Annotated in this window: 65 protein-coding genes (1 of these 65 running past the window's edge); 12 read left to right on the forward strand and 53 right to left on the reverse strand. The window is 45.2% G+C overall.

Annotation, left to right across the window (positions count from 1 at the left end):
- Positions 1-163: 163 nt before the first annotated feature.
- The 15 genes from EJA10_RS09400 to EJA10_RS09470 form a co-directional block, all read right to left on the reverse strand.
- The gene (locus EJA10_RS09400) at positions 164-1,408 is read right to left on the reverse strand and encodes a hypothetical protein (protein WP_125479748.1); all 1,245 of its coding nucleotides are present in this window, start codon (positions 1,406-1,408) and stop codon (positions 164-166) included.
- The gene (gene sigX / locus EJA10_RS09405; RefSeq protein ID WP_125479749.1) at positions 1,383-1,934 is read right to left on the reverse strand and encodes an RNA polymerase sigma factor SigX; all 552 of its coding nucleotides are present in this window, start codon (positions 1,932-1,934) and stop codon (positions 1,383-1,385) included. Before sigX ends, EJA10_RS09400 begins: the two co-directional genes overlap by 26 nt.
- Before the next feature lie 241 nt (positions 1,935-2,175).
- Entirely contained in the window at positions 2,176-3,963 is a 1,788-nt protein-coding gene (locus tag EJA10_RS09410; RefSeq protein WP_125479750.1) for an ATP-binding protein, read from the reverse strand.
- Entirely contained in the window at positions 3,960-4,676 is a 717-nt protein-coding gene (locus tag EJA10_RS09415; protein ID WP_125479751.1) for a response regulator transcription factor, read from the reverse strand. The genes EJA10_RS09410 and EJA10_RS09415 overlap by 4 nt, the downstream gene beginning before the upstream one ends.
- Before the next feature lie 112 nt (positions 4,677-4,788).
- Entirely contained in the window at positions 4,789-5,973 is a 1,185-nt protein-coding gene (gene ccsB / locus EJA10_RS09420; RefSeq protein ID WP_125479931.1) for a c-type cytochrome biogenesis protein CcsB, read from the reverse strand.
- 11 nt (positions 5,974-5,984) lie between these two features.
- Positions 5,985-7,610, reverse strand: coding sequence for a cytochrome c biogenesis protein ResB (resB, locus tag EJA10_RS09425; RefSeq protein ID WP_125479752.1), 1,626 nt, complete (start codon positions 7,608-7,610; stop codon positions 5,985-5,987).
- Positions 7,611-7,638: 28 nt separating this feature from the next.
- A complete protein-coding gene (gene resA, locus EJA10_RS09430) occupies positions 7,639-8,160 on the reverse strand; it encodes a thiol-disulfide oxidoreductase ResA (protein ID WP_125479753.1) in 522 nt (173 codons plus the stop codon).
- A gap of 65 nt (positions 8,161-8,225) precedes the next feature.
- A complete protein-coding gene (gene rluB / locus EJA10_RS09435; protein WP_125479754.1) occupies positions 8,226-8,951 on the reverse strand; it encodes a 23S rRNA pseudouridine(2605) synthase RluB in 726 nt (241 codons plus the stop codon).
- A 208-nt stretch (positions 8,952-9,159) separates the two neighbouring features.
- Complete coding sequence (locus tag EJA10_RS09440; protein ID WP_125479755.1) at positions 9,160-9,690, reverse strand: spore maturation protein; 531 nt, start codon at positions 9,688-9,690, stop codon at positions 9,160-9,162.
- 6 nt (positions 9,691-9,696) lie between these two features.
- Positions 9,697-10,284 carry a nucleoside recognition domain-containing protein gene (locus EJA10_RS09445; protein ID WP_125479756.1) on the reverse strand — a complete coding sequence of 196 codons (588 nt, stop codon included), beginning with the start codon at positions 10,282-10,284 and terminating at the stop codon, positions 9,697-9,699.
- Positions 10,277-11,416 carry a D-alanyl-D-alanine carboxypeptidase family protein gene (locus EJA10_RS09450; RefSeq protein ID WP_125479757.1) on the reverse strand — a complete coding sequence of 380 codons (1,140 nt, stop codon included), beginning with the start codon at positions 11,414-11,416 and terminating at the stop codon, positions 10,277-10,279. The genes EJA10_RS09445 and EJA10_RS09450 overlap by 8 nt, the downstream gene beginning before the upstream one ends.
- Positions 11,417-11,653: 237 nt before the next feature.
- The gene (locus EJA10_RS09455) at positions 11,654-12,142 is read right to left on the reverse strand and encodes a DUF3907 family protein (protein ID WP_125479758.1); all 489 of its coding nucleotides are present in this window, start codon (positions 12,140-12,142) and stop codon (positions 11,654-11,656) included.
- Positions 12,143-12,211: 69 nt separating this feature from the next.
- Entirely contained in the window at positions 12,212-12,631 is a 420-nt protein-coding gene (locus EJA10_RS09460) for a hypothetical protein (protein WP_125479759.1), read from the reverse strand.
- A gap of 141 nt (positions 12,632-12,772) precedes the next feature.
- Positions 12,773-13,366, reverse strand: a complete 594-nt coding sequence (gene scpB / locus EJA10_RS09465) for an SMC-Scp complex subunit ScpB (protein WP_125479760.1) — start codon at positions 13,364-13,366, stop codon at positions 12,773-12,775.
- A 4-nt stretch (positions 13,367-13,370) separates the two neighbouring features.
- Positions 13,371-14,114 carry a segregation/condensation protein A gene (locus tag EJA10_RS09470; RefSeq protein WP_125479932.1) on the reverse strand — a complete coding sequence of 248 codons (744 nt, stop codon included), beginning with the start codon at positions 14,112-14,114 and terminating at the stop codon, positions 13,371-13,373.
- A gap of 197 nt (positions 14,115-14,311) precedes the next feature.
- Between EJA10_RS09470 and EJA10_RS09475 the strand changes: the two genes are divergently transcribed.
- Both EJA10_RS09475 and EJA10_RS09480 read left to right on the forward strand, forming a co-directional pair.
- Positions 14,312-14,419 (forward strand): YjcZ family sporulation protein, encoded by a 108-nt coding sequence (locus EJA10_RS09475; RefSeq protein WP_125479761.1) that lies wholly within the window; start codon positions 14,312-14,314, stop codon positions 14,417-14,419.
- Between the two features lie 253 nt (positions 14,420-14,672).
- Positions 14,673-15,206, forward strand: coding sequence for a DUF309 domain-containing protein (locus EJA10_RS09480; protein ID WP_125479762.1), 534 nt, complete (start codon positions 14,673-14,675; stop codon positions 15,204-15,206).
- Between the two features lie 54 nt (positions 15,207-15,260).
- Here EJA10_RS09480 and EJA10_RS09485 read toward each other — a convergent pair whose 3' ends face one another.
- The 19 genes from EJA10_RS09485 to EJA10_RS09575 form a co-directional block, all read right to left on the reverse strand.
- Positions 15,261-15,638, reverse strand: a complete 378-nt coding sequence (locus tag EJA10_RS09485; RefSeq protein ID WP_125479763.1) for a GNAT family N-acetyltransferase — start codon at positions 15,636-15,638, stop codon at positions 15,261-15,263.
- 405 nt (positions 15,639-16,043) lie between these two features.
- Entirely contained in the window at positions 16,044-17,363 is a 1,320-nt protein-coding gene (gene lysA, locus EJA10_RS09490) for a diaminopimelate decarboxylase (protein ID WP_125479764.1), read from the reverse strand.
- Positions 17,364-17,574: 211 nt separating this feature from the next.
- Complete coding sequence (locus EJA10_RS09495) at positions 17,575-19,047, reverse strand: spore germination protein (RefSeq protein ID WP_125479765.1); 1,473 nt, start codon at positions 19,045-19,047, stop codon at positions 17,575-17,577.
- Positions 19,034-19,609: a stage V sporulation protein SpoVABEA gene (gene spoVAEA, locus EJA10_RS09500; protein WP_125479766.1), complete on the reverse strand. Its 576-nt coding sequence runs from the start codon at positions 19,607-19,609 to the stop codon at positions 19,034-19,036. Before spoVAEA ends, EJA10_RS09495 begins: the two co-directional genes overlap by 14 nt.
- A gap of 70 nt (positions 19,610-19,679) precedes the next feature.
- Entirely contained in the window at positions 19,680-20,102 is a 423-nt protein-coding gene (locus tag EJA10_RS09505) for a stage V sporulation protein AB (protein WP_125479767.1), read from the reverse strand.
- Positions 20,092-20,709 (reverse strand): stage V sporulation protein AA, encoded by a 618-nt coding sequence (locus tag EJA10_RS09510; protein ID WP_125479768.1) that lies wholly within the window; start codon positions 20,707-20,709, stop codon positions 20,092-20,094. Before EJA10_RS09510 ends, EJA10_RS09505 begins: the two co-directional genes overlap by 11 nt.
- A gap of 752 nt (positions 20,710-21,461) precedes the next feature.
- A complete protein-coding gene (gene sigF / locus EJA10_RS09515; RefSeq protein ID WP_125479769.1) occupies positions 21,462-22,220 on the reverse strand; it encodes an RNA polymerase sporulation sigma factor SigF in 759 nt (252 codons plus the stop codon).
- A 13-nt stretch (positions 22,221-22,233) separates the two neighbouring features.
- On the reverse strand, positions 22,234-22,674 hold the full coding sequence (gene spoIIAB / locus EJA10_RS09520) for an anti-sigma F factor (RefSeq protein ID WP_125479770.1): 441 nt from the start codon (positions 22,672-22,674) through the stop codon (positions 22,234-22,236).
- A 3-nt stretch (positions 22,675-22,677) separates the two neighbouring features.
- On the reverse strand, positions 22,678-23,028 hold the full coding sequence (gene spoIIAA / locus EJA10_RS09525) for an anti-sigma F factor antagonist (RefSeq protein WP_125479771.1): 351 nt from the start codon (positions 23,026-23,028) through the stop codon (positions 22,678-22,680).
- A gap of 149 nt (positions 23,029-23,177) precedes the next feature.
- Complete coding sequence (locus EJA10_RS09530) at positions 23,178-24,350, reverse strand: D-alanyl-D-alanine carboxypeptidase family protein (RefSeq protein WP_281274488.1); 1,173 nt, start codon at positions 24,348-24,350, stop codon at positions 23,178-23,180.
- Between the two features lie 138 nt (positions 24,351-24,488).
- Positions 24,489-25,793: a pyrimidine-nucleoside phosphorylase gene (locus EJA10_RS09535; RefSeq protein WP_125479773.1), complete on the reverse strand. Its 1,305-nt coding sequence runs from the start codon at positions 25,791-25,793 to the stop codon at positions 24,489-24,491.
- 42 nt (positions 25,794-25,835) lie between these two features.
- A complete protein-coding gene (locus EJA10_RS09540) occupies positions 25,836-26,660 on the reverse strand; it encodes a purine-nucleoside phosphorylase (RefSeq protein ID WP_125479774.1) in 825 nt (274 codons plus the stop codon).
- Between the two features lie 12 nt (positions 26,661-26,672).
- Positions 26,673-27,854 carry a phosphopentomutase gene (deoB, locus tag EJA10_RS09545; protein ID WP_125479775.1) on the reverse strand — a complete coding sequence of 394 codons (1,182 nt, stop codon included), beginning with the start codon at positions 27,852-27,854 and terminating at the stop codon, positions 26,673-26,675.
- 248 nt (positions 27,855-28,102) lie between these two features.
- Positions 28,103-28,996 (reverse strand): site-specific tyrosine recombinase XerD, encoded by an 894-nt coding sequence (xerD, locus tag EJA10_RS09550; protein WP_125479776.1) that lies wholly within the window; start codon positions 28,994-28,996, stop codon positions 28,103-28,105.
- A 5-nt stretch (positions 28,997-29,001) separates the two neighbouring features.
- Positions 29,002-29,229 carry a YqzK family protein gene (locus EJA10_RS09555; protein WP_125479777.1) on the reverse strand — a complete coding sequence of 76 codons (228 nt, stop codon included), beginning with the start codon at positions 29,227-29,229 and terminating at the stop codon, positions 29,002-29,004.
- Between the two features lie 398 nt (positions 29,230-29,627).
- The gene (fur, locus tag EJA10_RS09560) at positions 29,628-30,086 is read right to left on the reverse strand and encodes a ferric iron uptake transcriptional regulator (RefSeq protein ID WP_125479933.1); all 459 of its coding nucleotides are present in this window, start codon (positions 30,084-30,086) and stop codon (positions 29,628-29,630) included.
- Between the two features lie 115 nt (positions 30,087-30,201).
- The gene (gene spoIIM, locus EJA10_RS09565) at positions 30,202-30,843 is read right to left on the reverse strand and encodes a stage II sporulation protein M (RefSeq protein WP_125479778.1); all 642 of its coding nucleotides are present in this window, start codon (positions 30,841-30,843) and stop codon (positions 30,202-30,204) included.
- 188 nt (positions 30,844-31,031) lie between these two features.
- Complete coding sequence (locus EJA10_RS09570) at positions 31,032-32,195, reverse strand: endonuclease Q family protein (RefSeq protein ID WP_125479779.1); 1,164 nt, start codon at positions 32,193-32,195, stop codon at positions 31,032-31,034.
- Complete coding sequence (locus EJA10_RS09575; RefSeq protein WP_125479780.1) at positions 32,195-32,746, reverse strand: NUDIX domain-containing protein; 552 nt, start codon at positions 32,744-32,746, stop codon at positions 32,195-32,197. The genes EJA10_RS09570 and EJA10_RS09575 overlap by 1 nt, the downstream gene beginning before the upstream one ends.
- A gap of 75 nt (positions 32,747-32,821) precedes the next feature.
- Between EJA10_RS09575 and mciZ the strand changes: the two genes are divergently transcribed.
- Complete coding sequence (mciZ, locus tag EJA10_RS09580) at positions 32,822-32,968, forward strand: Z-ring formation inhibitor MciZ (protein ID WP_125479781.1); 147 nt, start codon at positions 32,822-32,824, stop codon at positions 32,966-32,968.
- Between the two features lie 59 nt (positions 32,969-33,027).
- Complete coding sequence (locus EJA10_RS09585; RefSeq protein ID WP_125479782.1) at positions 33,028-33,939, forward strand: aldo/keto reductase; 912 nt, start codon at positions 33,028-33,030, stop codon at positions 33,937-33,939.
- A gap of 528 nt (positions 33,940-34,467) precedes the next feature.
- Here the strand turns inward: EJA10_RS09585 and EJA10_RS09590 are convergent.
- The 6 genes from EJA10_RS09590 to EJA10_RS09615 form a co-directional block, all read right to left on the reverse strand.
- Entirely contained in the window at positions 34,468-35,205 is a 738-nt protein-coding gene (locus EJA10_RS09590) for a hypothetical protein (protein WP_125479783.1), read from the reverse strand.
- Between the two features lie 61 nt (positions 35,206-35,266).
- Positions 35,267-35,791: a GrpB family protein gene (locus EJA10_RS09595; RefSeq protein WP_125479784.1), complete on the reverse strand. Its 525-nt coding sequence runs from the start codon at positions 35,789-35,791 to the stop codon at positions 35,267-35,269.
- Positions 35,788-36,036 carry a YqkE family protein gene (locus tag EJA10_RS09600; RefSeq protein WP_125479785.1) on the reverse strand — a complete coding sequence of 83 codons (249 nt, stop codon included), beginning with the start codon at positions 36,034-36,036 and terminating at the stop codon, positions 35,788-35,790. The genes EJA10_RS09595 and EJA10_RS09600 overlap by 4 nt, the downstream gene beginning before the upstream one ends.
- Positions 36,037-36,150: 114 nt before the next feature.
- Positions 36,151-36,819: a 3-oxoacid CoA-transferase subunit B gene (locus EJA10_RS09605; RefSeq protein WP_125479786.1), complete on the reverse strand. Its 669-nt coding sequence runs from the start codon at positions 36,817-36,819 to the stop codon at positions 36,151-36,153.
- A 29-nt stretch (positions 36,820-36,848) separates the two neighbouring features.
- On the reverse strand, positions 36,849-37,538 hold the full coding sequence (locus tag EJA10_RS09610; RefSeq protein WP_125479787.1) for a CoA transferase subunit A: 690 nt from the start codon (positions 37,536-37,538) through the stop codon (positions 36,849-36,851).
- A 72-nt stretch (positions 37,539-37,610) separates the two neighbouring features.
- A complete protein-coding gene (locus EJA10_RS09615; RefSeq protein WP_125479788.1) occupies positions 37,611-38,798 on the reverse strand; it encodes an acetyl-CoA C-acetyltransferase in 1,188 nt (395 codons plus the stop codon).
- A gap of 131 nt (positions 38,799-38,929) precedes the next feature.
- On the opposite strand from EJA10_RS09615, the gene EJA10_RS09620 reads away from it, so the two are divergent.
- The 3 genes from EJA10_RS09620 (at position 38,930) to EJA10_RS09625 (ending at position 41,105) form a co-directional block, all read left to right on the forward strand.
- Positions 38,930-39,850, forward strand: a complete 921-nt coding sequence (locus tag EJA10_RS09620) for a hydroxymethylglutaryl-CoA lyase (RefSeq protein ID WP_246017742.1) — start codon at positions 38,930-38,932, stop codon at positions 39,848-39,850.
- Positions 39,851-39,922: 72 nt separating this feature from the next.
- Positions 39,923-40,054 carry a hypothetical protein gene (locus EJA10_RS23905; protein WP_264190911.1) on the forward strand — a complete coding sequence of 44 codons (132 nt, stop codon included), beginning with the start codon at positions 39,923-39,925 and terminating at the stop codon, positions 40,052-40,054.
- A gap of 97 nt (positions 40,055-40,151) precedes the next feature.
- A complete protein-coding gene (locus EJA10_RS09625) occupies positions 40,152-41,105 on the forward strand; it encodes an alpha/beta hydrolase (protein ID WP_125479789.1) in 954 nt (317 codons plus the stop codon).
- Positions 41,106-41,176: 71 nt separating this feature from the next.
- On the opposite strand, the gene EJA10_RS09630 is transcribed toward EJA10_RS09625, so the two are convergent.
- Both EJA10_RS09630 and EJA10_RS09635 read right to left on the reverse strand, forming a co-directional pair.
- Positions 41,177-41,722, reverse strand: coding sequence for a hypothetical protein (locus EJA10_RS09630; protein ID WP_125479790.1), 546 nt, complete (start codon positions 41,720-41,722; stop codon positions 41,177-41,179).
- Between the two features lie 85 nt (positions 41,723-41,807).
- Positions 41,808-42,137, reverse strand: coding sequence for an iron-sulfur cluster biosynthesis family protein (locus EJA10_RS09635; protein ID WP_125479791.1), 330 nt, complete (start codon positions 42,135-42,137; stop codon positions 41,808-41,810).
- A 142-nt stretch (positions 42,138-42,279) separates the two neighbouring features.
- Here EJA10_RS09635 and EJA10_RS09640 point away from each other — a divergent pair, with 142 nt between their 5' ends.
- Positions 42,280-42,504, forward strand: a complete 225-nt coding sequence (locus EJA10_RS09640; RefSeq protein WP_425462084.1) for a CDGSH iron-sulfur domain-containing protein — start codon at positions 42,280-42,282, stop codon at positions 42,502-42,504.
- A 56-nt stretch (positions 42,505-42,560) separates the two neighbouring features.
- On the opposite strand, the gene EJA10_RS09645 is transcribed toward EJA10_RS09640, so the two are convergent.
- Positions 42,561-42,899, reverse strand: coding sequence for a YolD-like family protein (locus EJA10_RS09645; protein ID WP_125479793.1), 339 nt, complete (start codon positions 42,897-42,899; stop codon positions 42,561-42,563).
- 21 nt (positions 42,900-42,920) lie between these two features.
- On the reverse strand, positions 42,921-44,180 hold the full coding sequence (locus EJA10_RS09650; protein WP_125479794.1) for a Y-family DNA polymerase: 1,260 nt from the start codon (positions 44,178-44,180) through the stop codon (positions 42,921-42,923).
- Positions 44,181-44,406: 226 nt separating this feature from the next.
- Between EJA10_RS09650 and EJA10_RS09655 the strand changes: the two genes are divergently transcribed.
- On the forward strand, positions 44,407-44,598 hold the full coding sequence (locus tag EJA10_RS09655; RefSeq protein WP_125479795.1) for a YqzH family protein: 192 nt from the start codon (positions 44,407-44,409) through the stop codon (positions 44,596-44,598).
- 44 nt (positions 44,599-44,642) lie between these two features.
- Here EJA10_RS09655 and EJA10_RS09660 read toward each other — a convergent pair whose 3' ends face one another.
- From EJA10_RS09660 to EJA10_RS09675, 4 genes are all read right to left on the reverse strand, one after another.
- Positions 44,643-45,989, reverse strand: coding sequence for a DUF4179 domain-containing protein (locus EJA10_RS09660; protein ID WP_125479796.1), 1,347 nt, complete (start codon positions 45,987-45,989; stop codon positions 44,643-44,645).
- The gene (locus EJA10_RS09665) at positions 45,982-46,503 is read right to left on the reverse strand and encodes a sigma-70 family RNA polymerase sigma factor (RefSeq protein WP_125479797.1); all 522 of its coding nucleotides are present in this window, start codon (positions 46,501-46,503) and stop codon (positions 45,982-45,984) included. Before EJA10_RS09665 ends, EJA10_RS09660 begins: the two co-directional genes overlap by 8 nt.
- A gap of 107 nt (positions 46,504-46,610) precedes the next feature.
- Positions 46,611-47,402: an SDR family NAD(P)-dependent oxidoreductase gene (locus EJA10_RS09670; RefSeq protein ID WP_125479798.1), complete on the reverse strand. Its 792-nt coding sequence runs from the start codon at positions 47,400-47,402 to the stop codon at positions 46,611-46,613.
- 11 nt (positions 47,403-47,413) lie between these two features.
- Positions 47,414-48,379, reverse strand: a complete 966-nt coding sequence (locus tag EJA10_RS09675) for an MBL fold metallo-hydrolase (RefSeq protein ID WP_125479799.1) — start codon at positions 48,377-48,379, stop codon at positions 47,414-47,416.
- A gap of 512 nt (positions 48,380-48,891) precedes the next feature.
- Here EJA10_RS09675 and proC point away from each other — a divergent pair.
- The 3 genes from proC (at position 48,892) to namA (ending at position 52,041) form a co-directional block, all read left to right on the forward strand.
- Complete coding sequence (gene proC, locus EJA10_RS09680) at positions 48,892-49,737, forward strand: pyrroline-5-carboxylate reductase (RefSeq protein ID WP_125479800.1); 846 nt, start codon at positions 48,892-48,894, stop codon at positions 49,735-49,737.
- A gap of 59 nt (positions 49,738-49,796) precedes the next feature.
- Positions 49,797-50,942, forward strand: a complete 1,146-nt coding sequence (locus tag EJA10_RS09685; RefSeq protein ID WP_125479801.1) for a glycosyltransferase family 2 protein — start codon at positions 49,797-49,799, stop codon at positions 50,940-50,942.
- A gap of 76 nt (positions 50,943-51,018) precedes the next feature.
- On the forward strand, positions 51,019-52,041 hold the full coding sequence (namA, locus tag EJA10_RS09690; protein WP_125479802.1) for an NADPH dehydrogenase NamA: 1,023 nt from the start codon (positions 51,019-51,021) through the stop codon (positions 52,039-52,041).
- 135 nt (positions 52,042-52,176) lie between these two features.
- Here namA and EJA10_RS09695 read toward each other — a convergent pair whose 3' ends face one another.
- The 5 genes from EJA10_RS09695 to EJA10_RS09715 form a co-directional block, all read right to left on the reverse strand.
- Positions 52,177-52,794, reverse strand: a complete 618-nt coding sequence (locus EJA10_RS09695; protein WP_125479803.1) for a class I SAM-dependent methyltransferase — start codon at positions 52,792-52,794, stop codon at positions 52,177-52,179.
- A 48-nt stretch (positions 52,795-52,842) separates the two neighbouring features.
- On the reverse strand, positions 52,843-54,978 hold the full coding sequence (locus EJA10_RS09700; protein WP_125479804.1) for a heavy metal translocating P-type ATPase: 2,136 nt from the start codon (positions 54,976-54,978) through the stop codon (positions 52,843-52,845).
- The gene (locus EJA10_RS09705; protein ID WP_125479805.1) at positions 54,971-55,339 is read right to left on the reverse strand and encodes an ArsR/SmtB family transcription factor; all 369 of its coding nucleotides are present in this window, start codon (positions 55,337-55,339) and stop codon (positions 54,971-54,973) included. Before EJA10_RS09705 ends, EJA10_RS09700 begins: the two co-directional genes overlap by 8 nt.
- Positions 55,340-55,442: 103 nt before the next feature.
- Positions 55,443-55,727 carry a hypothetical protein gene (locus tag EJA10_RS09710; RefSeq protein ID WP_125479806.1) on the reverse strand — a complete coding sequence of 95 codons (285 nt, stop codon included), beginning with the start codon at positions 55,725-55,727 and terminating at the stop codon, positions 55,443-55,445.
- A gap of 91 nt (positions 55,728-55,818) precedes the next feature.
- Positions 55,819-56,282, reverse strand: the 3' portion of a protein-coding gene (locus EJA10_RS09715; protein WP_125479807.1) for a histidine phosphatase family protein. Its footprint extends 85 nt past the window's final position; 464 of the gene's 549 nt are visible here — the last part of the coding sequence; its start codon lies beyond the right edge, outside the window — the gene reads right to left on this strand; the stop codon is at positions 55,819-55,821.

The following is a 56,282-nucleotide window of genomic DNA, read 5'->3' on the forward strand; positions in this document are numbered from 1 at the left end:
TTTTGTCCGTAGTTGCACCTGCTTCGGACATTTTACGAAGATGGACCTGCGATTTTGTCCGAAGTTGCACCTGCTTCGGACATTTTTGTCCATAGTCCCACTCAATACTAAAGTCTTTCATGGTTAACGCCATAAAAAAAGAAAGACCAATAGGCCTTTCTTTTTAGTCAATCTTTTTCTTATTTGGAGCGACTGGCAGTGGGAGGACTTCATTCAAATTGAACGGGCCCAGCTGCTCGATATTGGCGTTTACGATCTTTACTCCAGAATAATCAAATTCACTTGCTGTCATCAGGATTGCCTCCAGGTTCGGCAGGAAGCTCTCATCAATCTGTGTACCTTTTTCGAGCTGGATATTCAAGATATTATCCTTGTCTTTGACAGATTGACTGATCTTAAATTCCGCTGGAACAGATGGAGTAAGCGGGGGTACATCCACGCCTTTAATCATTTTCGCAAAAGCAGCTGCGAATGTTTCGTGAGTTTCCCTGGTTGGGACAAGATATGGTTTTTGCTGACCTTCGACCTTCAAGAACAGATAGGCGCGTCTGCCTGGTTTCTCGGCACTGATCGGCAAATCGTTCATTGTGCCGTAATTCCCCAAGTCGATTCCTGGGTTACTCTCCGTAAAAAGAAGCAGTTTTTCGATTCCTTTGCCGGAAAAATTCATCGTCATTGAATCTGTAAAAATAATGTTTGCCGCACTTCCATACCGGTAAGGGTGATTTTCTTTCACATCCATGCTTAGCGTTCTAGAGGCTTCATCAAAGCTCCAGGATGCATGGATCGGATAATAATCAGTTAAACCCCATTCTTCTTCCGTCAGTTCAGGCATAATATCCGTATACTGGTCTAGCCAGGATTTCCCCTCTTGTTTAGCTGTAGTGACCGTAACCGGTACAACCACTTGAGCTTCTTGATTCGGGACTGCATAGGTTAATACGTCTGTATTTTCCTGATCTACCTCTTCACCATATAGCGAAATCAAATTCTCATATGAATCGTTTGCATCCATCGCTCGGAAGTCCTTCGCCTTTTGATCCTGGTCATCACTTTCCGCAGTATCCATCATCAAGGCATTTTCCTGCTCAGAAGAAGATTCTTCTCCACTTTCGCCTTTTTCGCTTGGTTCCATATTCATTGATGTTTTAGCATCAAAATCTGAGCTCTCGATACTTTTGTCTGCAGAATGGTTTGTTCCCATTAATCCAGACGATAGAATAAAGGCGAGGAAGAACACAGCTGCCAGAGCGGCACCAGGAATGACCCATACCGGGACCTTTTTCTTCTTTTCAACGCGATGGGCTATATTTTGATATATGTCACGAGGGTCGCGATGATCTTTTATCTTGGGCATGTGGCCGAGGAGGTCTTCTAGCTGCTTATCGCTTAACTGTGACTTTTTCACTAGTCATCCCTTCCTTTTCTATCATTTCTTCCATCAGTTTTTTTAATGTCTTTAACGCACGGTGCTGTGTCGTCTTGACCTTGCTTTCCGTCCATGATAGAGCTTCTGCTGTTTCCGTAATTGTCAATTCATGGATATAGCGCATGATGATCACCATTCGCTGATCGACCGTGCATTGATCAAGGCATTTGTACATCATGCGAATTTCTTCGCTTTGAAGTGCAATTTCCTCTGGCAGAGGCTGGCCGTCCTTGACTTGTCTGGCGGACATATCAAAGGATTCGAGCAGGCGCTGCTTCCAGCCCTTCTGTTTGCGAAAATGGTCGATTGCCACATTTTTGGCAATCGAAAACAACCAGGTCTTTTCACTGCTTTTGCCTTCGAACCGGTCGTACGCCTTAAGCACACGGATATATACCTCCTGTACAAGGTCTTCCGCAAGCTCCCGGCTTTTTACCATATAAAATAAAAATTGAAAAACGTCATGATGATATTTATTGTACAATTCATCAAAAACGGAGTTCATAGGTCTTTTCGCCTCCGCATTCATAAGATTAGTCGTAATGTAGACAAAGAAAGTTTCATTATAACTATATTATTTTTATATTGGAAATGAAAGGATTTTTCGCAGATAATATTCACTTGCCTGCATTTCTTTAAATCAGGCATTACTCTTTAAATATGCCAAGACAAAAAAGCCCATTCCTCTCCGGAATGGACTTATTATGCATGCCATTGTTCCTTGTGAATCAAGAATAGTCGGCAAGTTATTCAATATTTCGAGGGATGAAAAAGGAAAATGTCGTTCCTTGTCCGAGTTTGCTTTTTACCGAGATATTTCCTCGATGTGCGTCGAGAATATTCTTGGCGATTGCAAGTCCCAGTCCGGTACCAGACACTCCGCGCGTCCTCGATTTGTCCGCTTTATAAAAGCGTTCAAATAAGAATGGCAGGTCTTCCTCAGGAATTCCAGGTCCCTGGTCGCTTACTTCCATATAAAGACCTCGTTCATCCGTAGTTGCCCTCACGACAATTGACGCGGATTCAGGCACGTGCCTGATGGCGTTATCGATCAGGTTGGTAAGGACTTGTTCAATCCGGTCTGGATCGAATCGGAAAGATGGTTCGTCTGTATTCAGCTCGACAGATAAATCGATTCCCTTTTCTTTCACCAAGCCGTGGAATTTACGGATGATCCGCTGCACATATGGTTCAATCTCTATCGGCTCCACATTAAGGAGGATATGCCCTGCCTCCATGCGGGCAAGATCCAGAAGCTCATTCACCAGTCTGCCCATCCGCAGGGATTCATCGTAGATGACCTTCGCCATTTCCTTCTTCTCTTCATCAGTCTGGGCGATATCATCCACAATCGCTTCACTGTATCCCTGCATCATTGAGATTGGTGTCCTTAACTCGTGTGAAACATTAGCTATGAAATCTTCCCTGAGTTTGTCCAGCTTGCGTTCTTCGGTCATATCCCGGACAACAGCCACTGCGCCCCGGATAAACCGCTTATTATAGAGCGGGCTGACTATGATGACCCATGTTCGACCCTGGGCAGAAATCTCGCCAACCTGCTCTTTTTCCGTGTTTACGGCCAGCTGGAACAACTCCATGACCTCTGAAGGAACAGCATCGGTGTTCTCAGAAGCCAGCCCCTGCTCATAATACCAATATCTCAGGAACATCTCAGCAGGAGGATTGGTGATCAGGATCGTACCATCACGATTGAAAGTGATGACGCCATCCGCCATGCTGCTCAGGATACTTGTCAGCTGTTCTTTCTCCTGGCTCAAAGCATTCATGTTGAATTTCAGCTGCCTGCCCATCTGATTGAAGGCAGTAGCCAATTCACCGATTTCGTCATGGGTGAGGATTGGCACCTTTGTGTCGAACTTCCCTCTCGCGACTTCAAACGCTGCCTCCCGCATTTTCCGCAATGGCGAGGTAATCCTTGTGGATAGGAAAAACGCGAATATGGTTGTCAAAACAATGGCAACACCTGCGGCCAGCAAAATAAATTTGGTTGTCAGCCTGGTCGTTTCCTCCATGACCTCAAGAGACTGATAGATGAATACTGCCCCATTTTCCTCTTCATACTGGTGAAGCGGGACCCCGATCACCAAATATTGAGTATCATCCACCTGGTTTGATACTTCAGGAAGGGATGTGATGATGTCCACTGTTTTTTCATTATTGAAAACCTCAGAAAGGTCTTTATCCCTCATAAAGAAGGAAATGGGCACATGGACAGTATCGTTATCCCCAGGAGAGTAGAAATAGGTATTTTCATCCCTGATGATCGTCCCACGGGAATCATCATCGATCATTTCCCAAGCGATTTCTATACCCAAATCTTCCTCTTGACCAGGATGGTCTTCGATCACTTTGGCTATTTTTTCAGCAGTATTGGTGAGCCCCTTACGCGTTTCATTTATATGGTAGTTTTCAAAAAACTCCACAAGCATGATTGTCAGGATGAACAAAACAAATGAAACCAATAAGAGGATGGTAATCCAGAGTTTACCTACTACACTGCGCCAAAACATCATTCATTGACTACCTCGAACTTGTAGCCAACCCCCCAGACAGTAACGATCATTTTCGCAGCCTGTTCAGAAACCTTGTTCAGCTTCTCGCGCAGTCTTTTCACATGTGTGTCAACGGTACGCAGGTCGCCAAAGAATTCATAATGCCAGACTTCCTTCAAAAGCTGCTCCCTGTCAAATACTTTATCAGGGGATTTAGCCAGGAAGTAAAGCAGTTCATATTCTTTCGGAGTCAAGCTGACTTCCTTTCCGTCAGCGGAAACCCTATGAGCATCGTTATCAATGGTTAAATGAGGGAAAACGATCACATCTTTAGCTGTCGTTTCCGTCTGCAGATAGCTTGTGCTTGAAGAGCGGCGCAGCATTGCTTTGACTCGAAGGACAACCTCACGTGGGCTGAATGGTTTCACGATGTAATCATCCGTACCAACCTCAAAGCCCTGTACCCTGTTTACCTCTTCACCTTTTGCTGTCAGCATGATGACTGGAGTCGATTTCTTTTCGCGCAAGTCGCGGCAAACTTCAATCCCGTCCTTGCCTGGCATCATTAGATCGAGCAGGATCACGTCATAATCGTTGGCAAGTGACTTTGCCAGCGCTTCATTTCCGTCCTCTGCTTCGTCGATAATATAGTTTTCTCTTTCAAGATACATTTTTAGTAATCGTCTGATTCTTTCTTCATCATCTACTACTAAGATTTTCACTTCTTTTTCCATAAGGTATATCCCTCCCTGCGAATATTTTACATAAATATCAGTCTTCTTGCCATGATTTTTAAAAAAAGGCCTTCACTTGCATCAGTGAAGGCTGTCATAAATTAGACACATTTTAAGATCCCGCATATGAATGCAGTCCGGCGATGACCAGGTTAACCGCGACCAGATTGAACATGATGATGATGAAACCGATGACGGCAAGCCATGCGGATTTCTCACCATGCCAGCCTTTTGATAGGCGTAAATGCAGGAAAGCAGCATAGAATAACCAGGTGATCAAAGCCCATACTTCCTTAGGGTCCCATCCCCAGAAACGTGTCCAAGCGATCTGGGCCCAAATCATCGCAAAAATCAAACCTCCGAGTGTGAAAACAGGGAAGCCGATCAACACTGAACGATAGCTGATTTCATCGACAAGATCTAAGTTGATATTCTTGGTCCAAGGCTGCAAAGCAGCTGCAATCCGCTTGCGCAGGATCAATCTGAAAAGTATATATAATAGTATACCCGCCGCAAAGGACCAAATAACAGTATTCAATTTTTTCGCACTGATGATTGCAGGTGTTTCGAAGAGAGGTTCCAATCGATTTTTGTCAGTCAATTCATACTGATGCGGACCTACAAGCGCTGGGATCGTATATTCCTCAGTAGCAGGCTGTCCCTCTTTATTGATGTAGTTAAAGTTTGCACTGTAATCTGTTGCGGCAAAGTAGCTTGAAACAAGGACAAATCCCAACGTGCTGACCAGCCCAAACAAGACGACCTCCAGCCACAAAGTGCTCTTGCTCTTTTTTGTCTGGTCAACGCTTTTAACCAGGTAAATCAAGGCCGCGGCGAAACTTACTGCAAGGATAGCTTGTCCGATTGCCGTAGTTGTAACATGGATGTGCAGCCAGTAGCTTTGAAGAGCAGGGATCAAAGGAGTGACCTCCCGCGGGAACATGCTTCCATACGCAATGATCAATGCAGCTACAGGCAGAGTGAACATACCCAGAAGCGGCGTCTTGTACATAAAATACAGGACGATGAAAGCACCTACAAGCGACATTCCGAAGAATGTTGTGAACTCAAACAAATTGCTGACCGGCGCATGGCCTGAAGCAATCCATCTTAGAATGAAGAATGTCAGCTGGGACAAAAATCCAGCGATTGTGACAAGGATACCTATTTTCGCCCATCTATTCGGGGCATTTTTGTCTGCATGTCTTTTATCCTTTATTGCTCCCCCAAAGAATAAAATACCGACTAAATATAGGATAAACGCTGCAAATAAAAAATTTGAGCTGAGTTGTACCATCATTTTTCCTCCTAATCCTTCTTCTCCTCAACCAGCTGATCCTCCGGAGCTTTAATGCCGGTATCGGCAAATACCATTTCAAGCTCCCGCTTCAATCCATGCCAGTTCTTGTTGGTATGCGCCGCTGTCCAAATCTGGTTATCTATTTTTCTGATCCACAGGCGGCGATGGTTCCAGTATGCACCCTGGATAACACCAATCATGAATATCAGGCCGCCAAGCCCAATGATCCACAAGGTCAGATCTTTTCTGACAGTCAGTGCGGTTACATTTTTCGTTTCGACACCATTGAAGGTCATCTTATAATCATTGTCACCCAGCGGCTCAATGTTCTGCCTGATGGCTACGAAACTGACTTCGCCCTCAGGTTTATCCGGGGTGAACATCTTGAAGATGAACGCTGGGTTATTAGGAATCCGCGACTTGGTGGCAGGTTCGCCATCCGCATTGAACTCAAAATCTGGGAAGTAACTCATCACTTCGACTCTATATCCATTTCCAAGATCGTATTCCATGTCTGGTTCATATAAGTCAAGGGTAACTCCGCCAAATTGCTCCCCTGTTTCTTTGTTTTCCAAGTTAAAAGACATTTTGCTCATTTCATTAAGCTTGTAATCTACCTGATACAAGGCAAAACCATCAACCTTAAGAGGTTTATTGACCTGGATGGACTGGTCCCGGATTTCTTCCAGTTCCGGCTTTTCTCCTGGAACGATTTCCCCAGCTCTCTTATACAAAGTAGCATCAGTTTGATAGTTTTTCACAACAGTACCTACTTTGTTGATCGCATCCTGGAAAACCTCGTCATCTTTTTCTTTATCATACACTTCAAATATGAATGCATTATTCTTGAGATAGTATTGTCCATCAGTACCAGGGATGGCCTTTGTTTCTCCTTCTCTCAGCCAGAGGATTTCATCCACGTACATCCCCGGAACAAAGCGGAGCATACCGCCAATCAGGAAGATTATAAGCCCTACATGGTTTACATAAGGACCCCAACGGGAAAAACGATTTTTTTCAGCAAGGATATCCCCATTTTCTTCGCGGAGCTTATAACGCTTTGCCGAAAGCTTTTGCTTGATTTTCCCTACAGCATCGTCTGTTAAAGCGGATTCAGAAACACTGTACAACCGCTGGCGCTTCAAATAACTCTCATGTCTTGAAACGCGTTGCTTGTTCAGGGCACGGTGAAGCGGGATAACCCTGTCCAGGCTGCAGATTACCAATGATACACCGATCGAAGCGATCAGCAGCAAATACCACCAAGAACTGTACAGGTTATGGAAGCCTAATTCATAATAAAGCTTACCAAGCCAGCCGTATTGCTCTTCATAATACTGTCCAGGAGGCATCAAAGGCGGTATGTACATTTCCTGAGGGAAAATCGTCCCCAGCGATGAGGCAACCAAGGTGATGACAATCAGCCAAACACCGACTTTAACGGAGGAAAAGAAATTCCACACTTTGTCAATAATGGTCTTATTATAGGTTTGTGATCGGCGGGCACTCCCCTCATAGCGCATGTCCAGAAGTTGCTTCTCTTTTTCTTTTTCTTCAAGCACTCTCCCGCAAGATTCACAAAGGATGGTTCCATGCGGATTGACATGCCCGCATTCACATTTCACTTCGTTCATTGTAAAAACTCCCTGTTCCCCTACTTTTTTAAGGTTTAATCTGTTCCATGAATTCCCGGACGGTATCTTCATCTAATTCGCCAGTATGACTTTTGACGACAATCCCTTCCTTATCGACCAAAAAGGTAATTGGCAGCGGGTTGATCCCATATGCGGCCTGGACTTCTCCCCTATCAATCATAACCGGAAAATTCAGGCCATGGCGTGCGACAAACTTATTAACAACCAGTTCGGACTCACTAGAGTCAATCGCTAGTACCTGGACTCCTTGATCCTTGAATTGCTGATATTGATTTTCAATGTACGGCATTTCCCGTTCACAAGGCTTGCACCAGGTGGCCCAGAAATTAATGAAGACTCCCTGGCCTTTATAGTCAGATAGCCTGTGTTTGTTGCCCTCCATATCGACGAGGACAAAATCCGGCGCTGGTTTTCCAATTACGATTTTTTTGTTGCTTTCTTTGTTCAAATTGGCATATAAAGTATAGCCGACGGCCAATGCCAAAACAGCAAGAATAATTGTCCGGGTCACAAGACGTTTCTTTTTCATTCCCTAAACCTCCTACCGTATTTCTCCCCTATTATATCATTACGACTATCGCTGTGTTGAAAAGTCTAGGACTTTTTCATTGCCAGGACACGAAGCTGTTTGACCTCGTGATGTGTTAGTTCCCGGATTTCACCTGTCCTCAGGCCGCTCAATGTCAAGAATCCATACTTTTCTCTCTTAAGCTTCAATACAGGATGACCAACCGCCTCGAACATTCTTCTTACCTGTCTGTTCCGGCCTTCATGTATGGTGATTTCAACGATTGAGGTATCTTTCTTTTTATCAACGCTCAATAACTTTGTTCTGGCTGGCGCTGTCTTGCCATCCTCAAGCATAACTCCCCGCGCAAGGCTTGTGAGTTTTTCCTTGGAGGGTATGCCTTTCACCTTTGCGACATAAACTTTATCAATTTCATTGCTCGGGTGCATCAGCAGATTGGCGAATTCCCCGTCGTTTGTCAGCAGCAGCAAGCCAGACGTATCATAATCAAGCCTTCCGACAGGGTAAATCCTTTGTTCAATGGTTTCAAAAAAGTCGGTGACAACTTTCCGCCCTTTTTCATCCTGGACGCTGGAAATGACTCCGCGCGGCTTATAAAACAGGAAATAAACCGGTTCTTCTCCTTCAATTTGAACTCCATCCACTTCAACCCTGTCAGATGGTGTTACTTTTCGGCCTAACTCTTTTACTACTGTGCCGTTGACTTTGACCCTTCCCTGAAGGATCAATTCCTCAGCCTTTCTTCTTGATGCAATCCCAGCGTGGGCTATAACTTTTTGCAGTCTTTCCATGAAGGTCACTCCTAAAAATATCATTTAACCGTAAGGTATTGAATTATCTAATCCATCCTTATGAATTATGACATAATTCGAGCTGATTTCAAAGTAAGCAATAGCGTAAATGCTGAAAAATAAATGGTGATGCTTAATCGTCCGTTAACAAAGGGATGATAACCATACAAAAAAAACAGGAGATACCTTTGGAAGGCATCTCCCTTGCTTATCCAAACATGAACGTCACAACCACTACTGCCGTTATGATGGCTACTGCATCAGCAAGCAGGCCGACCTTGAGCGCATCCCCCATTTTTTTGATGCCGACGGCGCCAAAATAGACCGTAAGTACATAAAAAGTAGTATCTGTGCTCCCTTGAAGTGTAGCAGCCAATGTCCCGATAAAGGAATCTGGGCCATACACACTGATCAGGTCACTGGTAATCCCCAGGGCTGCTGTGCCGGAAATCGGTCTGATCAGCGCAAGCGGAACGATTTCAGCCGGTATTCCGACCTTCGCAAGACCGGGCCTTAAAAAGTCCACCATCAGGTCAAGTGCCCCCGAGGCCCTGAAAACGGCAATTGCCACCATCATTCCTACCAGAAACGGGATGATGGAAACAGCCATTTTGATCCCTTCCTTACCGCCCTCAACAAAACTCTCATAGGTTGGAACTTTTCTATAAGTTCCATAGATCAAGATAAATGCAATCATGACCGGGATGAACCATAACGAAATAGCAGATACGATCTCCATATTGATTTACCCCTTTTTGCTTCTTCTATAGTAAAAATAACGATCGATGAAAATCGCAGCTACAGCTGATACTGCGGTTGCTACCAGTGTAGGGCCGACTATATCTGTTGGATTAGCAGAATCATAGTTCATCCTGATTGCAATGACTGTCGTTGGAATGAGTGTAATGCTCGCTGTATTGATCGCCAGGAATGTAATCATTGAGCGGCTAGCTTCTTTCTTTCCATCATTCAGTTCTTTCAGTTCCTCCATAGCTTTGATTCCAAGGGGAGTTGCAGCGTTCCCAAGTCCAAACATATTGGCGATCATATTAGATAGGATGTAGCCCATCGCAGGATGGTTGGATGGAACCTCGGGAAATAACCTGGATACAAGCGGCTTAAATAATTTGGAGAGTTTGACCAGAAGACCAGAATCCTCTGCAATCCTCATCATGCCGAGCCAGAAAACAAGAATACTGATCAAGCCTATGCACAAGGTCACTGCTTCCTTCGCCCCATTGAACACAGCCTCATTGACCTCGGCCATCGTGCCATTGACCATCGCAAATCCCAGTCCAATTAACGTCATGACCACCCAAATATAATTAACCATGCTTGCCGATTCCTGCTACCGACGTAAAGATACTTTTAAATAAATCAAAGAGTGACTTTTTTTCTGCTTCTGCCCCTTTATAATAAACAGGCAAACTGGCAATCTGTTTATCCTCAAGGTAGACATTTGCCCTTCCAACAAGGTCCTGATTCCTTATGTCTTCACTGTCCTTTGGAGCTTTCTTCAGCCTGTATTCCACCTTGATCAGTTCCTCTTCATCAGAGGTAAGCGGATAAACAAAGGAGTGATCAAGATATACCTTATTTTTGTAAAAGGTATCCTTGATTCCTTTTACCTTTCCTTCAGCAAGGATTTCTGCAATATCATAATCCGCAAATGCAGATTCGAACATCTGGATATGGTCATTCCAGTCATCAGGGGCATTAAGCGTTACCGCGATCAGCTCAAAATCGTCCTTTTGCGCAGTGGATACCAAGGTTCTTTTCGCCCGTTTTGTGTATCCTGTCTTGCCTCCAGAACTGTATTTATATTTTTCTGTCAGCAGCCTGTTTTTATTTTTCCAAACCCTGTCCCAAGATTCTGTCGGATTGGGTGCCCTATGGATTTTTGTTCCGGAAATCTCCCGGTATGCTTCATTTTCCATCGCATAGCGAGTCAACAGAGCCATATCATACGCTGTAGACAGATGGTCTTCATGATCATCCAGTCCGTGCGGATTGGCAAAATGGGTATTTTCCATGCCAATTTCCCTTGCTTTTTCGTTCATGAGGAACACAAATCCCTCCAGACTGCCGCCGACATGTTCAGCGATTGCTACTGCAGCATCGTTCCCGGACCTGAGCATCAGGCCATACACCAGGTTCTCAAGTTTGATTTTCTCTCCAGGTTTCAAGTAAATGGAAGAGCCCTCAGCCCTTACTGCCTGGCTGCTCACTTTCACCATTTCATCCATCTTCCCAGACTCTATTGCGAGAATCGCTGTCATGATTTTCGTTATACTGGCAATCCTGCTAACCTTGTGGGCATTTTTTTCATATAACACCCTGCCTGATTCTTGTTCCATCAACACAGCACTGCGTGCACTCACTGAGACAGAAGCCTGGGCAGTTCCTGGTATGCTGCAGATCAACAGGGTGATGACGATCATTATTTTCATCCAAATCCTTTTCATTGATAGACCCTCGTCTCCTTTGGCAGTTTGTACAAGTTTATGCGGGACAAGTCATGTTATGACATAAAAAGGAGGCTGAGTTCGCACATAAACGCAGGAGAAACCGTTTTTCAGACCACAAGACGGACCAGCTGTTTAAAACTCCTTCTTGAACGCAAAAAAGCATATCTATTCCTTTAGAATAGGTATGCTTTAAATTGTTGTTCACAAAATAGTTTTTTGGGATGAGATTAGAACCTATCTGGATTGGAGCATCTTTGTACGGTAATCCGTTTCATAGTATTCAAGCTCTTCCCGGATCCTCTGGAAGCTGCTTTCCAGGCTGAGAAGAAGTCCGCTTAATTCTGCGGATACGGGCTGCCTGAATTTGATGGCATTTTTGCCTGTATAGGCAGACCGGCTGTCTTCATACCAGGCATCACTTTTAGGCGAGAAAAATTCCTCAATGCACTGATAATAGATGCGATACAACGTCTTTTCAGCAGCGGGCTTTGAAAAGACTTCAGCCTGCAGGATGATTTTACATGCATCCAGGCCTTCTTCACAGTAGACAGTGAGCTTGCGCAGACTTGAAAGCACTGACTTGTAATATTCTTCATCCGCCTGCTGTTGCTGCTGCAGGTTGTCAAGTGTAGCAGCATTCAGGAAGTTCTCTAGTGTCCCGACCGTTTCAGCCAGGAATTCACGGACTTCCTCAATTTGAGTTTTCACGATTGTATTTCCCAAAATGACACCCCCGAATGGTTTTATATCTTGGCTGCATACTTTTGCCTATGCGAATTGCAAATTTATGACTTATACTGGCTGCTCAATAAAGTCTAAAGGAGATCGTACGTCAAAAGTGCCTTTTTGCTCGATGCTTTCGAAAATACCAGGAATCTTGTTGAAATCCAGCCCTTTGAAAATATCCGCAAATTCTTTCTGCACATTTATATATACCCTCTTGCGATGGCGGTATCCTGGATTTTTCAATAAAGCAGCAAGGGCGACTAAATCTCTCAAATACACATCCCTGCTGCCAGCCTTGAATACTGGATCCTGTTCATATGGAGTCATACTGCCAACCAGCTCATCAAAATACCTTACATACAAAACGTGCAGCGTCTTTTCTTGGCCATCTTCCACAAATGTCACTTCGCTTCTGTTGAAGAAATCTTCCGAGGTGTTCGATTTTTCTTTTTCAAGTTCATAACCAACACATTGCTTTATAAGCATGTTATTCCTCCCGTTGGACATTCATTCTTAAATCATTATGTATGGAAAAAAATGCTTAAAGCCGTGATTTAGTGAGGCGGTAAGCATTTACTGAATAATTATTTTGATTTTATCATAAATTCCAAACTTTGTGCACAAAAGCTATTGATCCATTTCCATCGTTTCCTGGAACTTTTCAAAGAATAAATCAGCATCGTCCTGTAGCTCGTCCTCATCGATATTGTCTGGAAGCGGCGGCAGCTCTTTTATATTTTTCAACCCGAAATAGTCGAGGAATTCCTTCGTTGTTCCATATAAAATAGCCCGGCCGGTCCCTTCTGCTCTACCAACCTCTTTAATCAAAGCCCTGGACGAAAGGGTATGCAACGGGCGTTCAGTCTTCACTCCGCGGATTTCTTCGATTTCAGCTCTTGTAATCGGCTGTTTGTAAGCGATAATTGCCAGTGTTTCCAGGGCTGCCTGTGAAAGATGGGCAGTTCCTGGAGATTCAACAAGCTTTTTTAAATATACGGCATGTTCTTTTTTCGTAGCCAGCTGGTAAACACCCGCAAGCTGGACAATCGTTATACCCCGGTTCTCATCGTTTTCATAATCCTGCTGCAGTTCGGTGGCAATTTCATTTGCCTGCATTTCATCGACTTCCAGAACAGAAGAGATTTGCTTAAGGCTCAGGCCTTCATCACCTGCGGCAAATAGAAGGCTTTCCAAAATGCCTTTCCACTTTACAATTCCCATCTCACTACTCCTTTCTTGCTGTCATATAGATCTCCGCAAAGTTTTGTTCCTGTTCGATATCGATTTCTTTCCTCTTAATCAGCTCAAGAATCGCAAGGAATGTAACGACTATATGCTCTCGGTCCGATTCAGGAAACAGCTCATTGAAGCTTTTCCTCTTGCCGCTTTCTTTAAGAAAGTTGAGAACCTCTTCCATCCTTTTTTCAATTGATATTTCCTGACGGGCAATCTTCGTCGACATTGGCCTTTGCAGCTTTTTTCTTCTTAGGAGCTTTTGGAAGGCACCCAGCATGTCATACAAAGAAATATCCAAATCGGTATTCTCGCTTTTTCCTTCCCTTGCAAACTCTGATAGGTCACTTGGAGGCTTTGTATACATCAACCCCCGTTCCTCTTCGAGCGATTTCAGGTCGCTTGCTGCTTCTTTGAATTTCTTATATTCAATCAGTCTCTCCACGAGTTCATTCCGGGGATCGTCGTCCTGCTCAAATTCAAAATCGTTCACCAGCTCTTCTTCGTGTTTCGGAAGGAGCATTTTACTTTTAATCGCCAACAGAGTGGCCGCCATCACAAGATATTCACTGGCGACATCCAGCTGCAATTCTTTCATTGCATGGATATACATCAAGTATTGTTCGGTAATTTTCGCTACCGGTATATCGTAAATATCAATCTCCAGTCGATTGATCAAGTGCAAAAGTAAATCCAGCGGGCCTTCAAAGGCCTCAATTTTCACATTATATTGCATCATTTCCCACCAAAATTCCTATATTAAACTGCATCATTATATAAGTATAGTGGATTAACAACATGTTATCCATTACTAATTTACAGGGATAAATAAGAAGTTCTTGATAAAAAAGGGCATAAGCCCAAACCATTTCAACCTTCCCCGCATATGCTGAAATTGTATATTAGGCTATTTTACTACAGGAGGTTATGTACATGTCAGATAAAAAAGGCCATGGCCATGGTTGCGGACACGGAGCAGGTTTCGCTCTAATCGTAGTGCTTTTCATCCTGCTGATCATCGTAGGTGCAGCCTGGTTATAAGTTAACCAGATTTGATAGACGAAAGGCCCGGCGTGATTGCCGGGTTTTCTTTTTATGATTCTTCTTCAAACTTGTTGCAAGTACAGTGAATGCACATTTCCCCATAGCCAGCCTGAATGTGTCGCAAGAATCTGCAAAAGAAAAACTATACGGCAAAAAGCACTTCATTTTCCTTTCAATGATGAAACTTGTTTATCATTTTACCAGCAAACAAAGTATGCTAAGCTATTGTTACTTGAATGGGGGTTATTTCATGTCTAAATATCCAGCATCTTATATACAATATCTCGCCCATTTCCATGGAGACAGAGATTACTTCGAATGCCATGAAATTCTTGAAGAATACTGGAAGGCCACTGATGCAGGGAATAAAAAATCGGTTTGGGTCGGATTGATCCTCCTGGCAGTTTCCGCTTATCACCATCGTCGTGATAATTTTTCAGGGGCGAACAGAACACTTGAAAAAGCAGCGGAAATTTTCTCGGCGGATTTTAATAGTCTGAACAGATTGGGAATAAATCCTGTTGCACTTGCCGAAACGTTAAAAAAACGAAAAAAACTGTTGCGGAACAGGATGCCTTATTCCAGTTTCAACCTTCCAATAGATGACCCGGATCTCATTAAGCTATGCCAGGAAGAATGCAAACAAAATGGGTTTTCCTGGGGTGATAAAAGTGATCTGGAAGACCAGGACCTCATCCACCGGCATGCGTTCAGGGACCGGAGTGATGTGATTTCTGACCGCCAAATGGCTCTTGAAGAAAGAAAAAACAGGAGACATCGTTAGCGCATGGCTCTGTTAATATCCAATCCGAGCAGAAAAAAATAAAGGCAGTAGGATTTAACATCCACTGCCTTCCACACTATTATCTTCCTGGCTGCACTTTTCAAAAAAGGATGCTGTCTCGGCATTTGCAGAAGCCGTCCAATTAGGAAACATCTCCTGGAGTGCGTTGACCATACGGGTTCCGATCCCCTGATGACGATGAGATGGATTCACTGATATATGCTGCAGCTGCATTGTGTTATGGTCTGTGAAGTTAACACCCAATAAGCCGATGATATCTTCACCTTCCTTCCACAGAAACAACTGCCAGGAATCCTCAGACTCATAATTCTTCATCGTCTGCTGGAGTTTCTTCAAATCTTTTTCATTAGGCATAAACGATAAAAGCCCCATAGCAATTTTTTCGAATGCCTTTTTATATCGAATTAACATACATATCCCTCATTGTGGTTTGACAGTAATAAATGGAATGATAACAGAACCATTTTTTCCATTTTCCTTCTAACTTAAACCTCGGCTTCCTTTTCCGGAAACCAATAAGCTACGACAGCATTTTGATATTATATGTTTTTTTACAGCAGCTGGTTCGTATGAAGTTTGGTCGATAATATCATACATAATCCGAACCTTTTCTTCAAATCATTACTGACCGGGAACGATAAAAAACCAATAATAGGCTCCCCAGCCGACAGACATTAATAATAATAACACAAATAAAAGCCAATTGTTCTTTTTCATGCCGGAATCCCTCCCAATCTGTAATTCTACAATAAGATTGGGTACTTAGCCAAGTTTCCATCATTCACAGAAGATGAAAAAAAGCTGCGGCAAAGCAGCTTAATATTTCACTTTCTCTTTAAAGGGTAGATCAAATTTCACCATATCTTCAAATGTTTCCCGACGGACTACGAGCGTATCCTTGGAATCTTCAACAAAAACTACTGCCGGCCTTGGCAGACGGTTATAATTATTGGACATCGAATACCCGTAAGCACCTGTACAAAAAACAGCTAGGATGTCCTGGTTTCCGCATTTCGGAAGTGGCAAATCCCAAATCAGCATATCGCCGGACTCACAGCACTTCCCCGCAATAGATACCATTTCTTCCGGCTGGTCCATCACCCTGTTGGCAAGTACCGCTTCATATTTGGCCTGATACAGGGCTGGGCGAATATTATCGCTCATCCCGCCATCGACTGCAACATACTGGCGTACATTCGGAACATCTTTTCTTGATCCGATTCGGTACAGAGTTATTCCAGCGTCACCGACGAGGGAGCGTCCAGGTTCAATCCAGATTTCAGGTGTTTCCATCGAATACTGGGAAGCCAGTTTTTTTACTTCTGCAATGATTTCTTCAACATACTGAGCTGCAGGGATCGGGTCATCCTCATTTGTATAGCGGATTCCAAACCCTCCGCCCAGGTTCAGGACTTTCGATTCAAATGAACGTTCATTTTTCCATTGATGCAGCTTTTCAAAGATTTTCTGGGCAGCCAGGATAAATCCCGTCGTTTCAAAAATTTGCGAACCAATATGGCAGTGGAGTCCAAGAACCTCAATATTCTTATCTTTTAGTGCAATCTCCATAGCCTGGTCGGCCTGTCCATTCTGCAGGTCGAAGCCGAACTTGGAATCTTCCTGCCCTGTTAAAATATAATCATGTGTGTGGGCTTCGATTCCAGGTGTAACCCTCAACAATACTTTCATGCGTGTGTTCTTTTCCTGGCATATCTCCTGTAGCATTTCCAATTCATAAAAGTTATCCACAACAACACAGCCAATTTTATGCTCCAACGCCATAAGCAGCTCTTCACGGCTTTTATTGTTTCCATGAAAATGAATTTTTTCTGTCGGGAAACCAGCAGCAAGTGCCGTGTAAAGCTCTCCGCCAGAGACTACGTCAAGCGAGAGACCTTCCTCATCCGCAAGCTGTACCATGGCTACTGTCGAAAAGGCTTTGCTCGCATAAGCCACCTGAGCAGTGATGCCGGCTTTTTCAAACGTCTTTTTAAACGCTCTAGCACGTTCCCTGATCAGGGCAACATCATAAACGTACAGCGGGGTCCCATATTTTTCAGCCAGTTGAACCGTATCGACACCGCCAATCTCTAAATGTCCCAGTCTATTCACTTTTGCCGTTCCATGAAATTCCATGCTGTCCCCTCATCCCCTGCCAAAAATAGTCGTGATCATGCCGCCCTGTCAAAACCTTTTTATTGTTCAGTCATTTAAAGTATGACGGCTTAATAAGAATAGACAGTTCATATGGATGAACTGTCTATTAATTTTTACACTTTAAGTCTTTAGTAAATTAAAAACACTGTACCATAATTTGAGAGAACGCGCAATTGTAACTTAACCAGTTTTATGATGGCTGTTTATAGCGGTTCCTTGCATGGACAATACTTGGGCGGATTTTCGATCCTGGGACAGCCCGCCGGATGATAATCTGCATGAAAGCAATCGGATGAAAAGGAATGAACGGCCACAGGTATGGCGTATTCAATGACTTAATATTTGCCAGCAGCAGCAGCCAGATTGTTGTTCCTGCTACAAATCCTGGAACGTGGAAAATGGCCGTTGCAACCAGCAGAAAGATTCTTCCGATTTTATTGGCAATACTCAGCTCATAGCTCGGCGTTGCATAAGTTCCGATTGCCGCCACAGCGACATACAGGATGACTTCCGGGACAAATAACCCAACATCAATGGCAATTTGGCCAATCAGGACTGCCGCTATCAAACCCATTGCTGTTGAGAGAGGTGTCGGTGTATGGATAGCCGCCATCCTCAGGAACTCGATTCCACCATCAGCGAGCATGATTTGCAGGAAAATCGGGATATTTGAATCCTCATTAGGTCCGATAAACGAGATTTTTTCCGGCAGCAGGTCCGGGTTTTGAACGAATAAATACCATAACGGCAAAAGCAAAAGGGATGCCAGTACACCCAGGAAGCGGATCCACCTGACCATCGTTCCCACCCCAGGAGATTGCCTGTATTCCTCTGCGTGCTGAAGATGGTGGAAATACGTTGTCGGTGTAATGATGACACTTGGTGATGTATCAACGTAAATCAGGATGTGCCCTTCGAGAAGATGTGTTGCCGCTACATCAGCACGCTCTGTGTAACGGACGAGCGGATACGGATTATAGCCCTGTTTTACAAGAAATTCTTCGATGGTCTTATCAGCCATCGTGATTCCATCAATTTTGATCGTGTTTAACTCTTTCTTGATGACTTCAATCATATCCGGATTCGCAATATCCTTTATGTATCCAATTGCAACATCCGCTTTGGAGCGTTCCCCGACCTTCATCATTTCGAAACGGAGATTTTCGTCCCTTATCCTTCTTCTTGTCAATGCCGTGTTTACAATAATATTTTCTACAAAACCATCCCTTGAACCGCGTACGACCTTTTCTGTATCCGGTTCCTGCGGCTGTCTGCCAGGATAGCTCCTGACATCAACGACGAAGCCGATTTTTTCTCCTTCTACCAATACAACGATCAACCCTGAAAGAACCTGATCGACCAGTTCATCCATCGTTTTGATTTCTTCGACAGATTGATGGGTAATCCTGTTTTCTACGATCATTTTAAGGTGAGAAGACAGTTTTTCGTTGTCGTTGATCCTTACTAATTCCTTGACGATATGAATGATAAATGAAGTATCGCATAATCCATTGACATAATAAAAATGGACATCTTTTTTCAGGACCTTCAGTTTTCTTACACCTAGATCAAAGCTGGCCTCAAGGCCAACCCTTTCTTTCATATACTTTTCTGCTTCCTCCAGTGACTCCGGGATTGGCAGCATATTTTTATTCTCCGGCATAGAACCCGCTCCTTTCTAGGATGATTTCCACTGCTTTTTTCGTGATGGGCGCTCCAAGTTTGTAATGATCCCGGCGAGCCATTTTACCAATATCTCCAATCCCGATGACGAGGGGGATATTAAGTGTATCCAGACAATAAACCGTATCCCCATTGATCCTGCCCATTTCCAGCTCAGGCAGTCCATGTTTATCTACTCCATATGGTGTAAGCTCTCCATCGCGGTCTATACAAAAGTCGACCCTGCTCCATTCAGCCATATGGGTTTTTGAAGCGACAGCAATCACTCCGAGAACGTTAATGTCTTCATGCTGAGCCACATATTTCAATGCCTGCTCGCCAGCACCCTCCCCGAGATAACCACTATCGTCAAACATCACCAAAACCGGATCATTGGCCGCTTTTTTGATCAGCTTCACAAGATTCGGACCTGAAAGGACAGAAGGATTTCCATGTGAAAGAGAAATGCATCGCCCGCCTACTTCCGCAGCGACTCTCTCCACTGCTCGCCGGGCATAGTCATCACCATCTGTAATTAAGATCACATTCCTTTTCTCGGCCATTCGCTGCCGTCCTTTCTCATCCTTGGTTTTAATCTTCCAGGTTTAGACATGTGTTATTGATACCTCGGCATCATCGCCCGACAAAATAAATCCAATGAAACAGGGAGCCGAATACCTTCCCAAGCACAATCGCCATCAATAAAGTCTCAAGCTTGTCATCTACCCTTACCCGCTTGGCCAGAATAGGAAGAACATTCAAAACCTCGGTCAAGGCTGCTGCGAGCATTCCTACAAAAACGCCGCCTGCCAGTCCCAGGGGGATGGTCACCAGTGGGGAAAAGGCCAGGACTGGATCGCGCAGGCTTCCAATTGTACCCAGCAACGCACCAAGCACAACAGCCCACTCATACCATGAGATCAATTTCATTGTTTTCGTGAGCTGGGTCAGTCTCGGGATCACTCCGAGCACCGCCAAAAAGGCTACAAATCCTGAACCGACCGCAAGCCCACTAGCCAACCCCAGGAGAATGATAAATAAAATGCTAATGGTCATCGAGATGCTTCACGCTTTCCTTGTTCTCATGCAATATGACATACTGATCAAGCGATTGCTGGTAGTTGAACATCTCAACCTCAAGTGGGCTTGGCTCCTCATTAAGTCTCTTTTTGAAAACATGGTTGAAAAATAAGATCATCCCCAGGCCGATACCAATCGAATAAGGAATCTGGAAAAGCAGCGGCTTTGCAACTTCCTTTCCGGTCATGATCCAATATAGACGCTGATGGACAATTTGCATGCTCACATCCTCATGGAAGTTCATGATAGTCAGTGCTGCACCGAAGAACAATAAAAACCAGACCAGGAAAAAGTAAGGAATCGACATCCCTTTCTTCTTGTAAATTACCTCAATGATCGTTTGTGGAGGCCCGACTGCCTGAACTTCATACTCCGGGAAAATCCCTGTGATATACTTAATGATCTTCATGACATCGATGATATGGATATGGTCCTTTGGCGTCACCTTCAAGACCTGCAGAGCCGCCAGCTGACCGTATATCTCTTCACCGGCAATGATCTGCGCAATATCCTTCATCAGGAGTGATTCCTCAGGCTTCACCTGAACTCGATTCCGCATGCGGATATAAATCGTTTTTTCCATCAGATTCACTTCCAACACATTGTTTTCCTCGTATATTTAGTATGTAATCCTGCAGTTATTTCATGAAGTCCAATAAATGGTTAATAGCGGATGCTGTTTGTTTTTGGGAGAGCTTTAGGGGTTTTGAGTGCAAGTTTGATTCGTTGGGGTTTTTTATAAAAATCAGGATGATCTGCTGCAAATGGTTTTATTTGCGCTATTTTTTCTATATCCTGGCATTTTAGGGCACCAATCGCCTCTATTGATGACCTCTTTTTCTATATCCTGGCTTTTTAGGTCACCAATCGGCTTTATTGGTGACCTCTTTTTCTATATCCAGACATTTTAGGGTTCCAATCGGCTTTATTGGTGACCTCTTTTTCTATATCCAGACATTTTAGGGCTCCAATCGGCTTTATTGGTGACCTCTTTTTCTATATCCTGGCTTTTTTGGTCACCAATCGCCTCTATTGGTGACCTTTTTTTCTATATCCTGGTTTTTCAGGGCACCAATCGCCTCTATTGGTGACCTCTTTTTCTATATCCTGGCTTTTTTGGGCTCCAATCGCCTCTATTGGTGACCTCTTTTTCTATATCCTGGCATTTCAGGGCCCCAATCGCCTCTATTGGTGACCTTTTTTCTATATTATTCCATCTCAGGGCTTCAACAGCCTCTGCAGATGACCTTTTTGCCATAGATCAGACTTTAAGATTCAACCAATATCATAAAAATACTCCTTTAATCAAATTCACAATAAAAAAAGCCGCATGGATCATATATCCATGCGACCTTTCATTTGCTGTAGTATTTTCTTTTCGAGTCGCGAGACCTGGACTTGTGATATCCCCAGCCTCACTGCTACTTCTGATTGGGTTTGATCTTTGTAATACCTGAGATACACGATCAGCTTTTCCCGTTCATCAAGCTCATTGATCGCCTCTTTCAAAGCGATTTTATCGAACCAGCGTCCTTCTTCGCCATTATCAATCTGGTCAAGGAGGGTGATCGGGTCGCCGTCATTTTCATATACCGTCTCATGGATGGAAGCCGGGGTACGGCTTGCTTCCTGGGCCATGATGACGTCTTCAGGCGATAATTCAAGAAACTCGGCGATCTCATTGACAGTTGGTACTCTGCCAAGCGTTTTGGAAAGCTCATCCTTCGCTTTCCTGATTTTATTGCCGGTTTCTTTCAAAGACCTGCTTACTTTCACCGTGCCGTCATCCCTTATGAATCGCTGGATTTCACCAATGATCATGGGAACGGCATACGTTGAAAACTTCACGTCATATGACAGGTCAAATTTATCAACTGATTTCAGGAGGCCGATGCTTCCTATCTGGAAAAGATCGTCAGGTTCATACCCTCTGTTGAGGAAACGCTGTACGACAGACCATACAAGCCGCATATTTTTCTGGACAATCAAGTCCCTGGCCGATTGGTCTCCCTGCTGGCTTCTCAAAATCAGTTCTTTGACTTCATGGTCCTTAAGATACGTTTGGCTATTATCCTTTTTTACCTCCACATCCATAGGCAGAACTCCCTTAATTGCACAGCGCTTTGCTCTTTGACAGGTGCTTTTTCAAACGAATCTCTGTCCCAAAGCCGGGCTCTGATCTGACTTGTACTTCGTCCATGAAATTTTCCATAATCGTGAAGCCCATGCCCGACCTTTCAAGCTCAGGCTTGGAGGTGTAAAGAGGCTGCATGGCTTCATCAATATCAGGAATGCCAATTCCCTCATCTTTTATCAGCATTTCCACCGTTCCATCCTCAAGAATGACGGAAATAAACACTTTTCCATCCGGATCACTTTCATATCCATGGATGATTGCGTTCGTTACGGCTTCAGACACCACCGTCTTGATTTCAGTCAATTCATCCATCGTTGGATCTAGCTGCGCGATGAAAGCAGCAACCGTCACGCGGGCAAATGATTCGTTTTGGCTCAACGCACTAAAATGAAGATTCATCTCATTCTTCATAGATCAAGCAACCCCCAATCTCTCTAAAGCATATTCTTCAGTCGGCTCAAGACGGATGATCTTGAATAATCCCGACATATCAAATAATCTTTTGATTGGCGGAGAGATGGCACAGACCACCATTTCTCCATGGAGCTGTTTGATTTGTTTGTATCTTCCTAGAACTACACCAAGGCCTGAACTATCCATAAAGGTAAGATGTTCAAGGTTCAAGACAATGTGGCGGACATTTTCACTCTCCAGGGCTTTTGTTGCTTGCTCGCGAAGCTGGTCTGCTGTATGGTGGTCCAACTCACCGCTTACTCGAATACATAAGACATCATGCTTCACTTCCATATCAATGTTAAGACTCACTATCCAAGCCTCCTTATCTGGTATAGTGAGTCAAATTCTCCATTTCGGAAGGCAATTCCTTCTTCAAAACAAAACTAGTGCGATTTCGCTAAAACTAGATGGAATGGCAGACCATTCGACATTCTGAACTGTTTCTTAAAAAGAATCCATTAGTTTTGGCTGCCCGCCCGTGTAAACATGCCGAAGGAACGCTTGTATAGAGTCCACCAGCTTGCTTTTGCCACTGTTTCGTCAGCGACAAGCTGTGTTTCTGCAAGTGTCTTGCCATCTTTCACCAGCTTGATTGTCCCAACTTTGTCTCCTTTTTGGACCGGTGCTTTGAGGCTCTTGTTCAATGTAATCTTTTGTTTTACATCCTTGACGTCTTCCCCTTTTTTGCTCAGCAGGGAAACACTTTCTGATGTGACCGCATCAATTGTCTTCTTATCACCTTTGCTCACGACAGCTTTCCCCAGCGGATGTCCTTTTTTGAACATCGGATGTGTCTGGTATTGGCTAAATGCATAATCAAGCATCTTTGTCACCTGGGCGTTCCTTGCCTTGGATGTTGGTGCTCCAAATACGACGGCGATCGCACGCATTCCGTCTTTCTGGGCCGTTGCTGTCAGGCAATACTTCGCTTCATTAGTGAAACCCGTTTTTAAGCCGTCTACTCCTGGATAGAAGCGGACAAGCTTGTTTGTATTCACAAGCCAAAATTTCTTTTCTGAATCCTCGCGGAGATAATCTTCATATGTTCCTGTGAATTTGGTGATTTTTTCGTATTTCAACAATTCTTTCGCCATCATCGCCATATCGTACGAAGAGCTGTAATGGCCATCCACAGGCAGGCCGGTCGTGTTTTTAAACACTGTATTCTTCAGACCCAATTCTTTTACTTTATCGTTCATCATTTTCACGAATACTTCCTCGGAACCGCCGATTCGTTCAGCCATAGCCACGGAAGCATCATTGCCGGAACCAATCGCGATCCCTTTTAACAGCTGCTCAACGGTCATCTCCTCACCTGGCTCAAGGAAAATCTGCGATCCACCCATTGAAGCCGCATATTCGCTGGCCCGGACCTTTTCGTCCATTTTCAGCTTTCCTTCGTCAAGCGCTTCCATAATCAAAAGCATGGTCATGATTTTCGTCATGCTTGCCGGAGGAAGTTTTTCATGACTGTTCTTGTCAAAAAGAACCTGTCCTGTATCGCGTTCAATCAAGATGGCTGAGCTGGCGTCATTAGCCAGTCCTGCATCACCTTCATTCGCATATCCTTTTGGAGATATAACAGCAGCGCCCATCATTAAAACAAGCAGTAAACTCGTCATTTTTTTCAGATTCATGGCCATAACCCTCCTATCTTTATAGGGTCTATTTTTGCCAAGGAAACCAAAATTATACAGAGAAGGAATACAAAACCTTATTTTTCCCAAAAAAATAAGCGAAGAGTCGCCTCTTCGCTTTGGGTTGCTACATTATTCTGTGATTTCTTCGTGTACTAAAATTGGAGCATCAACATGTTCAGTTGAAACCTTGATGTTTTCATAAAGCATTTCTTTCACTTCGGAGACATCCTCAAAGTTGCTGTAAATCGTCAATAAAGATTCTCCCTTTTCAACCTTATCGCCGATTTTCTTACGAAGGAGAAGTCCGACAGCAAGATCGATTTCTGATTCCTTCGTTGCTCTTCCTGCTCCTAAAAGCATTGCAGCGGTTCCAACTTCATCAGCTACAATTTCAGACACATAGCCTGCTTCTTTTGCTTCAAGTTCAAATGTGAATTTCGCCTGCGGAAGCTTGCTTGGATCGTCGACAACAGAAGCATCTCCGCCCTGTGAGCTAAGGAATATCTTGAAAGTTTCAAGCGCAGAACCATTCTTGATGACTTCCTCCAGCATATTGCGGGCCTCTGCAAGGGATTCAGCTTTGCCAGCCAGGAATACCATGTGGCTTCCCAGTGTCAAGCAGAGCTCTGTAAGATCTTCTGGACCTTCACCCTTCAGCGTGTCAATTGCCTCTTTAACTTCTAGAGCATTTCCGATGGCATATCCAAGCGGCTGGCTCATATCGGAAATAACAGCCATTGTCCTGCGGCCAACATTGTTTCCGATTCGAACCATCGCTTTCGCCAGCTCACGGGAATCATCCAGAGTCTTCATGAATGCGCCAGCACCAGTTTTCACGTCGAGGACAATTGCATCGGCTCCCGCTGCGATTTTCTTGCTCATGATTGAGCTTGCAATCAACGGGATACTGTCCACTGTCGCTGTAACATCTCTCAATGAATACAATTTCTTGTCGGCAGGAGTTAAGTTGCCGCTTTGCCCGATTACGGCAATTTTATTTTTATTGACCAGATTGATGAATTCTTCATTATCAATTTCAACATGGAAGCCTGCTACCGACTCAAGCTTATCAATGGTTCCGCCTGTGTGCCCAAGGCCTCTTCCTGACATTTTCGCGACTGGAACGCCAACAGCAGCAACAAGCGGCCCTAATACAAGGGTCGTTGTGTCGCCAACACCGCCAGTCGAGTGCTTGTCGACCTTGACGCCTTCGATGGCGCTAAGATCGATCTGATCACCGGATTTCACCATGGCCATTGTCAGATCAGCGCGTTCTTTTTCTGTCATTCCACGGAAAAAAATCGCCATCGTCAATGCGCTTACCTGATAATCAGGAATTGTCCCGTTTGTATAGCCATCCACGAAGAACTGGATTTCTTCAGTCGTTAATTCGAGTCCGTCACGTTTCTTTTCTATAACGTCTACCATTCTCATCGTTATCACCACTTATCCGTATTTAGCCGGGAAGCTATTGCGTTACTTTTCCCCTAATTTTTTTACAATTTCGTTTACTAGTAATAGGAAGCTTGATTTGACTTTTTCCGTCGTTTCGATTACTTCGTCATGACTCAATGGCTGGTCCAGGATCCCTGCTGCCATATTGGAGATGCATGAAATTCCGAGCACTTCCAATCCTGAGTGTCTCGCAACCATCACTTCAGGAACAGTGGACATACCGACTGCGTCCCCACCTAATGTACGGACCATTCTTACTTCAGCTGGTGTTTCATACACCGGTCCCGGATTTCCGAAATAGACGCCTTCCTTGAGGGTAATGTTGTTCTTTTGTCCGACTTCTTTGGCGATGCTTCTTAAATTTTTGGAATACGCTTCGCTCATATCAGGGAAACGGACGCCAAAACGTGAATCATTTGGCCCGATAAGCGGGTTCGTACCCATAAAGTTGATATGGTCAGTGATGATCATCAGGTCGCCTGCTTCGAAGCTTTCGTTCACTCCGCCAGCGGCATTTGTCACGATCAGCCTTTCAATCCCGAGTTCCTTCATGACACGCACCGGGAAAGTTACCTTATCCATGCTGTACCCTTCGTAAAAATGGAAACGGCCCTGCATCGCAATGACCTCAACACCGCTGAGTTTACCGCACACCAGTTGTCCTGCATGCCCCTCTACAGTAGATACTGGGAAGCCGGGGATTTCGTTATACGGAATTTTTACCGGATTCTCGATATCATCAGCGAGAACACCTAGACCTGATCCAAGAATCAGTCCGATTTTTGGCTGCTGATTCAGCTTGTCATTAATGAAGGATGCTGCATTTTGAATTTGATTAAAGTCCATATATTCCACTCCTTATTTCAATTCCTTGAGGAAGCTTGTGCCATGCTCAGGCATTTTCACATTAAAGTTGTCTGCTACAGTTGCTCCGATATCAGCAAATGTTTTACGGACAGGCAATTCTTTTCCTTCTTCCATATTCTTTGAATAGACAAGAAGAGGTACATATTCGCGAGTGTGGTCCGTTCCATGGTGTACAGGATCGTTACCATGGTCTGCCGTAATGATCAGCAGGTCATCTTCATTCAATTTAGAGAACACTTCTGGAAGGCGGGCATCATACTCCTCAAGTGCCTTTCCATAGCCTTCCGGATCACGGCGATGTCCAAACAGTGCATCAAAATCAACCAGGTTCAAGAAGCTCAATCCTGTGAAGTCCTGGTCAAGAGTCTGCAGCAGTTTATCCATTCCATCCATATTCGAAATTGTGCGCAATGATTCTGTTACACCTTCACCATCATAGATATCCGAAATCTTCCCGATGGCAAGTACATCGAGGCCAGCATCCTTCAGCTCGTTCATGACCGTTCTGCCAAATGGCTTCAGCGCATAATCGTGACGGTTGGACGTACGTTTGAAGTTTCCAGGTTCACCAAGGAATGGACGGGCAATGACTCTGCCAACCATATATTTTTCATCGAGAGTCAGTTCTCTTGCAATTTTACAAATATCATAAAGTTCTTCGATTGGCACGATTTCTTCGTGAGCAGCAATCTGCAGGACAGAATCAGCAGACGTATAGACGATCAATGCTCCCGTCTGAATATGCTCTTCGCCGAGTTCAACCAGGATTTCCGTTCCGCTCGCTGGCTTGTTTCCAATTACTTTCCTGCCAGTCCGTGCTTCAAGCTCAGAAATCAATTCATCAGGGAATCCATCAGGGAACACCTGGAATGGTGTCTGGATATTCAGGCCCATGATTTCCCAGTGTCCAGTCATCGTGTCCTTCCCGTTTGATGCTTCTTCCATTTTTGTATAGAATGCCAATGGTTTTTGGGCAGGTGCAATGCCTTTGATTTCTTCAATATTGCTAAGGCCCAGCTTGGCCATATTCGGCATGTTCAGGCCGTTCATCCTTTCGGCGATATGCCCAATGGTATGCGAGCCTTTATCACCGAACTTTTCAGCATCTGGTGCTTCACCGATTCCAACAGAGTCCATGACAATCAAAAACACCCTTTTATATGTATGCGACATTCTGTATCCTCCTTAAAAGTATGAATGCGATTCCAACAATTTTTACTATTATCTTATGTTACCCAATTTTATGTTACCCGTTTTTATTTAGGTTAAATCTGGATGCTTGCGTTTTCATTCGTAAGAGGTCTGACATCTACATTGTACTAAATTAAACTAAAAACACAAGAAAAAAAGCAGGCTTTTCAGCCAGCTTTTTTGACAATTCTATGAAACTATCACGTGCTTTATCCTAAAAGCATCAATATTCAAGCCCGCGGATGGAATTTCGTATAAACATCCTTCAGCCTTGTTTTCGTTACATGTGTATATATTTGAGTCGTTGAGATATCTGCATGTCCCAGCATCTCCTGGACTGCGCGAAGATCCGCTCCATTCTCCAGAAGATGGGTTGCAAAGGAATGGCGCATCGTATGCGGTGTCAGTTCCTTTTCGATTCCAGCATCGGCAGCAAGCTTCTTTAAAATCTTCCAGAAACCCTGTCGAGACAAACTTTTTCCATGATGGTTCAGGAAGAGCGAATCATCACGGTGTTTCTTGGAAACCAGCTTCGGCCTGCCTTTTTCAAGGTACTGTTCTATGGCATCAGATGCAGTTTTGCCAATGGGAATGATCCGTTCCTTGCTTCCTTTTCCCATGCAGCGTACAAACCCCATCGTCAGGTGAACATCAGCCAGCTTCAGGCCGATCAATTCGCTGACCCTGATTCCTGTTGCATACATCATTTCAAGCATGGCCTTGTCCCGGTAACCAAAATGGTCGATAAGCTTCGGGCTGTCCAGCAGCGTTTCAACTTCCTCCATACTGAGCACTTTCGGCAAAGACCGTTCGTGCTGAGGACTCTCGATGTGAACGGTTGGATCATGGTCCACCGCTTTTTCACGCAGCAAGAAATGATGGAATGCCCGAATCGAGGCAATATGCCTTGCAAGTGTTTTGGAGGATTTTCCCGAATCCTTCAAGTGACTCAAAAAATGGACAATCTGCGCACGCTGCACCTCATTTAAGCTGCCCAGCTGCTCTACATTTTGCATATAAGCAATGTAACTATTCAAATCCCGTTTGTAGGAGATGATCGTGTTATTTGAAAGTCCCTTTTCTACAATTAAAAAGTGGATAAAGTCATCAAGCCTGTCTTTCATTTCCATTACTCTCCATTCAGATAAAACAGTAACAGCCTTTCAAGCATACTTCCATTTTTTTCGCTAAAAGTGCCTGAAACCTTTATGGCTGCTCCCTCCGGTGCGTCATATCGGTGATAACTTTCATATTCTTCATTAATCCACATGATACCATAATAAAACAGGATTGTGCATCCAGTAAACAGTATAAACACCTTTAAAGTATGCAGGATCAGTCCGAACCAGGATTTCATATACTTGCCCCCATATCGACATACATTTCTAATTTTTTTGCAGAGGTGGCTTTCAAGCGAACATACCACTCATCTACTTGGTTATTAATCTGTATGCCAATTTGGACAAGAATTATACCTTGCTATTGATAAATTAAAGGCTGTTCTCGTAAACGTTGTTGCTTACCAGTAATGACTAAGAAATTAATTTGCTGTTTGTTTTTTGCATCTTTTTAGACAGGTTCTTAAGGTACAGGACAAACCTGCCCGAGTTCTCCGCTCAGCTGACTGATTACTTTAACGAAGACTAATGAGAACTGCAGCTATAAGATTAAGAAAACGCACCAATGTTAAAAGGAACAATCTATGTAAAAACAGCCAAATAAAAACCCCTCATCCAACGGAAAAGGGGTTTGGTTTCATTCTGATACAGCCGATTCTTTTTCCTGGCATCTGTAGCAAATGCCATGGAAAGTCAAACGGTGATCTTTAATTTTAAATTTCCAGTCTCTTTCAACGATTTCTTCTACATCTTCAAGAAGATCGTCCTGGATCTCATCCACTGCACCGCATTCGATGCAGACAAGATGATGATGGAAATGGGCAGCGCCTTCCTGGCGGAGATCATACCGGGACACGCCGTCACCGAAATTGATTTTATCGACAATTTTAAGTTCAGTCAGCAGTTCCAGTGTCCTGTATACAGTTGCCAACCCAATTTCAGGGGCCTTTTCTTTGACAAGCAAATACACATCTTCAGCACTCAAGTGGTCTTCTTCATGTTCAAGCAATACGCGGACGGTAGCCTCGCGCTGCGGCGTTAATTTATAGCTGGACGAATGCAGCTGCTTCTTGATTCTCTCAATTCTGTTTTCCATTTCGATCACTCTCACTCCCCCGCCACTGTTCTTTTATTATATCAGAAGGGAAATGAGAATCAAAATAAAATTATTACAAATAAGAAACAATAGTTAGTATTATATAAGAGTAATTCTAATTAATTGTATTGATAACCGCCTTCAGAAGCACTGGCGACAAGTAGGCTTCGATGGCTGCTGCCGCTGCCAGAAAAACGATTGCGGCAACGAATGAGAATATATACCTGATGAACTGCGGCATGATCGGCTGGTTGATTTTTTTCATGAATTGATTGCGGATCATCTTCAGGGAAAACGTCACTGACATCGCTGCCGTAATAATGAATACCGGGATGATGACAAAATTCTGCGGCAGGATGGAAACAAAGGACAGCACAAATCCGTCCCAGCCCATCTGGTTGACTAGGAACCCGACCGTGAATCCCACGACCATTCCCTTCATGAACAGCAGGATGAGGATGACCGGCAGGCCAATAATGGAAACCCCGAGAATCCAGATGAGGCCGATGAACTTCCCATTATGCAAAAAGCTCTGCAGAAACAAGTCACGGCCATCCGCAACCTTTCCTGATGCTGCCTGTCCAAAGAATTGCGATAAATAATAAAACAGATCCTCTTTTTGCGTAAAACTGAGACTGTTCACAATCACTGCCCCAAAGATGACTCCCATCAAAAACAGGACAATGACAAAAAGATAGATTGAGGAATATTCACGTAAATGGGTTGCTGCGACGTCCTGGTACCTTCGTTTCTTCATCTCTCTTCCTCCTGCATATTGGTTACTACCATCATATGCTAGGAAAGACAGTCTATGACCTGAAGGAGGCAATTTTCCATTTTAATAGATTTGTCTATGTCAAATGTGTGATTGTTGATTTTCGTTCCAGCACCTTCGCATTTCGCGGGTTTCAAAGTAACAAAATCCGGCCTATTGACCGGATTTTGTTAATCTGCTATTTTACCGTATTTGCCCCCACCGCCTGCAAGGAATCTGAGTTCGCCTTTGCGAGCCTTATCGATCACTGCGGCCGTTTTGGCCGGTATGACATTTTGTAAGGACTCAAGTGGCACATAATGGAGAATGGCCATTTCTGTTCCAAAATGGTCCAGCAGTTTTTCCAGCATCTTCGGTCCCAGTCCCGGGACGAATTCGAGCGGTACCTGGTGGATATATGGAGGCCTTCCATACTGAAGGCCTGCTGATGACTTCAATTCCCCGATCCTGTCGGCTACTCCCTTCACCTTTTTAATAGAGCCGCATTTGCTGCAGGCTTCATCATAAGAAGGGGTGAAGGTGAAGCATTCAGCACAGACAGTTCGGTGGTACTTTCCAAGCTGCGGATCCAAACCATAATTCGCTCTGATGGCGCGCCCATCTTCACCTCGTAAAGCAAGTTTCAGTTCATGGAATGATGGTTCTGCCATCTCGATTTTTTGGTATTCCCTTGCAATCTTTGCGAGGGAATGGGCATCCGAGTTGGTGACAAATGGATAGCGATGAAGCTCGGAAAGCTGGTCCGCCATCATCGTATCAGAACTCAACCCTAATTCGACAGCATCAATCATGTCTGGATCGAAAACTTCTGTCAGGGATTGATTCACTCCTTTGCCATACAGGCTTTTGAAAGGCGTGAACACATGGGCTGGGATGAAAAGCCCCCCAAGTTCCTTCACCTTCCTCTGCAGATCTTTGCCTGAAATATATACCCTTTGTGAGCTCAAGTGAACATTTTTCAGGTGGAATGACAACCAGGATGAAAAAGCCTTCATCTTGTCCAAATAAGGAATGTAACACAATACATGAATAGGTCCCTGCGTGCTCTCATCATTGATTTCAAGTTCCGAACCAAGGATCACGCTCATTCCTCCATACATCAAACCGCCATCAGGATGCTCCTCAAGTTCACCAGCCTGCAGCAATTGCCCCATTTCTTCAAGCACTTCCGGTGAATGGCTGTCGATAATGCCAATCATATTCAGCCCTTTGTAGTCCCTGGCATGCTCGATGATGTTGCTGAAGGTCAGTGTCTTCGCACCAGTAATCTTAACAGCACGACCGGTTTTCGTCCGGCCGATATGGATGTGAAGATCTGCAAAGTATTCTGCCATTACTTGCCCAATGCCTCCAGAAGCTGTAAATGCTGGACTGCATAAGCCGTTTTGGCGTCAAAGATTTTTTGTTCCTTTACAAGCTGAATCGCCTCATCAAGCGTAACCTCTATCAAATTGACAAACTCATCTTCATCTGCGGATGCAGGGTTGGCCTTCTGGGATAAGCCTGCTGCCTTGTAAATATGGATGATCTCATCCGCGAAACCAGGAGATGTATAAAAGGAAATGAGCCATTCCATTTGGGCGCATTCATAGCCCGTTTCTTCCTCAAGCTCGCGTGCCGCACAAATCTCCGGTTTTTCACCAGCCTCAAGCTTACCAGCAGGAATCTCGATAATCGTTCGTTCCAATGCCTTCCGATATTGCTCCACCATGATGATTTTATTGTCAGCAGTTACGGGAATGACTGCCACTGCACCTGGATGCTTGACAATCTCCCTTTTGGAGGTTTTTCCGTTGGGCAGTTCAACATCATCTACCTGCAGACGGATGACCTTTCCGGAAAAAATCTGTTCCGATTTCAACGTTTTTTCTTCGAGAGTTTTCATGCATGTCCACTCCTGTTCTAATCCGATATCAAATGCTCATACATTTTACCATACTTAACCGGAAGGAGTATGGTGATGAAAATTTATGTACATGAACAGGGAATCACCCTAACTGGAAAATCGTGGGAAATCAGGCGTCTCTTAAGGCAATACAGCAAGAAGCATGTATTTGTAAAGGATTGGATTGAGACCATCCACCAGCAGGGACATCGTCCAGATTAGTTGAATGCTTTCCATTCCTTTCGCTAAAATAGAAACAGCATGAGGAACGGAGTGATTTTATGAAAAAAAGGCAATTGGGTTCGTCGGATTTATATGTCAGCGAAATTGGTCTTGGCTGTATGTCATTGGGAACAGACTATAAAAAAGCCCAGAGTGTGATTGAAGCCGCCCTGGCAGAAGGCATCAATTATTTTGACACTGCTGATCTGTATGATTTTGGTGAAAATGAAGAAATCGTTGGAAAGGCACTACGAAGTGTAAGGGAACAGGTCATCATCGCGACAAAAGCTGGGAACCGTTGGACAGATGCAAAGGACAGCTGGACCTGGGATCCTTCGAAAGCTTATATCAAAGAAGCAGTCAAGCAAAGCTTGAGGAGGCTCGACACTGATTACATCGACCTCTATCAGCTGCATGGCGGGACAATCGAGGATCGTATCGAGGAAACAATCGAAGCCTTTGAAGAATTACGAGCGGAGGGCTATATCAAGTATTATGGCATCTCTTCCATCAGGCCAAATGTCATTCGGGAATATGTCCAAAAATCAAATATGGTGTCAGTCATGATGCAATATAGCATGCTCGACCGACGTCCTGAAGAGGAAGTGCTGCCTCTGCTCCATGAAAAAGGCATCAGCGTTGTAACGAGAGGAACTGTCGCGAAGGGTATGCTGAGCGATCGAATGCTTGAAAAAGCGACAGCAAAAGGATACCTCGACTACACCCCTGAAGAATTGGAGGAAATATTGCCATTGTTGAAGGAGAAGCTTGCCCCATCGCGATCGCTCACAGAGGTCGCGATCCAGTATAACTTATCCAATCCGGCAGTCGCCTCCGTCGTTGCTGGGGCCAGTACAGTTCAACAAGTAAAGGAAAATGCCCGGGCAGCAGGTGCTGCTCTTCTGGCACAAGAGGAGATACAGCTGATTCGCTCGATTACAAAATCGAACAAGTATGAACAGCACAGATAAAGAACACAAAGCGCAAGCGCTTCGTTCAGCCCCGACAATCGATGGAGGGCCCACCAGTGAAGTCGTTCTTTGACACCATTGGGCGGACCGAAATCGAAAAGTGTAGCCAACTGCCCAGAAACGCAGAAACTGGAGACTCAGACAAAGAAGTTCTTTTTGCTTCTGCCGGCGGAGTTGAAGTTTCGAAGTTTCTAGGAGGCGAAACTAGACAATTCGAAAAGCGGAGGCGACTGCCCAACTCCGACAAGCGTTGGAGGGTCTGACTGTGAAGTCGTTCTTTGACTTCATTGGCAGGACCGAAACGTCTCGAGGAGTTATGAGCCGCAGCTAGCCAAGCGACTCGAGGGGCTAGGCGCTGGAGCTGGATTAGAAATATTCATGGAGTTATCCACAACTCAATAACTTTATAAACTCCTTAACCAAAGCAAAAAAATGACCCCTTTTCAATTCTGAAAAGGGGTCATTTTTTACACAATTGCATACAATTATTTTTTCTTACAAACGTCCGGGAACAGGTCCCCTTTCGCCTTAGGCCAACATTAACAACAACGTATATCCCGCCATCCCTGCAGCAAAAGCCCAAAAGTTGCTTTCACGCTCTTCCGGAAGTTCTTCTTTCATCACGTTGAGGATCACCCCGCCAGCGAGCACGGCAAATAACACGGCAATGACGCTCTTATCCACCTTAACGGCAATGCCAATCGCCCATCCCATAAGGATTGCAGCACCCAGCAGCCAGCGGCCGAATTTGTCATAGCTTTCCTTATGTGCCTCACGGAGCGCATTGTCACTCGTGATAAAATGGACAGCAAGTGCGATAAAATAAAAAATCAGCCCTGTAATGGTTTCTTGTTCTCCATGCAGCAACAGATAACCAATTAGGGCATTATAAATGAAAAACGAAGTGATATGGATCCAAAAGACACCGGCAGAAGCACGATTCCTATCTTTTTCTTCCTGCTGTCTTTTCTTTGATACTTTTACCATCCGTTCCAGGCCGTAGAATAAAGCTAATCCGATCATGGCGACAACGTACGTATGGTTCTCCAGGAATTGCAGGGCCTCAGATTGGATGCTTTGATCAAGTACTTTATTATGCTTATTCAACTCAGGTAAAAGGTGGATGAATACATAGGCAACCGATATTCCCCCTGCCGCTGACAGCAGCCTGCTTCTCGGAACATTATCCAGGAAAGGCAAATATCTGGAGAATAAATGAATAGCAATAAATCCTAGGGCGAGTAACAAAGATATGAAGCGTTCCATGCTTAGCTCCTTTGTGTTTTATCCTCACAATTCCCTTTCACAAAGAAGCAAAACATTTTTCCTATAACGGCTTCCAGGCCAATGCATTTTGCTCCAGTTCGATTGCCAGCGGAGCTTTTTCCTCTATATACGCTTCAATGTCATATTCATATTTACGGGCTGCTTTCTCTTTAATCTCTGCGTATCTGGCTGCTTCCTCTGGATGAGCCACCAGATAATCCCTGAAGACAAGATGCCTGTGCAATTGCGGATCCCCTTTTTTATAGGCATGTAAATGGACCTTCCGGATCCCCTTCTCATCATTCTTCTGAAAATAACGCCGACCCTGTATCCCGTGCTCCCCTTTCGCCTCGTAACCAGCAGCTTGAAGGGCGGGGGTTGCCTCTTCAAGTTCATCCAGAGAGTCTGCAGCCAGCAAAATATCTATAATCGGCTTGGCACTGAGGCCGGGTACAGATGTGCTTCCGAAGTGATGGATTTCTGGTTTTCCTTGCTGAAAGATAGCTTCAAGCAGGTGCTTTTCTGTTTGAAAGAGCGTTTTCCATTCAGTACGATAAGGAACGACCTCTACTCTCCTGGTGCTCATTTGAATTTCTTCCAATCCATATCACTTTCTGAAAACAGTTCTTCAAATGACTTGTTTTTTTCCCTTAGTCGCTGCTCTTCTTTTTTTCGTTGGATCTCTGCCTGCTTCTTCTTCTCTTCCTCATCTTTCAAGATCTGCTGCTGGTCCTTTAGCTTTTGCATGATATCCTGATTAAGAAGATCACCCAAAGTAGCTGGCTTTTCTTCTCTCTTGACTGGTTGCTGACGCTTTTGTTTCTTTTTCACAGTGAATCCCTCTGTTTCTTGTACTTTTTTTAAAAGATTATAACATCGAAATGACTCAATTAAAATTAATTACGAAGAAGGAACGCCCTCATGAAAGGCGTTCCCACTTAGGTATCAATATGCATCTAATACTACTGCGTCGTCTACCTGCAATTCCGGTTCTGTGGCTTTGATGATATCTTCGACTGTATAGCCGGCTGCTACTTCAACGAGTTTCAGCCCGAAAGGTGTTACGTCGATAACGGCCATATCTGTAATGATTCGATTTACTACACCCTTGCCTGTCAGCGGCAGGCTGCATTCCTTCAGGATTTTCGCTTCGCCGCTCTTATTCACATGCTCCATGATGACGATGATCTTTTGCGCTCCATGGACAAGGTCCATCGCACCGCCCATGCCTTTGATCATCTTGCCTGGAATCATCCAGTTTGCAAGATCGCCAGCCTCTGAGACTTCCATTCCGCCAAGGATCGCCACATTGATGTGACCGCCGCGGATCATCGCAAAAGATTCTGCAGAATCAAAGTATGCAGCACCAGGAATCGCTGTAACCGTTTCTTTGCCTGCGTTGATCAAATCAGGATCGACGCTGTCCTCGGCTGGATAAGGTCCAATTCCCAGCAAACCATTTTCAGACTGCAGGACAACCTGTTTGTCGCCGGAAATGAAATTTGCCACCAGTGTCGGCATGCCGATACCCAGGTTTACGTAAAAGCCATTCTCAATTTCTTTTTCAGCCCGGCGCGCGATCTTCTCCCGGACATTCCCTTTGTTTTTAATCATATGCCTTCTCCTTTCATGATCAGCCAGAGTTAACTTCTCACTGTCAGCCTTTCAATCCGTTTCTCCTGATTGCCCTCAATCAGTGTCTGGACATAAATGCTTGGAGTGTGGATACTGTTCGGTTCCAATTCGCCCACTTCATACAGATTCTCTACCTCGGCAATCGTGACTCTGCCGGCTGCAGCGATCATCGGGTTGAAATTCCTTGCCGTCTTGTGGTAAACGAGGTTCCCCATTTTGTCGGCCTTCCAGGCACGGACAATGCTGAAATCCGCAGTCAGCGATTCCTCAAGGAGATATTCCTTGCCGTTGAACATGCGTGTTTCTTTGCCTTCAGCGATTGGTGTACCTACTCCTGCCGGCGTATAAAATGCCGGAATCCCTGCACCGCCTGCCCTGATTTTTTCAGCCAGCGTTCCCTGCGGAATTAATTCTACCTCGATTTCTCCAGACAATACCTGTCTTTCGAATTCCTTGTTTTCCCCAACATACGAACCTACCATTTTCTTAATCTGCTTGTTTTTAAGCAGCAGGCCAAGGCCCCAATCATCTACGCCGCAGTTATTGGAGATGACAGTCAGGTCTTTTACCCCTTTTTCTACCAGTGCCAGAATGGCGTTCTCAGGAATCCCGCAAAGGCCAAAGCCGCCAACCATCAGAGTTGCGCCATCATGGATATCTGCCACTGCGTCTTGAAAGGATGTGCAAATTCTTTTCATCGTTCTTCCCCCTTTGACTATGGAAGCACAGGCAAGTGCCGGTGCCATTTTTAAGTTAAAAGATTAAAAGGTTTATGCTAATTCCACAACTGTCGCGACACCCTGTCCGCCGCCGATGCAAAGGGTAGCAAGACCCGCCTTCGCGTTCCGGCGCTTCATTTCATGGATGAGTGTAACCAGGATCCTGGCTCCGCTCGCACCAATTGGATGTCCCAGCGCAATCGCTCCGCCATTCACGTTCAGAATGTCCTTGTTGAAATTAAGCTCGCGGTCGACAGCCAGTGATTGAGCCGCGAATGCTTCATTTGCTTCGATCAGTTCCATCTGTTCAAGCGACATGCCTGCTTTGTCCAGCGCTTTCTTGACCGCGTTCACCGGCCCGATGCCCATGATGCTCGGATCAACGCCCGCTCTCGCATTTCCTTTGAGGACAACGAGCGGTTTCAAGCCCAGTTCTTCAGCTTTCTCACGGCTCATGACAACCAATGCAGCGGCACCATCATTGATTCCGGAAGCATTTCCGGCTGTCACGCTGCCATCCTTCTTGAAAGCAGGGCGCAGACCGCCAAGCTTTTCCGCTGTCGATCCTTTCTTTGGATACTCGTCAGTATCAAATACAATCGGGTCACCTTTTCGCTGCGGAATCTCGATCGGCACGATTTCATCCTTGAACTTGCCATCTTGAATCGCCTTTGCAGCCTTTTCCTGGCTCGCTGCCGCGAATTCATCCTGCTCCCCGCGGCCAATCTCATACTTTGCACAAAGATTTTCGGCAGTGACACCCATGTGATAGTCATTGAAAGCACACCACAGGCCATCAGAAATCATGCTGTCCACGAGCTTCTGGTCGCCCATCTTGAAGCCGTCGCGGGCATTTTTCAATAAATATGGTGCCTGGCTCATATTCTCCATCCCGCCAGCCACGACAACTTCTGCATCACCCGCGATGATCGCCTGTGCTGCCAGGTGGACGGCCTTCAAGCCAGATCCGCACACTTTATTGATCGTCATAGAGGAAGCGCTTTCAGGAATACCCGCCTTAATAGCTGCCTGCCTCGCAGGGTTCTGTCCCAGGCCAGCCTGGAGAACATTCCCCATGATGATTTCATCCACCTGTTCAGGCTTAACACCTGCCTGTTTCAATGCATCTTTGATTACCGCAGCCCCAAGTTCCGGCGCGGAAATATTTTTCAAACTTCCATTAAAGCTGCCGATTGCTGTTCTGACTGCAGCGACGATTACTGCTTCTGTCCTGCTCAAACTGCTCACCCTTTCTGAAGTTCTCACAATTTATTTACTTCGATTGATTCGAATCAAATCCCTTTTATTTTATCAAAAAATTATTTATTCTTGCATTTTTAAAAATATTCTATTTAAAATGGAGGTATCTTATGAGGAGGGTACATACCATGCTGCAGCTTCCCAAAAAGGTTGAAATCATTGAAGTAGGCCCGCGAGACGGGCTGCAAAACGAGAAAAATTTTGTTCCCACTGATGTAAAAAAAGAATTCATCAGTGCTTTGAAAGATGCTGGCCTTAAAGAATTGGAGCTTACATCCTTCGTCTCCCCAAAATGGGTTCCGCAGATGGGCGATGCAGCGGAAATCGTTGCGGACTGCCTTGACAGCACCTCGAGGAATATCGTCCTTGCACCGAATAAAAAGGGAATCGAACGTGTATATATGACTGATTGCAAAGCCGTAGCTGTGTTTGTCGGTGTCAGCAATTCGTTCAATCAAAAGAATATCAATAAAACGACTGCTGAAAGTCTTTCTGAGGTCCTTCCATTGATTTCAGAGTTAAAAGCGAAGGATTATTTTGTACGTGCCTGCATTTCAACGGCTTTTTACTGCCCTTATGAAGGCAAGGTTGAAGAGGACGATGTCCTTGCTCTTTGCGGCGAGTTCGTCAAGGTGGGAGTGGATGAACTCAGCGTGGCCGATACCATCGGCATGGCTGCTCCACACGAGTCTTACTCGCTGTTTTCAAAATTAAAAGATGCGTTTCCAGATGTACTGATGACCGCGCATTTCCATGATACTAGGAAATTGGCCCTCGCGAATATCCTGGCTGCCCTCCAGGCCGGAGTCACCCGCTTTGATACTTCAGCTGGTGGTCTTGGCGGATGCCCGTTTGCTCCGGGTGCAGCCGGAAATGCGGCTACTGAAGATGTTGTCTATTTACTGCACAGGATGGGGATAGGAACTGGTGTCGATCTCGGTGAACTGCTCAAGGCCGTAGAGGTCATCAGGCCTCATATCTCAAGACCAATCGAGAGTACTTATTTCAGGCTAAATTCGGTCAGCGTCTAACTTTTTGCATAAGCCCCCTTTCTTGAAACCATCTTATTAGATGAAGGCATTTCAAGGAAGGGAGCATGTTAGATGAGCCAAAAACGCGACAAAGGCTACAGCCAGCAGGGCAAGCCGAATGCAGATACTGTGAAGCAGCAGATTGCCGCCGAGGATCTCGAAAAGGCAATCCATCCTACAAAGCGCCAAAATTCACAGCAATAAGTTTTTTCAGACCGCCCACTTTGGCGGTCTTTTTGTATGTTTGTACAACAGCTTCTAATGGTAAAATAAAGAAAATGGGTTAATCGGAGGGTTGAGCTTGAAAAGAGCATTCCGCGTCTTATTTTCTTTTTTGCTTGTACTGGCCTCTTTAGGGGTCTTCATTTCCAATAAATTAATGTTCATGAAAAAGAAAGATGATGATGAAATTTTCAATCGGGAAAAAGACGCAGGCCATCTTGTGCCTGACGAATATGATGCCCTGCCTAAAAGGGAAGTGAGCTTACCTTCCTCTTTCGGGTACCCACTCAAAGCGGTCCTTGTCGAGCCTCATGAGACAAATCGATATATCATCATCGCCCACGGTGTTACTCAGAGCAAAACCAATTCGGTAAAATATATGAACCTCTTCCTGAACAGAGGATTCAATGCCGTGATTTACGACCATAGGCGCCATGGGGAATCAGGCGGAAAAACGACCAGCTATGGGTACTATGAAAAATTCGACTTGAAATCGGTGGTAGACTGGCTCAGACAGGAAAAAGGGCCGGAGCTGCTCCTTGGGATTCACGGGGAATCCATGGGTGCGGCAACCCTGCTCCTTTACGCCGGAATGATTGAGGATGGTGCTGACTTCTATGTCGCCGATTGCCCGTTCTCAGATTTCAGTGAGCAGCTCGCATACCGCATCAAGGAAGAGGTCAAGGTACTGCCGCCAAAGCTGCTTCTTCCGGTTGCCGACCTCTTCGTCCGCATCCGCGATAAATATTCCTTGAGCGCTGTATCGCCAATCGCGGTCATCGAAAATATCAAAAACCCCATCCTGTTCATCCACAGCCGCAAGGACGACTTCATCCTGCCATCAATGACCGAAGCCTTGTTTGAACAGAAAAAAGGACCGAAAAAGCTATTCATGGCCGAGAACGGCCTGCACGCACAATCGTACAGCGAAAACCGTGAGCACTACGAAAAGGTCCTTGACGAATTCCTTGAGGAATATGTATATGATGAAGATGATGGAACGGGTACAGCGAGTCCCCCTTCTGATGCTTGACTGATCCGTCCTGCTGTCCGATTGATCATCCATAGATAAAAAAGATTGGCTCCCTGCTGAGCCAATCTTTTTTACTGTTTTTGTCCCTGGCGGTCAATTTCTTTTCCTTCAGCGTCAAGCGCCCTGACCTCTTTGTACTCGCCAATTCCGTAATAATATCGTTCATTTTCTTTTTCAAAGATTTCTATATTCGTAAACTTGCCGTCCGGCCCTGCTGCTTCAATGGCCTTGATGTTCGGGCTGATAACCTTTCCGAAGATCACGGGAATCTTCACATCCAATTTCCCATCTTCCTTAAAGGTTGTAAATGTGTCGACATACAGGATCATGAAATCATTTTTATAATAAGTCCAGTGGTTATGCCCTGCATTTTTCCAGCCTTCTTTGTCGCTGCCTTCAATATAAGCGACAGCCAGAGCGTCGAATGTCCTCGAGCCTTCTTTTTGCTCCGTAGTGTAAAAAACCAGCTTTCCTTTATCGACTTTTTCTTCATGGATCACCTGTTTGATGTTGAACGGAATATCATTTTTGATTGCTTCTCCCGCAGTCTTATACGAGCACGCTGACAGCACGATGATGCACATGCCCATTATGGCTGCCTTCCACAATTTCGCCATTTCTCTCCCCTGCTTTCGCATCAAACTTCTATGTATCTCTTCAACCTTCTCTCTTATTTAACCTTTTTTTCAATATTTTGTAAACTCATAAATTGGTTTTGTCATAAAAACTCATTCTCGGATTCAAATATTCATTTGGACTCTTCAGCTGAAAGCAGCCTGCAGACTCTTTGTAGTCCAGTGTCATCTGATCATCGAAGAAGACTTCCCTGGATTTTTGAATATAGATGGGGATGCTGCCTGTTTCCATTTGGTTTTCGTCATCATTATATTCTTTTTCCAGCCAGAGAGCAGCTACACCGTTCACTGCACAGCCACAGCCGTCAATATCGTATATCAGTTTAATGTATCCCTGTTTTCCTGCCGTCTTTTCCTGCAGCTTCTTTGTTGCTGTCTCGGTGATTTTCAATTTCATGATTGCACTCCCTTTCCGATGCTTCATTTTACCATATCGAAGGCTAATTTTCCGTTTCAAAACCCTTGGGTAATTTCAAAATTGTCTTGCAATTTGACTGGTTACCTTTTACTATCAAAGATAATTGTGAATTTGGAAAGGAGTGCTTATTTTGACAAAAGTAACGATTAAAGTGAATGATAATGGGTCTTTAAGGATTACCGGCGATGTTGAACTGCTGGATGGTGCCGGCAATAAATATGAGACAAAGCCGGCGTTCTCGCTTTGCCGCTGCGGTATGAGCAAAAACATGCCGTTCTGTGACGCTTCCCATAAAGGGAAGTTTGAATCGGCCGTCCGTGCACCGCAAGCTGAAGAAACGGAATAATGTACTGAGGGCAATGGACATCCATTGCTCTTTTTTTGTGGGGGCGGGTCCGCTGGCTACCATTCGTCTGCAAGCCTGACATCCGCTATCGCCGAGATTCCAATGCGATGGATCTCTTCAAAGCGGTCAACAATATGGAGTTTCTGCCCAAGCTCATTCCAGTAATGGATTTTCCCAATCACTAATTCATACTTTCGCTGGCGGAAATAGGTAATGCTGACGGGTCGGTTATATTCCATCGCTTCAAGGATGGTTTCATTCAATTGTTCGAGCTGCTGTTCATCCAGCTGTTTTTCTTGTTCGTATTCATCCTCCTGTGCCCAGTCACGCAGCATTTTCACATGTTCAGGCAGCATCATGGATGTCCATTTAATTCTTCCGCGATCGCGAATCATCTTGCTCTCCTCCTTCTCCTATCAGCCTTTATGCCCGCCGACAAGCGCGGCACGATGTCTTGCTGTTCCAGCTGCCGTATATGAAACCGCCCTCAGGAGGGACGCCGAACCATAGCGGCTGCGGATCCGGTCCATCGCATAGCCAAGTTCTTTCTTTTTCCAGCCATTCTTTTCAAATAAGTTCAATTGAAACTCGCTGTCAGTGACGAGATTCCCGAGCGCTATTGAGATGCTGCGGACCGTTTTTCCGGTATAGTTTTCGGCAAAAAGCTCAAGACAGACCCGGTACAGCTCCATCGTAATATTGGTCGGCTCCTCGATTGTCCTTGAGCGGTGGAAGCCACCGCCGAATTCATCCTGGCTGTAACCGACCCCGAAGCTGATCGTCCGACCTGCTTTCCCGTGGCTCCTGGCTCTTCGCGCGACTTCTTCGGACATTTCGAGGATGACATGCTTGATTTCCACTTCTTCTTTGTAATCCCGCAGCAGGATTTGGCTTTTTCCAAAGCTGACCTGCCCTTCCATGATCGGGGCACCGATATCGGAAAAATCGATTCCCCATGCATGCCAGTACAGCTGGTTGCCCATGATCCCGAATTTCTTCTCCAACGTTTCAAGATCATAGCGGGCCAGCTGGCCGACTGTAAAAATCCCCATGCTATTGAGTGTTTTTTCGACACGGCGCCCAATTCCCCACATTTCACTGAGCGGGGAAACATTCCACAGCTTGTTCTGGACATCATCATACGTCCACTCGGCCACCCCTTTGTGTTTTGCCTCAAGGTCAAGGCACAGTTTTGACATCAGCATGTTCGGGCCGATTCCAATCGCGCACGGCAGCTGGAACTCGCGTTCAATGTCATCTTTGATTTTCCTGGCGATGGAAGCAGCATCGCCCCAGAGCTTCGAAGCTCCGTCCACCTTTATAAAGCTTTCATCGACACTGTAGGTATGGATGGCTTCCTTCGGGACATAGCGATTGAATACGCGGGAGATTTCAGTGGAGATTCGCAGGTACGTTGACATTTGGGGATCAACGACAATAATTCGCGGATCATTGGGAATTTCGAACTTTCGTGATCCGGTTTTAATGCCAAACTCCTTTTTCAAACGCGGGGAGGCGGCCAGGACAACACTTCCCGGGCGATCGATGTTCCCAACGACAGCCAGGTAGCAGTCCAGAGGATCAAGGCCGAGCATGACCGCGGAGCAGCTCGCATAAAAGCTTTTCATATCCACACAAAGAATCTTGTTTTGCGGCATTTCGCTGTAATCGACCATGTCTCTTCTCTCCTTTCTGCAGGTGGTCCACCAAAACAAGAACATTCATTCTGTTTCATTATACCCATTATATTAAGCGAATATGTGTTCGGTTTCAATGGAAATTTTCCGGCGGACTGACTTAATAAAGGGGAAAATGGGGAGTCATGCCAGGACTGGTCAATTTTTTCAGGGGCTGTTTTCAGCTGGAGATAATGAGTATAATCAGGAAGAGAGGTGCTGCTTGATGGATAAAAAACTCATACGCAAGATGGTGCAAAAATGCTTCGTACAGTACCGGCATGACGATTCGCTGCCGCTAAGCGAAGCCGAGTTCGAAGAGATATGTGAGAAGATTGTAAAACTGAATTATGAGGAGCCAGAGGCAGGTTTGCACGAGATTATCAATGATGCCGTTTATGAATTTTTGGCTACATAACAAAATCCTGAAATAGAAAAGGCTGCCCGTGGACAGCCTTTTGATTATTTTAATCTGATCTTCGCTTCGCCTTTGATTGCAGCGGGATAATCATTAAGCCTCAGGGTAATTGGGCCAGGAGATGCTCCTTCACCAAAATAAGGTATTAAAACTTCCAATGGGCTTTCAGCGTTCCACCTGAAAGAAGCGGACCCATCGCCGATTTCTTTCCCGTTCTGATCCACCGCCTGTTCAAATGAAATATGATTATGCCCTTCTCTCGAGCCTTTTTGGAAGGCGAACAGCAAATGATTCTCCTCCCTGTCGACCTTTATCAATCTGCCATCAGCGGGGGCCTTCAACACTTCCATTTTCTCGGGATCAACAATGATTTCCACCTCGTCTTTATCCAATGCGCGCAGGGAATTGAAGCGCAAGTAAAGCTCTTCTGGTTTTTTGAAAAAGTTACTTTGCAGGAAAAATTCCTTTGTATACTCATCCATATGGCGCGCAGTAGTTCCGTTATTGATCGCGGCCCATTCTTCGCCCGTTTCATCAACAAGAGTCAGGTCTTCGAATCCAAATAACTGTTTTGAATTTCCCTCGTCAAAATGGACAGTCACTCCTATTCTCGTTGGGTAAATCGACACTTTCTCCACAGTGACCTTCTGTCCTTCAATTTCGACTGTTTCATTTACTTCAATGGTTTCTTTTTTATCCTTGAAAGCATCCTTGTCAATCGAGAATGGAATCACCCACGTATCAGCAAGCTTATTCATTGGCTCGCCCTCTTCTGTTCTACCTTCACTAAGCTCCATACTCAGTTTGAAATTATCAGGACGGTGATCACCATAAAATTCAAAGGTGGCTTGAAGCAGCCTGCCTTTATCCTGCATATCGATTGACCATCCGTCATAAGAAAATGCTATTTCTTCGATGCCTTTCCCCTCTTGATCGGTCAGCAAAAATTTGTCAATCGATACTTCCTTATGCGCCCCAGAAGTTTCAACCTTGTAAAACAGCACCATCATCTGCTCATCGACAATCACCGAATCTAATGTGACCTTAAGGCCGTCATGCTCATCGGATACACCGATTTTCTGGGCGAAGTCATTTTCGATAGCGGATGTCAGCCCTTTGTCAAAGCGAACAAGCTCCACAATCTTCTCCATCCCCGGTAGGGAGGTGACATACGAAGCAAATGTCTCTGAGGTCCGCAGCATCGCTGTAAAAGCAAAAATCAGGATAGCAGCTGAAGCGAATGTTCTCATGAACAAAAGATTTTGCTTCTTTTTCCTCTTCCCCTTGCTGATCCCGGCAGCAATCGCCTCGTCCAGCTGGAGCTCGGGAACTTCGATATTTTCTAGTGCCTCCTGGGCCTTCGTCAGCTTTTTTTCCTCGGCATTAAGCATAGCCCAATCCCCCCTTATCTTCGAGCTGCCCGCGAAGCTCCTTCAGGCCTTTATTGAGCCATGTCTTCACGGTGCCTTCCGGACATTCAAGAATCTCGGCAATTTCTTTAATTTTGAAATCATGCACATATTTCAATTCGATGACCTGCCTCGTTTTGGAATCAAGCTTGCCGATGACTTCCTCGACCTCAAGCCAGCTTGATTGGTGTTCGGCACCCATCAGGCTGATGAGGTCATCACTGACAAGGAGCCGCTTCCTCTTCTTCAATTCATCGTTACAGTAGTTTATAAGGATTCTTGTCAGCCAAGTCGTGAAATACTGCGGCTCTTTCACCTTCCGGATTGAACGGAATGCCCTGTATGTGACCTCCTGCAGCGCTTCTACTGCATCCTCGCTATTTTTCAAGTAGCTGAGGGCAATCCGGTAGAGGCGAACTTTATGAAGCTGCATCAATTCGTAAAATGCTCCTTCGTCGCCTTTTTTCGCTTTTTGTACCAATTCCTGAAGCTCCAAAATGTCTCCCCCTGACTTTGTATCTATCTATTAGACCATGAAGCTGGAAAAAAGTTTTGCTGAATTAAAAAAACCGCCAAAAAATTTTTTCATGGCGGTACAGTACTTTATTTTTGGTTGAAGATTCTCTTGCCAAAAAGCTCAAAGGTTCTTGGAAACTGGGCATAAAATTTGCTGCCAGCATTCATCCAGCGCGGCAGGTTGATTTCACGTGTTCTCGTCAGCATCCGGTCAACCACCTGCTTGGCTACATATTCCGGCTGAAGCATGAACCGTTTTACATTCTTCACATAAGTTCCCTGCTTATCGGCAACGTCGAAGAAATTAGTGGCAATCGGCCCGGGGTTAACAGATGTGACATATATATGGTCATCAGCCACCTCCATGCGCAGGCTGTTCGTGTAGCCGAGCACCGCATGCTTTGAAGCTGAATAGACACTCGATTTAGGCGTAGCGATCTTGCCAGCCTGGGAAGCGATATTGATGATATGGCCGCTTCGCCTCATCTTCATCCCGGGCAGCACCATGGCCGTGCAGGCCATCAATCCCACGACATTGACGTCAAACATTGATTTGATTTCATCAATTTTTGCTTCGTGGGCGAAGTCGAAAACACCAAATCCGGCATTATTGACTAATATATCGACCTGGCCGATTTCAGATAATACTTGGGAGAAAACAGCCTTAATGGAGTCTGTATCCGAGACATCCAGCTTCTGGGCATGGACATTGATGGCGTACTTTGACTGTAATTCCTTTTTCAAAACTTCAAGTTTATCAATCCCGCGGGCGAGGAGAATGAGATTGGCTCCACGTGCCGCACATAGCTTGGCAATCTCGGCTCCGATTCCGCCTGAAGCACCTGTAATGATAATGTTTTTTCCTTTCAACGATGGCATCTCAGTTCACCTCATTTGGCTGTATAAAGGACCGCCGTCCCTTCTTCCCTGACAGAAACGGCGTCAATGGATTGCAAGTAATCAAGCTGTCCAACCGTTTCCGAAATAGTTAAATTCAATTCGCGTTCATAGACAGACGGAAACAGTAATTGGCATATTTCAAAAACGGTCATCTCTCTTCCTGAAAGCATGTTTCTGACCTGCATCGCCCGGTCATGCTGACGGGCAATCCTTTTTTCAATCAGGGTGTGCACTTCTGTTATCTCCGTTCCATGCCCGGTGTATACAAGCCCAATCGGAAACTTCTGAAGTTTCTTAAGCGAAGCATTATACTGCACAAGCGGCTTCGGCCGTTCAGTTTCACCTGGCAGCGGCGGCTCAAGCAATGGATTTGGGGAGATTCCGGCAAGGATGGTATCTCCGGCAATCATCGTACCGTCCTTCTCACGCAACAGGACGATATGGCTTTGTGCGTGCCCTGGTGTCTCGATCACTCTCCATCCTGGCAATGCAGCCGGAACATCATGTTCTACCAGCTGCCCTGTTAACGAGCGATTGCATGAAAACACCAATGTTTTCTTCATCACCTTCATTGAAGGCACAAAATACTTCTCTGGAATACCCGTTTGCAGAAAAAATGTCTCGTAAAACTTCCGATGCTCCTGTTCAAACGATGGAGTCCTGTTGATCCATCTTTCGTTCAGAGGGTGTCCGTACACTTCCAGCTCCGGTGAAAAGAAATCGAGCATTCCAACATGATCCGGATGGTCGTGCGTCAGAACCACCTGCTCAATATCCTCAGGCTTCAAATTCAATAGAGCAAGCTGGGATTTGAACGATTCCCAGGACTCCTTCGTTTTTGTTCCGGCATCCACAAGCGTCAGCCGGTCACCTTTTATTAAATATGCGTTCACATCACCCACAGGAAATGGTGTAGGCAAAGTCAATTTAGCAATTCTATCTTTCCATTCCGTCATTTGTTCTGTACACCTCAAGAAATTATTTTTATATAAAATAACCAGCTGCATCATTTATGTAAGTATTTGTTTCTCAGAGTCTCAGTATTTTTTCAATATAAAAATAAGTTTACCTTTAAAGCGGTCAATTGTCATTATTTTCACATTCCATTTTTCAGAAAAAATAAAAAACTTCACATTTACCTATTGACATAAGGCCTGTCCATCTTGCATAATCACTATTAAAATTTCATTTACCACAAAAGCATTTGAGCAAGACGAGTAGACAGGAATGGTGTTAGAGAGCAGAGTCCACCGGCTGAAAGACTCCGCCGCCCTCTTCATGTTGAACCCTACCTTGTGAGCTTCCAGGCAAACCTGGACGCGGACCGGCGTTAACGGATTAAGAGCTGCACTTTTCCGGCGAGTCTGGATGAGTGAATGAAGGTGGTACCACGGAAGCATGGCCTTTCGTCCTTTTTATGGATGAAAGGCCTTTTTGTATTCTTTAAAAAAACATGGAGGCGATCTTGATGAAGAAGCTTGTTTTTGTTGGGGCAGGATCAATGGCAGAAGCGATGATATCCGGAATAGGGGCAAGCGGGCTTCTTCCGGGAAAGCAAATGTGGGCAACAAATAAACAGGATGTGGAAAGACTGAAAACACTCCAACAACGTTACGGAATCAGTACGACCTATGATTTTGAAGAGCTTTTTTCCGAGGCTGATGCAGTCGTCCTCGCAATGAAACCAAAGGACGCAGCCGCAGCAATCGAGGAGATAAAATCCTTCCTTGCTGAAGGAATGCTTGTGATCTCTGTCCTTGCCGGCGTATCGATCGGGGCAATTGAGGCAGCAGCAGGCAAATCACTGGCCATAGTAAGAGCGATGCCGAATACTTCGGCTGCAATCGGCAAATCAGCAACCGCACTGGCGGTTAATGGACTTGTCAATGACAGGCAAAAGCAGCTCGTGAAAGATCTTTTCAACACAGTTGGCATGGCGACATTTGTAGAGGAGAATCAGCTCGATGCCGTCACCGGACTATCCGGAAGCGGACCAGCGTATATTTACTATCTTGTCGAGGCCATGGAAAAAAGCGCGGTGGAAATCGGACTTGAAAAACATACAGCAAAGCAGCTGATTATCCAGACGCTGCTCGGAGCAGCCGAAATGCTGACAAAAACGGATAAGGAGCCATCACAGCTGCGCTTCGAGGTAACCAGCCCCGGAGGAACGACCGAAGCAGGCATAAGCATCCTGGAGCAGCATGGCGTCCAATCCGCTTTTGTATCCTGCATCAAGGAAGCAGCGGCCCAATCGAAAAGGCTCTGCCACCTGCTCGGCAATGAACTGGCCTCGGCAAACCGCCCTCTGTAAATTGCATTCATGCCCGCTATTTCTCTACAATGGAGAAAAAGGTACAGGGATGTGTCGCAATGCTGTTCATCTTATTAACTTTAACTCTCCTCATCTGGATTGGGGCGACAATAGACGCAGCGCTGGGCTTCAGGAAACTGGAACCGCTTGAAGACGCTATATCAGTTGCCGAAGGACCGCTGCTGAGCGTCATTGTTGCTGCCCGGAATGAAGGTGAACATCTAACACAAAGCCTTCAAACCCAGCTGGCGCAGACCTATAAAAATACGGAGTGGATACTGGTAAATGACCGGTCAGAGGATCAAACGGGAAACATCATGGATCACGTAAAAGAAATCGACCCAAGGGTGAAAGTGATTCATGTTAAGAAATTGCCAGAGGGTTGGCTTGGGAAAAACCATGCCTTGTATAAAGGTTTCCAGGAGGCGTCCGGGGGGCTGATCCTGTTTACCGATGCGGATGTCATCTATCATCCGGAGGCTTTCTCAAAAGCGGTTGGCTATTTCGAAAGACATGGACTTGACCACATGACCGCCACACCAAATCTCAGCGCAAAGCCTTTTTGGCTGAAGGCATTCGTGGCGTTCTTCTTATTTGGTTTTTCCTATTATAAAAGACCATGGCTCGCAAATAATCCGCGCTCGAAAACAGGAATCGGCATCGGGGCATTCAATATGATGACCAGGACTGCGTATGAAAAAATCGGGACTCATGAGCAACTCAAAATGCGGCCTGACGATGACTTGCAGCTGGGCATGATGGTCAAGCGCGCCGGTTTAAAGCAGCGGATCGTTGCTGCGATGAGCCTGATCGAAGTTGAATGGTATCCGAGTTTAAAGGAAGCATTAGCAGGGTTGGAAAAGAACACCTTTGCCGGACTTCACTACCGGATCAGCATGGTGCTGTTTTCTGTGTTCGGTGTCTTCATTTCACAGGTCGTTCCATTTTTCACTATATTTTCTGGCAACCTGGCACTTTCCTTGTTAAGCGGTGTCAACCTGATTTTCCTGGCCATCCTTTACGTTATGGTCACAAAGAAAATGACCCGCTTTTCGCCATGGCTGTTCCTGGCGCTGCCTTTTACCGCCATGCTGTTCATTTTTTCCATCATACGGGCAAGCTACTTAACCTTTAAAAGAGGCGGCATCGTCTGGCGCGGAACGAAATATACACTTGCAGAATTAAGAAAAGACAAACTGAAGTGAGTACAATTTTTTCCTTTCCGTGCGATGCCCTGTTAAAATATATTTTGGATAACGAAATAAAAGGAGGCTTCTCGTTTTGGAAAAGAAACTATTTTCTCCCTTTGAATTAAAAGGTCTGACCCTGAAAAACCGCATCGTCATGGCTCCCATGTGCATGTACTCCTGTGAAAAGGAAGACGGGATGGTCACTGACTTCCATATGACCCACTATGTGAGCAGAGCTGTCGGACAGGTCGGCCTGATTGTTCTTGAAGCAACTGCTGTTACGCCTCAGGGCCGGATTTCGCACCAGGACCTGGGAATCTGGAGTGACGAGCATGTTCCTGGACTGGCAAATTTGACTGAACAGATTAAGAAGAGCGGTGCAGCAGCAGGAATCCAGCTTGCCCATGCTGGCAGGAAGGCAGATTTGCGCGACGAAATCATTGCCCCTTCTGCACTGGCATTCGACGAGAAATATAAAGAGCCGAAAGCCATGACTGCGGAGGAAATAAAGGAAACCATAGAAGCATTCAAACTGGGTGCTGAGAGGGCGAAGCGGGCAGGCTTTGAAGTCATCGAAATTCATGCGGCCCATGGATATTTGATCAACCAGTTCCTTTCACCTCTTACAAATAAGCGTGAAGATGAATACGGCGGATCTCCAGAAAACCGCTACCGATTCTTGCGTGAAGTCCTTGAAGAGGTTAAAACAGTATGGGACGGACCATTATTCGTCCGGGTATCGGCAAATGATTATCACGAAGAAGGTTTGAATGTGGATGATTATGTAGAGATGGCAGCCTGGATGAAAAATCAGGGTGTCGACTTGATTGATGTCAGCTCAGGAGCAGTGGTCCCGGCGAGAATCAATGTATACCCCGGATACCAGGTGAAGCTCGCGGAAAAAATCAAGCAAGGAGCTGAAATTGCTACCGGAGCTGTAGGACTGATCACGACAGGAATCCAGGCAGAAGAAATCCTTCAAAATGACAGGGCCGACCTGATTTTCATCGCGCGCGAACTGCTTCGCGATCCATATTGGCCAAGGGCTGCAGCGAAGGAACTTGGAACAAGCATTGAAGCACCTGTGCAATATCAACGCGGATGGATTTTCTAAAATTTAAGCCGGCATTTACGAATTGCACCTCCACTGTTAGTTTTGCTTCTAACAATGGAGGTGCAGTTCATTTAATGCCAGCTTTTTATTCTCTCTAAAACCTCGTTCAGCCTAAAACCATCTCACCTGGTCATTTTAGATTTTTTCCAGCAAAATCCTCCGATACATATTGCCGAACATAATCCCGTTATCGGAAAGCAGTCTAAGTTCAGCCCTTTGCTCTTCATGGATTTCCTCAAATGATCGGCCGATGTCCGTACCAAAAAAACTGACAATATGGCGTATTGCTTTTTTTCCAGGTGCTAACCCTTTGCCAGGCTCAGCAAATTTATCGAAGATCAGCACATTGCCGCCCGTCCGGCAAACTCTTGCGATTTCGCTATATGCCATTTTACTATCTGGAACAATGGACAAAATCAGGCTGGCTACCACATAATCAAATGATTCAGCAGGAAAAGAAAGCTTCTGTGCATCCATCTGCACGAATTCAATCTGCGAGTTTTTGAATTTATCACGCGCTTTTTCCAGCATATATTCTGAATAATCGATTGCCGTGACGTCAAGATTCGGGTATGGAACTCTTTCAATATCCGCACCTGTACCGACACCAACAAATAAAACCCGATCCCCTGGCTGGAACGCTATTTCCTGAAACAACTTTTCCCTCGCCCTCGCAAAAGGACCAGCATTGAAAATCACATCATAAATAGGCGCCCAGCCTTTATAAATGACCTTGTTCCATGAATTATTCATGATACTCTCCCTATCTATTAACTGAAAGCTTTTTTATTTTCAGCACCCTTATCGATCCTTCACCCGTAATAACCTCAATCCATTCAGCGTAACAATCAGAGTTGCCCCCATGTCAGCGAAAATCGCGATCCACAGAGTGAGCCAGCCAGGCACGACGAGCAGCAATGCCAGTAATTTTACTCCGATAGAGAACGTGATGTTTTGCTTAATGATGGCCAAAGTTTTCCGGCTCAATTTGATTGTGAATGGCAGCTTCTTCAAATCATCCGCCATCAGAGCAATATCGGCTGTTTCCAATGCAGTATCGGTTCCTGCTCCGCCCATCGCGATTCCAACGGTTGCTGCTGCCAGGGCAGGTGCATCATTGATCCCATCACCCACCATCGCGACTTTTCCATGGTTCTTCTGCATCGTTTTGATATACGCCAGCTTATCTTCCGGAAGCAGGTCAGACTGGATTTCTGAAACACCAGCCTTTAAGCCGATTGCCTGAGCAGTCCCTTTATTGTCACCCGTCAGCATGATTGTCTTTTCGATGCCAAGCTCATGCAGGCGGGAAACGACTGCAGAGCTCGATTCCCTTACCTCATCTGCAACAGCGATCAGCGCAAGCAGTTGTGAATCAGTCCCGGCTGCCATAACTGTCTTGCCTTCGGATTGCATTCGAGAAATCTCTGAAGCAAGCTCACCGGAGATACCGTCTTTCATAACGCTATCAAGGTAGCCAGGGCTGCCGACATAATAGGTAACACCATCGACGGAACCTTTAATCCCCTTACCGGTTACAGAAGTGAAGTCTTCAATGACCACTTCCTTATAGGGAATCAGCTCCGCTTCTGCCTGACGGACAACCGCCGAAGCAAGCGGGTGCTGTGATTTATTTTCAAGGGCGGCAATCGCTGTTTTTATTTCATCAGAATCCTGGGGAGTTAGGAAAGTAAAATCGGTTACAACCGGCACACCTTTGGTCAAAGTCCCGGTTTTATCAAAAGCAACCGCCTTGAGCATGCCGATTTCTTCGAGATAAACTCCCCCTTTGACCAGCACGCCATTTTTTGCGGCATTGCCGATCGCCGTCACAATCGATACTGGTGTTGAAATAACGAGGGCACATGGACAGCCCACCACAAGGACGGCCAGACCCTGATAAATCCACGCGCTCCATTCAGCCCCAAACAGAAGAGGCGGAACAACAGCGACAAGGAATGCGACAAGGATGATGATTGGCGTGTAATACTTCGCAAAGCGGTCCACAAATGCCTGTGATGGCGCCTTTTCCGCCTGGGCTTCTTCAACGAGATGAATGATTTTTGCAATGGTGGTATCATTGACGAGTTTTGTAATTTTCACTTCAAGCAAGCCTTCGCCATTCAGCGTTCCGGCAAAAACCTCATCGCCAACTTTCTTTTCCGCTGGAATGGACTCGCCCGTGATAGCCGCCTGGTTCACAGCAGAAAATCCGGCCACGACTTCCCCGTCCATGGCAATCTTTTCACCAGGTTTAACGACCATAATGTCGCCGGGTTCTATCTCACCTACATGAACGATGAATTCCTTGCCATTCCGACGGACCAGCGCTTCCTTAGGGGCAATGTCCATCAATGAACGGATGGAAGCCCTTGCCTTATCCATCGAGTACCTCTCAAGCACTTCGCTGATCGCAAACAGGATTACGACCACGGCTCCTTCGCTCCACTCCCCGATGATCACAGCACCGATGATTGCAACCGTCATTAATGCCCTCATGTCAAAATCGAGCTTTATCAAGTTCCTGATTCCATGAATAAATAGGTTATAGCCGCCAACAAGTATGGCTCCCAAAAACAGCAGGATTGCCGGAAGGAATTCCTCTCCATAGTTGAATTGGAAATAATAAGCGACTATAATCAGGACCAGACTCATCAGAACCGTAAAATTCTCATGCCAGAATGGTTTCTTTTTCTCGGCAATGACCTCTCCTTTATCAGGATAAACCCTCAGGTTTTCAAAGGCTCCTGCATGTTCAATCTCTTCTACTGACGCTTTTCCATAAACGGTCAATTTGGATGCCCCAAAATTCACTTTTGCATCAAAAACACCATCCAGGTGCTTTACGTTCTCTTCGAACTTTCCGGCACAGCTAGCTCAGGTGAAGCCTTGTACGCGGTAGATTGTCTTTTCTCCTGACTGCACTGCTTCAGCCATTCATCGCCATCTCCTTTTGGTGTTCAAACGTCAAATGGATCAGTTGCTTCACATGGTCATCGATCAGCGAATAGAAAACGAGCTTCCCCTCTTTTCGATATTTTGCCAATCCAAGGTTCTTTAACAGCCTTAAATGATGGGATGCTGTCGCCGTAGAGCAATTGACAATTGCAGCCACATCACAAACGCACAACTCATTTTCAGCATAAAGCGAATAGGCGATTTTGATTCTTGTTTCATCGGACAATGCTTTAAAAATTTTTGCCGCTGCCGCCGTATTTTGATCCATTAATTGAGCTGAAACCCGCCCAACTTTGTCATCATGGACACAATTGACCTGGCATACATCCTGCTCCTTCATCGTGACGCCCCCTTTATTCAAACACTCATTTGAATATATAATATTCAAATGAACATTAGAATGTCAAACAAAAAAAACCAGGATTTCTCCTGGTTTAAGCTTGTTATGCCACTTCCTCGCTCTGCCGGTCAGCGACCCGTTTAAAATAAAAGCCCAGTTTTACAAGACCGACGGCAATCATCGATAGAATCATATTATAAAATACTGCAAAAATCGCAAGGTCCATCACTTTAAAGATTGCGGCATAAATTAACCCCACTAAACCGAACAGTGTTATCGTGATTAGAAAGTGCAAATGCGGCCACAGAAAAGTGACGATCCCGCTGAAAAGCATGACGAGTGAACCCATGATAAAAAAATGAAGACCGAATAAAAGCAAAAATTCCACAATCATTCCCCCAGTTTCTTTGTTGTTGGTACCATGGAAACCATTCCACCACTTTCCATTTCCCTCTGGGGCTGCTTTTAAACTCTAATAACTAAATCCGATCATCCCATATCCGGTTAAGAAGTGTCTTTTCATCAGATACAACGAGTTCAAAAACATCTGGGTTTGTCATTTCCATCAAGCAGTCATACCCAAAGCTCTCGTTAAAAGACCTCATCAGCAGGGTTGTCATATTGCCATGGCTGACAAGCAAGATGTGGTCCTCTTTTGAACACAGGAGATCTTCGAGCAGCGATTTCGCCCGTTCCATCGCGGCCGAATGGGATTCACCGCCTTCGAAGACCAGGTCGAAATCCTCAAAGCTTTGCCTGAGTTTATCTCGCCAGTCCTCAAAATTCACCGTACTCAGCACTCTTTCACCAAGCCTGCTATCCTGATTCACCTGGATTCCTCTTGAATCAGACAGTGGCTTTATTGTATCGAGTGCTCTCTTGAAAGGGCTTGAATAGATAATGTCGATTTCTTTCTGCTTAAAAAAATCTACCAGCGCCAGAG

The organism is Mesobacillus subterraneus (assembly GCF_003937825.1).
Taxonomy (GTDB): domain Bacteria; phylum Bacillota; class Bacilli; order Bacillales; family Cytobacillaceae; genus Mesobacillus; species Mesobacillus subterraneus.

Excerpts from the sequence above, each read along its gene's own strand:
- sigX (WP_125479749.1), bottom strand. The coding sequence starts at position 1,934 with ATGAACTCCGTTTTTGATGAATTGTACAATAAATATCATCATGACGTT.
- EJA10_RS09410 (WP_125479750.1), bottom strand. The coding sequence starts at position 3,963 with ATGATGTTTTGGCGCAGTGTAGTAGGTAAACTCTGGATTACCATCCTC.
- EJA10_RS09415 (WP_125479751.1), bottom strand. The coding sequence starts at position 4,676 with ATGGAAAAAGAAGTGAAAATCTTAGTAGTAGATGATGAAGAAAGAATC.
- ccsB (WP_125479931.1), bottom strand. The coding sequence starts at position 5,973 with ATGGTACAACTCAGCTCAAATTTTTTATTTGCAGCGTTTATCCTATAT.
- resB (WP_125479752.1), bottom strand. The coding sequence starts at position 7,610 with ATGAACGAAGTGAAATGTGAATGCGGGCATGTCAATCCGCATGGAACC.
- resA (WP_125479753.1), bottom strand. The coding sequence starts at position 8,160 with ATGAAAAAGAAACGTCTTGTGACCCGGACAATTATTCTTGCTGTTTTG.
- rluB (WP_125479754.1), bottom strand. The coding sequence starts at position 8,951 with ATGGAAAGACTGCAAAAAGTTATAGCCCACGCTGGGATTGCATCAAGA.
- EJA10_RS09440 (WP_125479755.1), bottom strand. The coding sequence starts at position 9,690 with ATGGAGATCGTATCTGCTATTTCGTTATGGTTCATCCCGGTCATGATT.
- EJA10_RS09445 (WP_125479756.1), bottom strand. The coding sequence starts at position 10,284 with ATGGTTAATTATATTTGGGTGGTCATGACGTTAATTGGACTGGGATTT.
- EJA10_RS09450 (WP_125479757.1), bottom strand. The coding sequence starts at position 11,416 with ATGAAAAGGATTTGGATGAAAATAATGATCGTCATCACCCTGTTGATC.
- EJA10_RS09460 (WP_125479759.1), bottom strand. The coding sequence starts at position 12,631 with ATGCTTATAAAGCAATGTGTTGGTTATGAACTTGAAAAAGAAAAATCG.
- scpB (WP_125479760.1), bottom strand. The coding sequence starts at position 13,366 with ATGGGAATTGTAAAGTGGAAAGGCATTTTGGAAAGCCTTCTATTTGCC.
- EJA10_RS09470 (WP_125479932.1), bottom strand. The coding sequence starts at position 14,114 with ATGCAATATAATGTGAAAATTGAGGCCTTTGAAGGCCCGCTGGATTTA.
- EJA10_RS09475 (WP_125479761.1), top strand. The coding sequence starts at position 14,312 with ATGTCAGATAAAAAAGGCCATGGCCATGGTTGCGGACACGGAGCAGGT.
- EJA10_RS09480 (WP_125479762.1), top strand. The coding sequence starts at position 14,673 with ATGTCTAAATATCCAGCATCTTATATACAATATCTCGCCCATTTCCAT.
- EJA10_RS09485 (WP_125479763.1), bottom strand. The coding sequence starts at position 15,638 with ATGTTAATTCGATATAAAAAGGCATTCGAAAAAATTGCTATGGGGCTT.
- lysA (WP_125479764.1), bottom strand. The coding sequence starts at position 17,363 with ATGGAATTTCATGGAACGGCAAAAGTGAATAGACTGGGACATTTAGAG.
- EJA10_RS09495 (WP_125479765.1), bottom strand. The coding sequence starts at position 19,047 with ATGCCGGAGAATAAAAATATGCTGCCAATCCCGGAGTCACTGGAGGAA.
- spoVAEA (WP_125479766.1), bottom strand. The coding sequence starts at position 19,609 with ATGGCCGAGAAAAGGAATGTGATCTTAATTACAGATGGTGATGACTAT.
- EJA10_RS09505 (WP_125479767.1), bottom strand. The coding sequence starts at position 20,102 with ATGACCATTAGCATTTTATTTATCATTCTCCTGGGGTTGGCTAGTGGG.
- EJA10_RS09510 (WP_125479768.1), bottom strand. The coding sequence starts at position 20,709 with ATGGAAAAAACGATTTATATCCGCATGCGGAATCGAGTTCAGGTGAAG.
- sigF (WP_125479769.1), bottom strand. The coding sequence starts at position 22,220 with ATGGATGTGGAGGTAAAAAAGGATAATAGCCAAACGTATCTTAAGGAC.
- spoIIAB (WP_125479770.1), bottom strand. The coding sequence starts at position 22,674 with ATGAAGAATGAGATGAATCTTCATTTTAGTGCGTTGAGCCAAAACGAA.
- EJA10_RS09535 (WP_125479773.1), bottom strand. The coding sequence starts at position 25,793 with ATGAGAATGGTAGACGTTATAGAAAAGAAACGTGACGGACTCGAATTA.
- EJA10_RS09540 (WP_125479774.1), bottom strand. The coding sequence starts at position 26,660 with ATGGACTTTAATCAAATTCAAAATGCAGCATCCTTCATTAATGACAAG.
- deoB (WP_125479775.1), bottom strand. The coding sequence starts at position 27,854 with ATGTCGCATACATATAAAAGGGTGTTTTTGATTGTCATGGACTCTGTT.
- xerD (WP_125479776.1), bottom strand. The coding sequence starts at position 28,996 with ATGAAAGACAGGCTTGATGACTTTATCCACTTTTTAATTGTAGAAAAG.
- EJA10_RS09555 (WP_125479777.1), bottom strand. The coding sequence starts at position 29,229 with ATGAAATCCTGGTTCGGACTGATCCTGCATACTTTAAAGGTGTTTATA.
- fur (WP_125479933.1), bottom strand. The coding sequence starts at position 30,086 with ATGGAAAACAGAATTGAGAGAATCAAGAAGCAGCTGCATTCGTCCAGC.
- spoIIM (WP_125479778.1), bottom strand. The coding sequence starts at position 30,843 with ATGAAGAAACGAAGGTACCAGGACGTCGCAGCAACCCATTTACGTGAA.
- EJA10_RS09570 (WP_125479779.1), bottom strand. The coding sequence starts at position 32,195 with ATGGCAGAATACTTTGCAGATCTTCACATCCATATCGGCCGGACGAAA.
- EJA10_RS09575 (WP_125479780.1), bottom strand. The coding sequence starts at position 32,746 with ATGAAAACTCTCGAAGAAAAAACGTTGAAATCGGAACAGATTTTTTCC.
- mciZ (WP_125479781.1), top strand. The coding sequence starts at position 32,822 with ATGAAAATTTATGTACATGAACAGGGAATCACCCTAACTGGAAAATCG.
- EJA10_RS09585 (WP_125479782.1), top strand. The coding sequence starts at position 33,028 with ATGAAAAAAAGGCAATTGGGTTCGTCGGATTTATATGTCAGCGAAATT.
- EJA10_RS09590 (WP_125479783.1), bottom strand. The coding sequence starts at position 35,205 with ATGGAACGCTTCATATCTTTGTTACTCGCCCTAGGATTTATTGCTATT.
- EJA10_RS09595 (WP_125479784.1), bottom strand. The coding sequence starts at position 35,791 with ATGAGCACCAGGAGAGTAGAGGTCGTTCCTTATCGTACTGAATGGAAA.
- EJA10_RS09605 (WP_125479786.1), bottom strand. The coding sequence starts at position 36,819 with ATGATTAAAAACAAAGGGAATGTCCGGGAGAAGATCGCGCGCCGGGCT.
- EJA10_RS09610 (WP_125479787.1), bottom strand. The coding sequence starts at position 37,538 with ATGAAAAGAATTTGCACATCCTTTCAAGACGCAGTGGCAGATATCCAT.
- EJA10_RS09620 (WP_246017742.1), top strand. The coding sequence starts at position 38,930 with ATGAGGAGGGTACATACCATGCTGCAGCTTCCCAAAAAGGTTGAAATC.
- EJA10_RS23905 (WP_264190911.1), top strand. The coding sequence starts at position 39,923 with ATGAGCCAAAAACGCGACAAAGGCTACAGCCAGCAGGGCAAGCCGAAT.
- EJA10_RS09630 (WP_125479790.1), bottom strand. The coding sequence starts at position 41,722 with ATGGCGAAATTGTGGAAGGCAGCCATAATGGGCATGTGCATCATCGTG.
- EJA10_RS09635 (WP_125479791.1), bottom strand. The coding sequence starts at position 42,137 with ATGAAATTGAAAATCACCGAGACAGCAACAAAGAAGCTGCAGGAAAAG.
- EJA10_RS09645 (WP_125479793.1), bottom strand. The coding sequence starts at position 42,899 with ATGATTCGCGATCGCGGAAGAATTAAATGGACATCCATGATGCTGCCT.
- EJA10_RS09650 (WP_125479794.1), bottom strand. The coding sequence starts at position 44,180 with ATGGTCGATTACAGCGAAATGCCGCAAAACAAGATTCTTTGTGTGGAT.
- EJA10_RS09655 (WP_125479795.1), top strand. The coding sequence starts at position 44,407 with ATGGATAAAAAACTCATACGCAAGATGGTGCAAAAATGCTTCGTACAG.
- EJA10_RS09660 (WP_125479796.1), bottom strand. The coding sequence starts at position 45,989 with ATGCTTAATGCCGAGGAAAAAAAGCTGACGAAGGCCCAGGAGGCACTA.
- EJA10_RS09670 (WP_125479798.1), bottom strand. The coding sequence starts at position 47,402 with ATGCCATCGTTGAAAGGAAAAAACATTATCATTACAGGTGCTTCAGGC.
- EJA10_RS09675 (WP_125479799.1), bottom strand. The coding sequence starts at position 48,379 with ATGACGGAATGGAAAGATAGAATTGCTAAATTGACTTTGCCTACACCA.
- proC (WP_125479800.1), top strand. The coding sequence starts at position 48,892 with ATGAAGAAGCTTGTTTTTGTTGGGGCAGGATCAATGGCAGAAGCGATG.
- EJA10_RS09685 (WP_125479801.1), top strand. The coding sequence starts at position 49,797 with ATGCTGTTCATCTTATTAACTTTAACTCTCCTCATCTGGATTGGGGCG.
- EJA10_RS09695 (WP_125479803.1), bottom strand. The coding sequence starts at position 52,794 with ATGAATAATTCATGGAACAAGGTCATTTATAAAGGCTGGGCGCCTATT.
- EJA10_RS09705 (WP_125479805.1), bottom strand. The coding sequence starts at position 55,339 with ATGAAGGAGCAGGATGTATGCCAGGTCAATTGTGTCCATGATGACAAA.